The sequence below is a fragment of the Carnobacterium sp. GW821-FHT04C06 genome (assembly GCF_059420345.1).
Window position 1 is genome coordinate 289,286 of the sequence record NZ_JBWKTN010000004.1, and the last position, 57,671, is coordinate 346,956.

The following is a 57,671-nucleotide window of genomic DNA, read 5'->3' on the forward strand; positions in this document are numbered from 1 at the left end:
TTATTCTATTTTGTTACTTTTTAAGAATAGCACACCTGCATTTTTATAATTATAAAAATTAAATTATTTTTATTTTTTATTTGATACTTATTTTTTATTATCATTAGACCAATTTTTTCTAAATTCACTGTTCTTTATTTTCCAGAAGTTGTGTATCATTTTTTTTAACGGATTTTATCATTTATCTAACTCTTTTTATACTATTTGTTTTTTTCTTAATACAGAAATAAAAATACCAATTTTTATATAACAACAACACATAAATTAAATTCAGATTAAAAAACATTTCTTCTGAACTATATTTCTTTTCTATTCTTAAATAAAAAAAACCATCTCTAATTAAGAGATGGCATTGATTGATTTATTTTACTACATTTACATCAATTGCTTGATAAAATGCATTTGCTGTATCATTGATTGTCCAAACTGCATAGATTACATGATAGCCTGTGCGATTTGCTGGAATGGTTACATTGTGGGTAGTTGGTGAAGTCGGAATCGCACCATTATCATTCACTTGACCAATTAAATCAAAGTTTTTAATGTCTAATGGTTGATTTGGGTTCCAGCCTTCTTTTGTCATAAAGTATTTCCAATTAGTTGTGCTGTGTTTTGCTGTTAATGTCCACGTAATAGGTTGAACGCCTGTTTTAATGTCTGTTTTATGCCATCTGGTTGCTGTTTGTTCATCTAGTGGAGCAAATTGAGTTAAACCAGCACTTGCTAGCTTACCTGAAATAAAGGTATTTTTTAATGTTTCAATACTTTGTGGTTCCCATTGAGCTTGTCCAACATTTGTGTTTAAATTGCCACCTAAGTTACTGCCTTTATAGGCACGACTGCCTGGTGATGATACATATCCATGTGCCGATGCTGAAGCTGTGAAAACACCTAATCCTCCAACAACTAACGCTGCCACCAAAATAAATTTTATTAACCGATTCTTCATTAGAACATCTCCTCATCCTTGTTTTTTGTTTCCGCTTACAAAACGAATATTAACATAATGTTATAATGTTGTCTAAAGATATCCCTTTAATTATTACTTAATTCTATTTATAAAAAAGTATATTTAATCATTCACAATTATACCAATTAAAACTAATAAAAAAGAAATAAAAAAATACCCCTTATAAAACTCTAAGGGGCCATCTTCATTCCTTAAATTAATTGATATTTTTTAAAACTTTGATAGATACCATCTTGATTATGAGCTTTCGTTAAATCATCCGCAATTTTTTTCAAATCTTCGCTAGCATTTCCCACTGCTACTCCAACATTTACCAACTCAAACATCTCAATATCATTATGAGCATCGCCATACGCCATGGTTCTTGAAACCTCTTCATTAAGGTGTTCAAGCAATTGAGTAATGGCAACGCCTTTGTGAATTCCTTTCAAGACGATTTCGCCACTGTCTTTTCCAAAAACTGGAACCGTACTTCGCATCACATTAAATTCAGTCCCAAATTTTTCTTGAATCACTCCAAAAGGAACTTGATTGTTGATAAAGGAAACTTTATTAATAGTAGAATAATCGATAGAATCATTTTTTTCAGTCAAATAACTACAAAAGACATCTAAGGTTGATCTTAAACTTTGATAATCCTCACTTGCTTGATCTATGTCCGAAAAGATAATTTCATTCATTGTTGATACACAGTTTTTACTAGAAAATAATCCATCATTTGATTCTAAATAATACGCCACACCATTTTCATCTAAAAAATCAATTAAATCTAACATTGTCTCTTCTTTAAATTTCAAATGACTTAGAACTTCACCATTGCTTTCAACATATCCTCCGCCAGCTCCTATTAAGCCATCAAAGCCAATCGACATGATCTCTTCATTAAGCTCTGATTTTGAACGTCCTGTACATAAATAGACCAAATGTCCATTCTTTCTTGCTGCTTTAATCGCCATTGCGGCTGATTCTGGTACATGTCCGGTATCATCACAAAGCGTCCCATCTACATCCATAAAAATAATCGTATGACTCATCTTGTCTCCCCATTTCTATAGTAATCGTTGCTCCTATAATTACTATAGAGTATGGAATGCATTTCATGTCAAGGGGATTTTTGATATTAATGATACAGCATATCGTGAATAATCTCTTTTTTACTCATTTTACTTGGGAAGAACGTCGGCCAATTAGTCATTTCCGTCAACAACGCTTCGTGACTCTCATTTCCCATGTAGATATGAAAATGACCACTCTTATGAGGTTCTATAAGGTGATCGCTAAATTGAACATACTTTGGAGCCTGTGTTTCTTCTGTCTTAGAAGTAAAAAGATAACGAACTCCTTTTTTACCCGATTCATAGGTTAAAATTTGATAGCCTGCAGATTCATACTCTGCCTCTTGCCACTCACCGTTAACAAGATACGCCATTTTGTTATTGTAAACATCAATGGCTTCAATGTCTGATTTATAGCCTGATTCATAATATTTTTTGTATTCATCGACAGTTTTATCCCCCGTCTTAGCTTTTTCTTTAAATACTTCATCTAGTGAACCATCCACTAAATAGGGATAAATCGATTTCCAAGAGCCTTGCCAATCTGAAATGGAACGTTCTTTGACTTCATTATCTTCAAAAATTCCCTCGCTTGCTTTTGTAGCGTGATGGTGAGAGTGTGTTTCGGTTTCTTTTTTTTCTAATTGACTAGAAGACGTCTCCGTTTTTTTTGTTTTTTCATTTTTTATACATCCCGTACTTACAATTGCAACTATCATTACTAAAACCAATGCCATCTTTTTTTTCATAATGCTCCCCTTTTTAACTCTTGCTTATTTTAGTGTCTTTGTTCGTTCAATTAATGCAACTAAAATTATTTTGTCAGCTGTATCAATTGTTTGGTTCTCTTTCTTTTATGTTCATGGATAAGTTTTAATGCTCTTTTTCGTGTTTTTCTATTTGTACTTTTAACTAAACGGCGATAGGCGCTTGATAAATCTTGTTTTTCCATATAGAGTCTCTCCTGTCATTTTATTATTTTGTGACTACCTAAAAATAGTCTACCAGCTTGCTTTTTTCACACCTGGAATTTGACCCTTCAATGCCAATTCTCGAAAGTTAATTCTAGATAAGCCAAATTTGCGTAAATATCCTCTGGGACGGCCATCTAGTTGATCTCGATTTCTTAAGCGATTCGGATTTGAATCTTTTGGTAATTTTGCTAATGCTTGATAATTTCTTTGTTTTTTTAATTCTTTACGAATTGAAGCATAGTCACTAACCAGTTGACGTTGTTTTTCTGCTTTTACTATTTTTGATTTTTTTGCCATTGTCTTCTCTCCTTTAATAATTAAATTTCCTTTATTAGGTTTAAATCGTAATCGTTACGTTTTATGCATTTATCATACTATCATGTTGATTTTTAATTGTCAACTACTCCCTTTCTCTTATTGCTTACAAAAAAAAATCGAGTAGAAGATTCTACTCGATAGAAATAAAACCTAAAAAAGCACAGTTTTAAAAAAACTGTGCTTCTTAATTAAATTAATTTGCTGAATAAATATTGAAAAAGTCTGCTGCATTCCAACCGCCAATGTTTAGATACAAACGATCTCCTACATATTTTTCTCCTACAACTTTATACTTATCTTGATTATTGATTTTTCCAATTACGATAGCGTTTGGATTGGATGGATCATCATATAGTGGAAGTGGATTTTCAATTGAAACTACTACTTTATTTACCAAACTTTCCATTTTCACAGTTAAAGATGGATTAGGTAAAAAATTACAATACTCTCCTGATACCCATGTATCATTTCCAATAAGGTAATAACCATTATTTACATTAAATACTTTAAACTCCTGTCCGACTTTAACAGTTTGACCGGTCACTTCTCCGTATCCTGTTGGTGTTTTTTTCAAAATAGTATCTTCAAATACTTTAAGAGATCCTAAACTATTTGCACGTACTCCTGCTACCTTTACATCTGATAATTTCATTTCATCTTCATCCTCTCCATCTAATAATTGGTAAATACTGTTTGTCGCATCAATACGGACAGGCATATGAGCGTAATTCACGTTAGGTCGTTCCCAGTGTGCACAAAAATTGGCAGCGGCGGCAGATAAGTTGACTGTCTCTTTAAATGCTGACAGGGTCTGATTTTTTGTAACGGTTGGATGATAATCTGGATTTCCATAGACCAACCATTGACCTGTTTTATCACCTTGCGCAATAATTGTTGCTTGTCCTCGAACCGTTTCTGCTTCTGTATTGGAAATGCCACAAATAGCCGCTTGCTTATAAAGGTTACTTTTTGGTGTCCATTGACCTAATCCATAACCGCCTCCCCCGCTATGCTCATTTACATTTGGGTTAAGAGAAGACTCTGCATACAAATTTCCAATAACGCCTGCAGCTGAGATATTATTATAACCAAACTGTTTCAGAATCATCCATACTGTTTTTGCAGTTTCTAGCTGTGTTGTAGTAAAATTCATTTTAATTCAATTCCTTTCAGTGACATTTTTTTCAGGGAATATTCTCTTTAGCTATCTTTCATCAATAATAGTGATCAGTTATTATCTTAATACCTATTCTATCTTCCTTTCTTCGGTCACACCTCTCTAAATTCTTGTTATTCTCTTTCAAGATATCGTCACTTTTCTTTCAAAAGTCTTTTTGAGGTGTATTTTAATTCAAAAAACAGGCAATTACAGTCTACTTAGACCGCAATTGCCTGTTTTTTTATTTTCGGTACATCTTAAACTCTAAAAACAAATCATTGTAAATCGCTAAATAGTCGGCACCTAAATCTTGATACACTTCTAAATGGGACATCGTTTCATCACTTGGATAAAATTGTTTATCATTCGCGATTTCTTTTGGTAAATACTTCATGGCATCCTTATTCGGCGTAGAATATCCGATATATTCAGCATTTTGTGCTGCATTTTTAGGCTCTAGCATAAAATTAATGAAGGCGTAGGCTCCTTCTTTATTTTTAGCAGTTTTAGGAATAACAAAATTATCAAACCAAAGATTAGAGCCTTCACTTGGAATCACGTAATGTAGATGTTCATTGTTGTCTAACATTTCACTGGCTTCTCCAGAAAAAGTCACTGCAGCAGCACTTTCTTCTTGAATCATATACATTTTAATTTCGTCGGCTACGATGGCTTTGACATTTGGGGTTAAGGTACTTAATTTTGCTGCAGCCTTGTCTAGCTCCGTTTGATTTTTACTATTTAGAGAATAGCCTAAACTATTTAACGACAGCCCCATTACTTCTCTAGCACCATCAATCAACATTAAATTATTTTTTAGTTCTGGTCGCCATAAATCATTCCAATGTTGCATATCACTCGCTTTTATATATTTATCATTGTAAATAATTCCTAATGTTCCCCAAAAATAAGGAATCGAATAGGTATTTTTTTGATCGAAAGCTAAATCCATAAAACGCGGGTCGATATGGTTTAGACCTTTGATTTTTGATTTGTCTAGCGGCACTAACATTTTTTCTTTGATCATTTTTTGAATCATATATTCGCTAGGAATTGTTAAATCATAGGCTGTTCCACCTTGTTTGATTTTTGTAAACATCGCTTCATTTGAATCAAATGTTTCATAGGAAATTTTATAGTTTGTTTCTTTTTCAAATTTCTTTATTAAAGAGGGGTCAATGTAATCTCCCCAATTATAGAGGGTAATCGTATTGTTCCCTGAAAATCCTTGTGCTTTTTCTAAATGCTTTGCATAGGCGTAAAGTCCACCACATAGAATTAAAATAGCTGCCATTAAGGTACCTAATTTTTTCATATCATATCCACCGCCTCAGCATGCTGCTTATGTCTTAGCTTTTGTTTTTTGCTGTAGTTGTGTTGTTGAATAAAATAATAACCTGAAACTAGTGCTAGTGAGAAAACAAACATCAATGCACTTAAAGCGTTGATTTCCAAACTAACCCCTTGTCTGGCCCGTGAATAAATTTCTACAGACAACGTACTAAATCCATTTCCTGTTACAAAAAAGGTCACTGCAAAGTCATCAAGCGAATAGGTAAAAGCCATAAAAAAGCCTGCTAAAATACCTGGCGTGATACTTGGTAAAACAATACGACTTAGCACTTGAAGGCTATTTGCTCCTAAATCTCGCGCAGCCATAATCATCGAGTCATTCATTTCTTGCATTTTTGGTAAGACCATTAACACGACAATTGGAATGCTAAAGGCAATGTGAGAAAGCAAAACTGAACCAAACCCTAGTCCTAAACCTAAAAAGGTAAAGAAGATCAAAAAACTTGCCCCAATGATGACGTCAGGAGAAACCATTAAAATATTATTGAAGCTAAGCAACGTATTTCTTGTTTTTCTGTTTTTCGTATAATAAATGCCCATTGCCCCAAAAGTTCCAATCATCGTTGCAATCAATGCTGACAGAAAAGCTACCAATAAGGTATTCAAGACAATGGTAATCAACCGTTTGTCTTCAAAAACCGCTAAATAATGTTCCCAAGTAAAGCCTGAGAAGCCATTCATATCACCGCCTGCGTTAAAGGAATAAAAAATCAAATAAAAGATGGGCGCATACAATAAACTAAAAACAGCGATTAAATACAAATTTGAACCTTTTAACAAGCCTTTTTTCATTTAAGTTTGCCCCCTTTCTTTTTCTTTTCCCCTGTTAACAGCATAATTAAAATCATGGCAACAATTAAAACCACGCCAATCGTTGAACCCATTCCCCAGTTTTGTGTTACTAAGAAATGTTGCTCAATTGCCGTTCCAAGGGTAATCACTCGATTCCCCCCAATTAAACGCGTTAGCATAAATAAGGATAGTGAAGGAATAAAGACTGCTTGAACACCACTTTTCACACCGTTTAGTGTTAAAGGAAAAATAACTCGTCTAAAGGTTTCAAAATTATTCGCCCCTAGATCACGGCTAGCGCTAATGTAAGAAGGATTCAATTCTTCAATTGCATTAAAAATTGGCAAAATCATAAAAGGCAGTTCAATATAGGCTGCAACAAACATAAAGCTCACGTCTGTAAATAAAATTTGATGTCTGCCAATGCCAATAAATTCTAAAAAGTGATTGACGCTCCCATTCATGCTAAATATTCCAATAAAAGCATAAGCCTTCAAAAGCAAATTAATCCAGGTCGGCAAAATAATCAACATCAGCCATAATTGCTTGTGCTTCGTTTTATTTAAAAAATACGCCGTAGGATAGCTAATTAATAACGTAAATAAGGTAATTAAAAAGGCATACCAAACGGAATTAAAGGTCATTTTTAAATACGTACCTGAAGTAAAATACGTTTGATAATTTTCCAGCGTAAACTGACCATCTACATTGAAAAAAGATTGATATAAAATCAATAATAGCGGGGCAATTACAAATAGCAATAGCCAAAAAACATAGGGAATAAAATAAAACGTTTTTGTTTGCTTTGTCATAACATCCCTCCTTAATCTTCCTCGTAACTTTCTAAACGTGCATCAAATTCTTTTTCTGTCTCATTAAAGCGCATAACATGAATGTCCTCTGCTTCAAAAAACAAGCCAACTTTTGCTCCAATTGTTGCTTTTTTAGTCGAATGAACCACCCACTCATTGGCTTCGCTATCGTGACAAATAATTTCATAGTGAACACCTCGGAACAATTGTGTATCAACGGTTGCAACCAGCTTGCCTTTTTCAACTGATGTAATGGCTAAATCTTCTGGGCGAATCACGATCTCAACGGCTTCATTATCTCTCATCCCTGCATCCACACATTCAAAGGTGTGACCGACAAATTTCACTTCGTAATCAGCAACCATATGACCTTTTACAATATTGCTTTCGCCAATAAAATTCGCAACAAAGCGGTTAATCGGTTCGTCATAAATATCCACTGGCGTTCCACTTTGAATAATTTCCCCTTTGTTCATTACAAAAATCTCATCGCTCATCGCCAAGGCTTCTTCTTGATCATGGGTCACAAATACAAATGTAATTCCTAAACGACGTTGCAGTGCTCTTAATTCATATTGCATTTCTGTTCTCAACTTTAAATCTAACGCTGATAAAGGTTCATCTAATAAAAGGACCTCTGGTTCGTTTACTAACGCTCGTGCAATGGCTACTCGCTGACGTTGACCACCTGACATTTCACTAATCCCACGATTTTCATAACCAGATAATTGAACCATTTTTAGTACATCTTTTACTTTCTCTTTAATCAAAGTCTTATCCATTTTTTTAATCGTTAGCCCAAAAGCGATATTTTCAAAGACATTCATATGAGGAAATAACGCGTAGTCTTGGAAAACCGTATTTACTTTTCGCTTGTTTGCTGGAACATCGTTAACCTTTTTTCCATCTAACAAAATCGTTCCTTCTGAGGCTTCAATAAACCCTGCAATCAATTTTAAAATCGTTGTTTTCCCACAACCAGATGGTCCTAATAAGGTATAAAATTTGCCACGTTCAATTTCAAAATCAATTTGCTTTAAAACCGGCTCATCCTCATCGTATTGCTTCACCACATGTTCAAATGCGATAATTGAATTTTTTGTCATTTTAAATAACTCCTTTAGGTGATTTCATTATAAATAAGAGTTCGTTACCACAAGTAACAGCTGGCTTTCGCCATTAAAATCATTTTTTAATTGATGTTCTTTTGTACCATGAAAATAAATCGATTCGCCTTTTTTCGCATAATAACGTTTCAAGCCTATTTCAATACAAATCGCGCCTTTCGTTACATAACCAAACGTTTCTGAAAGAGAGGGCGCAAATTTTTTAAACTCTCCTGATTCTTTAAACGTAAGCAACACAGGTTCCATTTCATTTTCATTTGATTCAGGAACGAGCCATTTCATTTGATAACCCTTTTCTTCATCTTCAAAATCCGTCATTTCCTCTGCTGAATAAACCACACGTTGTTCTTTTTGTCCTTCTTCAAAAAAGTCTTTAGGACTGCATCCTAACACTTCTAAAATATCAAAAAAAGTCTCCATTGATGGTGAGCTTAAATCTCGCTCTAATTGAGAGATATATCCTTTACTTAAATCAGTTCGTTCTCCCAGTTCTTCTTGCGTTAAATTTTTTTGAATTCGTAAATTTTTGATTCGCTTGCCAATTTCCATTAAAATTCTCCTTTAGTTCCATTGGTTTTCTTGAATCTGTTTAGTTTGAAGTTTACTTTTACTAAACTTCAAACGACAATTGTTTACTTATACTAAGTATTAAGTTTACTTAAACCTTATTTATTATAACGCGTTTTTCTAAAAAAACAAGAAAAAAACCCAAAAATAATTGAAAAAAATCAATTATTTTTGGGTTCTTTTCTGAATAGTTTCATTTAATAAAATAACAGTTACTCTTCATTTCCAATATCCATGACCGAGCTTTCTGTATAGTTTACAAAACGGCGCAATAAATTCGCTAATTCACGGCTGATTTCACCATTCTCAAACATTTTTTGGATGTCGGTTCTTTCTGAATTTAAAGCTTTTAAACGCAACTCTTGCAATTGTTTTTCATATTCTTCTGAATAATCTTCACCAAAGCGTTTGATCCGTTCAATTTTATTACGGTATTCAACAATCAAATGGTAAGCGATGGTCTTATCCACCTTCCCATCTTTTTTCAATTCTTTTTTCATGTACTCTGATAGTTTACGTATCGCACTTTTAGCCGCTTCTTTTTCTAAAGCAAGGCGTTTACGATACTGCTCTTGATACGAGGCTCCTTTTTTTAGTCTTAAAAGACCACGTAAACTTTTACGGTAGGTTCGTTTCAATAAAATCCAACCGTGATTTAAACGCGAACCAATATCACTATTTAAACCGTTTTGACGTCTAGCAAGAACTTGTAAATATTGTTCAGCTGTTTCTTTATCAACTGACCCATTCTCTTTTAGTTCCTTCACTTTTTCAACTTCTGCTGCAATTGCAATTAAGCGAATACTCACCTCATCTTTTAAAAAACGAGTAATCGTTTCTTGGCTGTTGTACTCCATTTGTAAGCGACGGATCATATGGTTGTACTCATGAATTAAATCATAGGATGCCATTCGATTTTCCGGCCGACTTTCTTGTTCAATCGTACGAATCGCAACTTGCATAATATGAATTCTAGCTTGCGCTTCCTTTAAATCATCATCTGCAGAGCTATCTGTTTCCTCTTCAGGATAATCAGCTAGTTCATCCCCTGAAGTCACTAAACGGCGTTTCGATTTTGTTAAGAAAGGCAATGCAACTGTTGCGGCAATCAAGGTTGCTACAATTACGCCAGATGCTAAAAATAACATAATTGCTCTGCCAGGGAAAGCCTCACCAGAGTTCAATACATATGGGACAGATAAAATACCGGCCATTGTCACAGCACCACGAACTCCTGTCAAACCTGACATCAATGCAATTTTAAAACTTGGTTTCACTTCTTTTTTGTGTTTCCCAAATGAAAAATCAAACCACATGTAACTGTACGTCCATAAAATTCTTAAAATCAAAATCACTAACCAAAGAATAATTACATATTCTACTAGCAGAAAATTTCCCATCAATGGGTTCTTTAAAGCTGAACGCATGGCAAATGGCAGCTCGATTCCAAGAATCAAGAACACCAATCCATTTAACAAGTAAATAATCACGTCCCATGTCCGCTCCGTTACAATTCGAACTTCAGCCATTCGATTTTCTACTAACACTTGCTTGTTATTCGCCACAACACCTGCGGCTACTACTGCAATAACACCTGATGCGTGGAATAAATCTTCAACAATTAAGTAAATCATAAATGGGGTTAAGATTTGAATCAAGGTATGCAAGACAACGTCTTTAATTCCTTGGCTGCTTAACCAATTTTTCAACGCATACAGCAAAAGCTCTAGAACAATCCCAAGAATCATTCCCACAATTGCCATATAGAAAAAATCAAGCGTAGCTTCTTTTAAAGAAAACGCACCTGTCACAGTTGCTGCAATTGCATATTTAAAGGCAATCAAACCACTAGCATCATTAACTAAACTTTCTCCACGAACAAGTCGCAAAATTCCAGTTGGAAGTTTTACTTGCTCTGCAATCCCGTTTACCGCTACTGGATCGGTTGGCGATAAAATAGCAGCTAAGGCAAACGCTGCCGCCAATGGAATTTTATTATCAGTCATGGCAGTAATAATATACCCACCAACAATTGTCGTTAGAAAAACTAAAAGAATTGAATTCCCAAAAATAGGGATTCTTAATTTCCATAAATCCCGTTTAGGATAGTGCCTTCCGTCATTATATAGAAGTGGGGCAACAAACAAGAGCATAAACCAACTTGTCTCCAGTTCAATTTGAATTCCAAAAAATAATGCGGCCATCAAGCCTAATGCGACTTGAATTAGGGCTGTTGGAATTGAAACAATGTAATGGCTGATAATATTAGACACCACAACTAGGACAAATAAAATAATGGCTCCTTCTAAAATTGGCAAAGGTCTATTCACTTCCTTATAAGTTTTTTATTTTAATCACTAGTGTAAATTATAGCATAAAAATACAGGATTGTTTTTATAAAGTTCGAAAAAAATTGAATTTCATCCTCTGCTTTCCTTTTATATCAAGCTATTTTATTCTTTCTTTTTTTTTCGTTATAAAAGGAACTTCATTTTTCAATGGTATTTTTATGAGAATTTCTTTAATTAACGACCATTAAAAAGAAAAAAATCGTGAAGACAAGCTTCACAATTTTTTCAATGAAACGGATTATAAAATCGACTGCCATTTACATAAAACAGGCTAAAACTTATGATTGAAATAACAATTGCAACAATTACTACAAAATAATCCATCTTTTGATAGGGCCTTTCCGCATACCACGTACGTTTTTTATTCTTACCAAAACGCCTCAATTCCATTGCTGTGCTAATAACTTCAATCCGATCCAGACTTGAAAAAATCAACGGCAAAATAATTCGTGCAATCCCTTTGATTCTAGAGAGCAAACGCCCTTTTTTTGACATCTCAAACCCTCTTGCTTGCTGTGCTTGAGAAATGCTATAAAAATCTTCTTGGATATCTGGAATATAACGCATCGCTAACGCCACAGCATAGCTGATCTTATAACTAATCCCAATTCGATTCAAGCTTGAAGCAAATTCACTTGGATTCGTAGTTAATAAGAAAATCAGTGCCAACGGAATCGTACAGAAGTATTTCAAAATCAGATTAAATTCATAAAATAATTGCTCACTTGTAATCGTATACCTCCCAATACCTTCAACCAAAACCGTTCTAGATCCATATAAATCGACTCCATATTCTGGTGAAAACAGGTAAACTGCCACAATATTCAACAATGAAAAAAAGAAAATAAATTTTAAAACAAAAGAGATTTGACGCCATTTAATATGTGACACCTTAAATAAAGCTAACGAAAATAGACTCATAAAAATTAAAAAACGCGTATCAAAGGTCGTCATACAAGCAACTGAAAGTAAAATTAAACAAATTAATTTAGACGCACCATTTAAGCGGTGAATAGGTGTGTTCTCTGGAATATATCCTAAAATTTGTTGGTCACTCATTTTAGACGCACCTCACGATCATAAGCTATAAATTTCTTCGTAAAACTAAATGGATCCGCCATTCCAAGAACTTTAGCAAAAGTAAATAAAGTGGTTTCTTTTAACGATGCCTTTTTAATTAATTCTTGATCTGTCAAAACATTAACGGACTCTGTATCTGCTAAAATTTCTCCATCTGCTACAACTAGCGCACGGTTAGTATATTCTAACATCAAATGCATGTCATGAGTGATCATCACAACACTTACACCTAGCCGATTAAGCTTTTCTAAAAATGTCATCATCTCTGTGTAATGTTTAAAATCTTGTCCCGCTGTCGGTTCATCCAAAATAATCATTTCTGGATTTAATACTAAAATAGCTGCAATCGTCACGCGTTTTTTTTGTCCAAAACTCAACGCTGAAATAGGCCAATTCCGGTAAGAATACAGTCCACAAATTTTTAAAACTTTTTCAACTCGTTTTTTAATTTCTTCTTCTGAAACGCCTCGCAATACTAGACCTAACGCTACCTCATCAAAAATCATCGTCTTAGAAATCATTTGATTTGGGTTCTGCATCACATACCCAATATGATCTGCTCGCTCCTTAATAGACAATGTTGAAAAATCAGTCCCTTCCCAACGCATCTCCTTAAAACTTGGCTTGATAAATCCACAAATAGCCTTCGATAGCGTTGATTTACCCGCACCATTTTTCCCAACAATACTTAACATCTCTCCCTTATTAAACGTCACTGAAACGTCATCTAACACAAAGGGCTTGTCTTTACGATAACGATACGAAAGATCTTCTAACGTCAATAACGGCGTTTCATGCTTTGGAATACGAATCTCAGGAATTGCATTCAACCACTGTTCCATTTCCTCTTTCAAATACGGACTGTGTAATTTTTTTAAATTCGCTAAATCTGGCAATGCTTCTAAATCAACTCCAGCGTATTTCATAGCAGTGACATATAATGGCTCGCGAATTCCCGTTTCCGCTAAAATATCTGTGCGTAGCAGTTCATCTGGCCCACAATCTGAAATGATTCGTCCTTCTGAAAAAACCAAAATACGGTCAACATCACAATACAACACATCTTCTAAACGATGCTCAATAATTAAAACAGTTGTCTTCGATTCTTGATGAATTTGGTCGATTAATTCAATTGCTTGCTTTCCAGCAGCTGGATCTAAATTAGCTAGCGGCTCGTCAAATAATAAAATTGGCACTTCATCTACTAATACCCCAGCCATCGACACTCGCTGTTTTTGGCCTCCCGATAAATCTTGTGGTCGGCTGTCTAAATGTGATGAAATCTCCACTACTTTTGACCATTTTTGAACAGCTTGCTTCATTGAATTTTGTGAGACTGCATCATTTTCCAAAGAAAAGGCAATATCTTCAGCCACCGTCAGCCCAATGAATTGACCATCTGGATCTTGCAAAACCGTTCCTACATCAAAAGACAAGTCTACAACACTGCTATCTTTTAAATTTTTTCCATTTACCATTACGGAACCGTTTATTGTTCCTTCATACATATTCGGAATCAACCCATTTATGCATTGAGCAAAAGTTGACTTTCCTGAACCACTTGGCCCAACAACCAAGACTTTTTCCCCTTCATAAATGGTTAAATCAAGATCATATAAAGTCGGCTCTGATTGACTATGGTATTGGAACGTAAAGTTTTCAAATGTGATCAATGGTTTCTTCATTTTAATTCTCCACTTCCATTATTTATAAATTTAAGTACCTATTAATATTAAAAAAGCTGAGGGCTTGTTTTCCACTCAGCTTCACAATTAGATTTTACCACTAATACTAGTCTTTTTTCAAACTCCCTTTTTTCGTACGAGTAGCAGCATATACAACCATCATTAGCGTGCCTAAGATTCCCACTGAAATAATATTCAAAACACTCGCTAAGACGCCTTGTGCAAAGACTTTATTCGCCGGTTCACTGTATATTAAAATATCTAAAACGGGTGCAATTCCTGCCCAAACAATAATATTCCCAATTACTTGATACACATTAAAGCGGAAAATTTCTTTCTTTCCAAATTCACCTGCTGCCAGTCTAATTTTACTTCCTGCAAGACCATAAATCACGCCAATAATTCCTGAACACACAATCCAACTCCACCAAGCTCCACCATACGTTGTGAAATCCTTAAGTGTATGACCAATCAAACCAATCAAACCACCTGCAATCGGACCAAATAAAACTGCCATCAACGCTAAAAATGGATAGGCTGTTTCTAAGTTTGTATTTGGAATACCTGTTGGAATCACTGCAAAACGGCCTAAAATAACAAATAATGCCGAACCGATTCCAATTGCTACAATGGTTTTTACTGATAATTCTTTTTTCATTTCTTTTCCTCCAATTTTCTTTTAGTCAAAAATTACTTTTGGTGCCTTACGCAATTGAATCGTCCAAGAAGACCCGGTTCCAATGTGATACAAGCGTGAAAATGAATCTTGATTAACAGCTACACCCATATTTACTAATGAATTAACATAAACGAGCGGTTCCCCAATATGAACATCTGCAAATGATTTAGCAAACATCATAATATTTTGATACACTTGGTTGCCTTCATGAAAAATAGACACTTGAATTGAATCGCCATGGACAATTCCAGCTTCTTTAAATAGCGCTAATGGAATATTCGTCCATAAAGAACCAAAACGAATATCCAATACATCGATGCTACCTGTTAAAATCCCTTTTTCTTCATTTGCATCTACTAATTCTAACTGTTGCAACGTTTCTGGCTCCACTACTTCACCTAAATCTTCAAAATTGATTTCACCACTCGCTAATCGTGCACCATTATAGGCATAAATATCCCGACCGTGGAAAGTATGACTTTCCTCAGAATGAGGCAAACGGCTGGTTAATTCATCAATTCGACGTACTTCTGCTAACCCTTGATAGTGCTTAATATGTGTTAATGAACCATTATCTGGCGTGATGATATAGTGACCTGATTCCGTTTTACACACAATACTTCTACGATCACTGCCAACTCCAGGATCTACAACTGAAACAAAAACTGTTCCCTTTGGCCAATATTGTACGGTTTGATACAATCGATAAGAAGCCACCCAAATATCGTAAGGTGGAATATCATGGGTTAAATTCTCCACAACCACTTCATCACTTACCATATGCGCTACACCATACATCGCACTAACGGCTCCATCGCCTAAACCAAAATCTGTTTGCAATACTAAATATTTCCCCATTATTGTCATCCCCCATTTATACTTAATAACTAGTTTAAGTGTTTATGATTATTAGATTTTTTTCATTTTTTTCTAATCTATTTCATTTTAAAGTTGTCGCTTTAAATAGTCAACTAATAGTCATTCAAATCTTTATTTTAATGAGCTCAAAAAAAGAAGGCCCCATCATTCAATAGTAGCACTTCTAGTTCGGTCATTATACAATTGGATCTTCCCCGATAATTCGAACTTCGGTCTCCAATTCAACACCAGCATTTTTTAAAATGACTTCTTGGATATGAGCAATCAATTCAATATAATCAGTAGCCGTTGCTTGGTTAATATTCACAATAAAACCTGCATGTTTTTCTGAAATTTGAGCGCCTCCCCAAATCTTACCCTGTAATCCTGCTTCTTGAATCAATTTTCCAGTAAAATAGCCTGTTGGTCGTTTAAAAACACTCCCGCAAGATGGGTATTCTAACGGTTGCTTCGATTCACGTAAAAACGTCAATTCTTCCATTCGTTTTTGAATCATTTCATGATCGCCTTTTTTCAAAGCAAAAACGGCTTCTAAAATAATACTGCCATTTGCTTGTAGCGCGCTGTGGCGATAGCTAAACTCTAATTCTTGATTCGATAATCGCTTTACTTCACCTTCAGATGTTAAAACAAGCGCGCTTTCTAGCACTTCACTAACTTCACCTTCATAAGCTCCTGCATTCATAAATACCGCTCCACCAATACTACCTGGAATGCCACATGCAAATTCCAAACCTGTTAAACTTGCTTTTAAACCAGCATAGGAGGTATCGATTAACTTAGCACCACTTTGAGCAATGACTCGATTGCCTTCCACAACAATAGCTTTCATGTCCGTCAAAATCATCACGACTCCACGAATCCCACCGTCTTTTACAATCAAATTGCTAGCATTACCAAGTACTGTTAAAGGCAAATCAAATTCCTTGATCCACGTCACAAGCTCTACCACTTCTTTTTCAGTCTTTGGGAAAATAAGTAAATCAGCTGGTCCGCCGGTTTCAGTATACGTGTAATTGGCTAAAGGTTCATTTTCTTTCATCGTCACATTGGGAAATTGTTTTTTTATTTGTTTAATAGACATGATTTACCTCTCCACTCTTAGTTTCATCCATATAATAGTACCATTTTGCTTCTGCTTTGAAAAGAATCTCTACCATTTCTTTGTAATTCTTTAGAAAAGGAAACCTTTTAGTCTAAATTAAAATATCTTATGTTTTTCTTTAAATTTATTTGTTAAACTATAGAGAAAAACAGATAAGTAGGTGGAAATAATGAAATGGATAAAAAAAATCTTTCTTTTTGGAATCCCTCTATTACTAGTAATTTTAATAATAATAGGAAGTTTAATTTTTTCAGGAACAAGAAAAATACCCGAAAAAAATATAGAAACCATGCTTATTTTAGGTGCACAAGTTCGAGGAAATCCAGCAGTACCAAGCAAAGTGCTACAAGAAAGATTAGATGCTAGTCTTCCCTATTTAAAAGAAAACCCCACTACTAAAGTTATTGTCAGCGGTGGACAAGGACCTGATGAATCAGATACCGAAGCAAACGTGATGGAGCAGTATTTAATTGCTCATGGTATTGACGAAAAACGTATTCAAAAAGAAGACCGCTCAACACGCACAGAAGAAAATATCGCTAATTCAAAAAAATGGCTCCATTCAAATCATGTTGTAATCGTAACAAGTGATTTCCACATGTACCGCGCGTTGATGTTAGCTAAGCGTGCAGGTATCAATGCTAGCGGACTGCCTGCAAAATCAACGAGCTCTGCTACCTTTAAAAGCTATTGTCGTGAATTTTTAGCATTGCCTTATGGGATTTTGAAGGATTGGTAAAAGCCTCCATGATTTCTTTTTAGAGCGAAATCATAAAGGCTTTTACAGGTTTATAACGTATGTTTAATTTCTCCATTCACAATTTTTTGACACAGTTGATGACTAGTTAACGCTGAATCCATTGACACAGCTGCTTCACCCGTTTCAACTCCTTCAATAAATTTACGAATAATTGGAGCAAATCCTCTTTTTTCCAAAGTTGTTTCCCAATCGCCAAATTCAATTATCGTTTTTTCACCATTCTGATTGCCTTCATATTCCGTTAAATTAACCACTCGATGGGTTCCACCAACAGTTGACATCACTTCAGCTGTTTCTGTATTCGCTCCCGACATGTAGTTCATAGAGGCTATGCAAATTGAATTTTCAGTAATGATTTCCATTACACAATTTTTGAGATACTCTCCTTCTGTTTTCAAATGATACGATGTTTTTAAAATCGGTTCATCTAATAAATAAACGGCTGTATCTAACACATGGATAAACATATCATAAATTCCTCGTTGCACTTTTGTTTGACTGTTCGTTTTGTTCTTTTGAATAAAGAGCATATTTTTTTCTGGTACGGCTTTTAGTTTTTGAATCATTGGCGCAAAGCGACGATTAAAACCTGTTACTAATTGCACTTTTTTTTCAGAAGCTAATTCCATCAATTCTTTTACTTCTTCAAGGTTCTCACTAATCGGTTTATCCACATACACATGAATCTTATTTTCTAGTAATTGTTTGATTATTTGACCGTGGGTTTCGGTAGCCGTATGAACAAATGCCATTGTAATACCACTTTCAATCAGCTGTTCAATGGTTGAATAAAGCTTCTCCACACGGTACTGTTTGCCAATTTGTGCTAATTTTTCTTGATTTCGTGTATAAAAATGCCAATCGACTTCATCACTCATCGTCATCATTACTGGTAAATAAGCCTTCTGAGCAATTCCACCTAATCCAATTACACCTATTTTTTTCATTTTTTTCATCCTCATTTCTAACTATACTACCGTTCTCTTTATTCTACCAAATTATTTAGTGAAACAATAATAGAATTAATTCATGTGACATTAATTTTGTTTGTTGGAGCTCCATTATTACTTTGCATTCTTTTCTCTCTTTAAGTACAATAAACTTATTACTATATAAAAGAGGTGCCAAAATGAAATTAATTTCATGGAACGTCAACGGGTTACGTGCTGTAGTCAAAAAAGGCTTTGTTGATATTTTTAATACACTTGATGCCGATTTTTTCTGCTTACAAGAAACAAAACTTCAAGAAGGACAAATTGATTTGGATTTACCAGGCTATTTCCAATATTGGAACTATGCGGTTAAAAAAGGCTATTCAGGAACTGCCATTTTCACCAAACATGAACCTTTAGAAGTTTTTTACGGCTTAGGAAAAGAAGAGCATGATCAAGAGGGCCGCGTTATCACACTGCGTTATTCTGATTATTATGTTGTAACTGTCTATACGCCTAATTCACAAAACGAACTCAAACGTTTAGATTATCGCATGACGTGGGAAGAAGACTTTTTAGCATACTTATTAACCTTAGATCAAGACAAACCCGTTATTATGTGTGGCGATTTAAATGTAGCCCACGAAAATATTGATTTAAAAAATTGGAAAACCAATCGAAAAAATGCTGGATTTTCTGATGAAGAACGTCAAAAATTCACTGATTTTTTAAACGAAGGATTTATTGACACATTCCGTTATTTTTATCCAGATCTAGAGGGCGCTTATTCTTGGTGGAGCTATCGCTTCAATGCAAGGGCAAACAACGCCGGATGGCGCATCGATTATTTCTGTGTCTCTGAAAAATTAAAAGCTCAATTAATTTCAGCAAAAATCCACAATGACTTTTTAGGCAGCGATCATTGCCCAGTTGAATTGGAAATCAACTTATAGAAATAAGATTTGAGAACCCTCTCGAATCTTATTTTTATAAACATCGTTTATTTTTAATCAATTAACCTATTCTTTATCTGTAAGATATTCCTTATTAACTAAGGAATATAGCTTGTTTCTACTGCTTTTATATGATAGTATTTCTTATGCGGTAAAAATAATACGATTGATAATTAGAAACTAATTGTTTGGATTATTTTTCGATTAACTTGATGTTTTTAGGTAAGTTTTTTATTTATCAGTACAAACCAAAATATTATTTTGAAAGGGTGTCCCATTTGTCATTTTATCAACAAGATGAGGAAAAAATATTAAAAGATCTAACTAGTTCTATTGACGGACTACAAAACAGCGAGGTTAAAAAACGTCAAGAAAAAGATGGTTTCAATGAACTAAAAACTAAAACAACCGATTCTGCTTTAAAATTATTTCTAGGTACTTTCAAGGATGCAATGGTAATTGTCTTACTAATTGTAGCAGTCATTCAAATGGCACTTGGAGATGTAATGGAGTCTTTGATTATTTTTGCAGTACTGATGGTTAATTCAATTGTAAGTGTGATTCAAACAAAGAAAGCTGAAGGTTCACTAGATGCTTTAAAACAACTGTCCGCTCCTCTTGCAAAAGTCGTACGTAATGGCGTTAAAGAAGTTATTCCTGCTAGAGAAATCGTAGTTGGTGATATTGTTCTTCTAGATGCTGGCGATTATGTACCTGCAGACGGTCGCTTGTTAGAATCCGGTTCTTTGCGTGTAGATGAAGGCATGCTGACAGGTGAATCTGTTCCCGTCGAAAAAGACACTAAAACAATTGAAGGTGAAGTGCCATTAGGCGACCGCTTTAATATGGTTTATAGTGGTTCAATGGTCGTTTATGGTCGTGGACTTTTCGTTGTAACCGGTACTGCTAATAATACCGAGATTGGTAAAGTTGCAAGTCTGCTTGATAGCGCTAGTAATAAAGCTACTCCTCTACAAGTTAAATTAGATGCTTTTAGTAAAAAATTAGGGGTTGGAATTTTAGTTTTATGTGTTTTGATTTTTGCCATCCAAGCTGTTCGTATTTATCTTGGTGAGCCAAAAGATTTAACAACTGAAATCATCCATGCCTTTATGTTTGCTGTTGCCGTAGCTGTTGCAGCAATTCCTGAAGCATTACAATCAATTGTTACAATTGTTCTTTCAGTCGGTACTAATAAAATGGCCAAAAAACATGCGATTATTCGTAAGTTACCTGCTGTTGAAACATTAGGCTCAACTAGTGTCATTTGTACAGATAAAACAGGAACCCTAACTCAAAATAAAATGACTGTCGTAGATTATTATTTACCAAATGGTCAAACAGGTGATTTCAACGCTGATCCTACTTCGTGGTCTATTTCAGAAAATCGTTTAATCGAAATTGCGGTTTTATGTAATGACTCTGGTATCAGTGAAGAAGGTCAAGAAATTGGAGACCCCACAGAGGTAGCCTTAATTGCATACAGCAATAAATTGAATTTACCTTACCAAAACTTACGTTCAAAATTCCCTCGTGAAGATGAATTGCCTTTTGATTCAGATCGTAAATTGATGTCCACTATTCATACGATTGACAACGAACGCGTTTTATTGACTAAAGGTGGACCTGACGTGGTCTTTAATCGTTGTACTAGTGTCTTATTAGACGGCGAAGTGGTGCCTTTGACAGATGAATTATTAACTCGTTTTTCAACACAAAATGAAGAATTTTCAAATCGTGCGTTGCGTGTCTTAGCTTATGCTTACAAACCGTTCAGCAAAGACAATACTTTAGATGCAGATGCCGAACACGACTTAATCTTAGTTGGGATTACGGCAATGATTGATCCTCCTCGTGAAGCCGTTTATGCAGCGATTGACGAAGCGAATAAAGCCGGTATCCACACCGTTATGATTACAGGTGACCATAAAACGACTGCTAAGGCAATTGGACGTGAAATTGGTTTAATGGCAGAGGATGATATCGCCTTAACAGGTCAAGAATTAGATGCTTTATCTGATGATGAATTGGATGCTAAATTAGAAAAAATTTCTGTCTATGCCCGTGTTTCTCCTGAAAACAAAATCAGAATTGTTCGTGCTTGGCAGAAAAAAGGCAATATCACTGCAATGACTGGTGATGGTGTAAACGACGCTCCTGCTTTAAAACAAGCAGACATCGGAATTGCAATGGGTAGTGGAACAGACGTTGCTAAGGACGCTGCAGCAATGGTGTTAACAGATGATAACTTTGTTTCAATTATCAGTGCTGTTGAAGTTGGACGAAATGTCTTTGATAACATCAAAAAAGCCATTGCCTATCTATTCGCAGGAAACTTAGGGGCAATTATTGCAATCATTGCGGCTTTAGTAATGGATTGGGTGAACCCGTTTACTGCTCTTCAACTTCTATTTATTAACTTAGTAAATGATTCCTTACCTGCAATTGCACTAGGAATGGAAAAAGCTGAGCCTGACGTAATGGACCGTAAGCCAAGAGATGTAAATGAAGGCATCTTTGCTGGTGACACCTTAAAATCTGTCCTTTATCGTGGAATCTTGATTGGGATTGCCGTGATTATTTCACAATACATTGGACTAAGTTATTCCAATGAAATGAGTATCGCAATGGCCTTTACAACCTTGATTTTAGCAAGAACGTTACAAACTTTTGCAGCACGTTCAAATACTCAAACAGCTTTTGGTGCTGGTTTCTTCAGTAACAAATATGTTTTATTAGCAGTTGGTGTTTGTTCGGTACTTTACGCCTTTACTGTCTTACCAGGTGTTCGTGAAATCTTCTCTATTCCAGCGAACTTTGGTTGGGATCAATGGCTTGTTGCTGCTGGTCTTGCACTTGGAGCTGTCATTTTAATGGAAATTACAAAAATCATTACAAATAAACTTAAATAAAAAAATCCTGTTCGTGAAATTTCACGAACAGGATTTTTTTTTAATTACTTTCCATTAGATGAGAAACATACGCTACTGTTTCAGGTTGTGTTGCTTCAATTTCATTAATTTTTTCAGCAAATTGTGGCAAATGTTCCTTATGGGCAACTAATAATTCATCCAATAATGTTTTAGCCATCGCTCCACCTGGTACTAAGGGATTCACTGTAAAGGCATGTAACGCTGCGCCATAATCGCCATCAATCGCGGCACGAATAACGGTTTCTTCCATCCCTTTCATCATTTGAATAATACCTCTTGCTGCTGGTGGGAACGCTCCCCAGTTGTAAGGCTCTGGTCCGTGACTTGTAACGGGTCCCGATACTTCAACAATACAATCATATGGTAAATCTGTAATCGTTCCATTATTAGCTGTTGAAACAACCATATCTGTACGTTTGTCATTTTGAATCGAAGCAATCAGTTCACAAGCAGCATCACTATAGTGAGTACCCCCACGTTCTTCTAATTCTTTCGGTTTATAATCTAAATTAGGATCTTTATAAAGTTCAAATAAACGAGCCTCTGTTGCTTTGACCACTTGTGCTCTTGTCTCACCCTTTTTAAATTCTTCAATTGAATGTTCTAACATTTCGTCTTCAATATAGTAATAACGATGATAGCCACATGGCAACATCCCTAAATCTTTAATTTGTTCATAATGGAATGGCACGTTGTGAATGTTTTTCAAATGACTTTCCGTTTCACTTTGCGGTCCATAAATCAGATCAATCAATTCAGCTGTCCGTTCTTTTCCTGTTTTATCCCAAACACGATGCCAATGGAAATGATTAATTCCTGCAAATTTAAAGAACAACTCATCTTCTGGTAAATTTAATTTTTCAGCAGCTTGTTTACGATGTCCAATCGGAACATTACATAAGCCAGCTGTTTTTTTCCATCCACCATGCTTGATTGCTGCTTCTGTCACCATTCCAGCTGGATTCGTAAAGTTCACCAACCATGCGTCTGGACATAATTCTTCCATATCTTTAATAATATCTAAAATCACTGGAATCGTTCTAAAGGCTTTGAACATTCCACCCGCGCCATTGGTTTCTTGACCTAAAACACCATGAGATAAAGGAATTCGTTCATCTTTGATTCGAGCATTTAATAAACCCACACGGAATTGTGTTGAAACATAATCGGCATCTTTTAAAGCTTCACGACGGTTTAATGTTAAATGAACTGTCCAAGGAAGCCCCGCTGCTTTTACCATCCGTTTAGCCATCTCACCAACAATTGCAAGCTTTTCTTTGCCTTCTTCAATATCTACAAGCCAAATTTCTTTAATGGGTAATTCATCTTTACGTTTAATATACCCTTCAATCAATTCTGGTGTATAACTTGAACCGCCACCAATAGTTACAATCTTCAATGCATCTCTTGTCATAAAAATCCTCCTATTATTAAAGCGTTTTCTTTCTTGTCTTTACTATAATCTGTGTAATGCATTACATGTCAAGGAACATTTCAAATAAAAATTTTTTAGGATTTTGCTTTACAAAAGGAACGTTTGTTCGTATAATAGTTTTAACTATTTTAACTTGTTAGGAGGAACTCATATGAAAACCTATCAAATCCACGGGAAAGTTATTTCGGATATCAAAATCATCAGTACTTCAACTGGTACGCCTTTCGCTCGTTTTACTTTGGAGCATAAAGATAAACCTTATAATTGCTTGATTGCTGGACAAAAAGCCTTTAACTTTCTATATGAAGTGAAAAATGGAAGTTTTTTGCTACTAGAAGTTCTTCCTAACGAACGAAAACAATTAGTTGTTAAACAGTATCAACTTAAACAAAAATTAACTACCTCATTTCAATATAAAGGTTTACACTATCCTCATAAGAAATTTAACCGCTAGACGTGGTTCTTTTCTTTTTCATAACTAGTATTTCCTTAGTAAAAAGTTTATACTATTAGGTATGAAAGAAACTTGTTTTGAGGTGAAAAAAATGAATTTTGTTGCACTGGATTTTGAAACAGCTAACCATGAACGACATAGTGCTTGTTCAGTAGCTTTAACAGTGGTTCGTAACAGTCAAATCGTTGATAACTATTACACACTGATTAAACCTGAGACTCCTTTTTTCTGGCGTAATGTCCAAGTTCACGGCATCCACGAACGGGATGTGGCAAATGCGCCAAACTTTGCAAAAGTATGGGATGATATGAAACCCTGTTTCAAAGAAAACAAATTGATTGTTGCTCATAATTTACCTTTTGATCAAGGAGTCTTGAATGGCTGTCTCGACTATTACGAAATTGAACGCCCTCATTTCCAAACACTATGTACCGTTCAATCAAGTCGTAGACTCTTAACGGAACTACCTAATCATAAGCTAAACACTGTCTGTGATCATTTTGGTATCAACTTAGAAAATCACCACCATGCATTAGATGACAGCAATGCTTGTGCGACTATTTTATTGCATTTAGAAAATAATTTTGGCACAGAACCTTTAAAAAAATTAGTAAAACACGTATAAAAAAACGACCAAATCTCAAAGATTTGGTCGTTTTTTTAGGCATCAATCATTTTGCTCATTAGTTGAACATCTAAATATTCCCCATCATCATAGACACCACGTTTTAATAGCCCCTCTTGCTCAAAGCCCATTTTCTCATAGAGATGAATAGCTCGTTGGTTTCGGTCTTGTACCGTTAATTCTAAGCGTCTGATGACCTTTGATTCTTCCGCCCAAATAATGAGTTCTTCCATCAGCATCGTGCCTAGCCCAAAGCCCCAAAAATCCTTAGAAATTGATATTCCAATTTCTCCTATATGTTTCATTTTAGGTTTTGCTTCCGCTTTAACGCTTGCCGTTCCGATTATTTGCTCACCTAGTATGGCTACTAACAATAAATTATTTTCAGAATTCAAAATGTTTTCAATAAAATATTTTTCATCTTCTTCAGATATCGCTAACCCTTCTGCACCATAAGAAAGAAAGCCTGTTTCTGTTGCAACACCTTCTAAAAAGCGCAACACCTCTTTTGCATCATCTGGAATCGCTTCTCTGATTACAATATCGATTTTTTCTTTTTTCATCGTGTGTCGCTCCTTTTGGTATCATTTATCTTCAAAATAATTAGCTACTATTTGTTCGTACTGTGCTCCCACTGGTTCAAAAACAAGATCTCGTTCAGAAAAATCTTCCCCCATCGGCACCAATTTAATTTTTAAAAATTCCTTTGGCAAATCTTCTGGGATAAAGGTCGCCCATTCAACAATCGACACGCCTTCTCCTTGAAAATATTCTTCCAATCCTAACTCATCTCCGCCCACTTCTTCTAAACGGTAAACGTCCATATGATAAAGTGGCAATCGACCTGATTGGTATTCTCGAATCAAGGTATAAGTTGGACTTTTAATGACTTCTTTAATACCTAAACCTTCTGCGATGCCTTTAGTAAATGTTGTTTTACCAGCACCAAGATTTCCTTCTAATAAAAGAACACTGCCTTCTTTTAAAAAATCCGCTAAGCTTTTAGCGATTTCCTTTGTTTCTTCTTCGTTTTTCGCATGTTTTGTACGCATTGGCTCCGCTCCTTTTCAAATGGAGAAACGTAACGTTCTCAATCCTTTAATAAGTAGTATAACGAAAGTCTAAAGAAATTTCTATTAACTTCTTTACCATATAAGAAGTTTCTGCTAATAAAAAAGGCCTATTAAAAAATAGACCTTTTCTCTTAAAACATCATTTTTGTAATGCGTTCCACAGCTTTCATTAAAGCGCCCGTTGCTTGATCTTGCAGATTTTCTGCTTGATCAAAGGCTGCGATATCAACCTCATGCTTCGCTACATCGATACTGTCGGTCATTGCTTGACAGCCTTCAACAAATTCTTTGTACGCTTTTAATAATTGACTATTTACACCCAATAATTTGATTGGTGCTTTTAAACCTTTTAATTTTGCTTCGATTGCAACGTATTTTTGGGTACCCTCTGCAAAGTTTTCTTTAATGGTGCTTAATTCTTCTGTTGAAATAGCTGCTAAATCTTTCTTGTCTAACGCTCCACGTAACACTTCAAAGTATTCACTTAAACGTTCGCCATTGTCTTCCGTATCTGTAATTGCTGTATTCACGGTTTGAATGTAAAAATTTGGATTTGCTTTCATTAAATTCCCTCAACATTTCTTTAGTAATTTTTTTAATCGCTAGATAACATTCATTATACCTTTTAACTGAAATGAGGTAAATAGAATTTTTTTAAGTTATCTCTAGCTACCTTTATTCATCGATTTCTCCATTTAATGAACAACTTAAACCACATTTCATTTTTGAATATTTATTTTACTTATAAATTACAAATGCGACGATTTTTATCACTATTGTGCTATTTAACTATTATATAAATTCTATAAATGATAATATAAAATAGCTTTATGATAATTAAATTTATATTAAAAGGAGAAGGTATGATGAAAAAAAGTATTTCAGTACTGTGTTTATCTATGATTATTTTAGGAAGTTCAACAATGATTGGTCAAAGTGTCGATGCTTCAGAATTACAAGAAAATCAACAAGCAACTGTAAAAAATAATATCACAGAATTAAAGGTTGATTCTTATGGTGGGGAATGGGAACATGATTATTTAGATCCAAACCCTGTCAAAGCTTGGAAAAATACGGATACAAATCAAGTGGAGATACATGGTAATAGTTTATATAGTGTAGCAGGTATCGTTTTTGAAAGCCATTTAGATGTAGTTGGAAAACAAACAGGAAAATCATATTACAGCAAATCAGCAGGTATTTTGGAACAGATTCCTAGCGTAGATATTATTTTAGACAACAAAGATATTATTGATGATGAATTGGAAGTTAGCCTCTATGCAGATTGGCAAGGTAACGGACCAATAGAAAGAAGTTATGCGTCTGCTACAATACACATGCAATAAAAAAACTTCTTAGAACTAAAGAGCATTCCTAAAAAATTAATATTTTAGGTTTTTTTAAAATTTTGATATCCTTAACTATTTTAATTGAGCTCGGTCAATGATGTGGAATTTGCATCATTTGATTAGCTCTTTTTTCTCGTTCTATCCTTTCTTATTGATCATAAAAAAAACGTTTAATACTAACCTCATACATAAAGAATTCAGCTAGTGCATAGAAAATAAAATAAAAAAATAGAGCGAAAGATTCGCTCTATAGAAATTCTACAATTTTAAGTTTAGTGCATCTAATTAGCACTATGCTAATACGCTCTTTTAGTTCATCAAGCTTTGTGCAGCTGTAATGATTGATAATTTGTATACATCTTCTTCGTTACATCCACGAGACAGATCTGAAACTGGTTTGTTTAAACCTTGCAAGATTGGACCAATGGCTTCGAAGTTTCCAAAACGTTGTGCAATTTTGTAGCCAATGTTTCCTGATTGTAATTCTGGGAAAACAAAGACAGTTGCTTGACCTGCTACTTTTGAATCAGGTGCTTTTTGTTGTCCTACAGAAGCGATATAAGCTGCATCAAATTGTAATTCTCCATCAATTAAAACATCTGGAGCCAATTCTTGAGCAATTTTTGTTGCTTCTTCTACTTTTTTAGCTTCAGGAGCATTTGCTGATCCTTTTGTTGAGAAGCTTAGCATTGCTACCTTTGGATCGATATCGAATAAAGCTGCTGTTTTTGCACTTTCAACAGCGATTTCAGCTAATTCTTGAGCATTTGGGTTCACATTGATTGCGCAATCTGAGAATAAATATTTTTCGTTATCGCGGCCACGTAACATGATGAATGCACCACTTGTACGTGAAACGCCTGGTTTTGTTTTAATAATTTGCAATGCTGGACGAACCGTATCTCCTGTTGAATGAACCGCACCACTTACTAAACCATCTGTTAAGCCCATGTAAGTCAACATTGTTCCAAAGTAATTTTCGTCTTTTAATAATTCTCTAGCTTGTTCTTCTGATACTTTTCCTTTACGACGTTCAACTAATGATGCTACCATAGCGTCAATTTCTGCATAATTTGCAGGGTCGATGATTTCGATATTGTCAACGTTAAAGCCACGTTTTTTAGCCGCTTCAGAAACTGCTTCAACACTCCCAATCAACACAGGAGAAACCAATTCTTCAGATGCTAAACGAACAGCAGCACCAATAATACGAGGCTCAGTTCCTTCAGGAAATACCACACGAATTTTTTTTCTTACAATTTTAAACTTTAGACTATCAAATAACTCCACAATACTTACCTCCAGCAAATTATCATATTTTCTTCTATTCTACCATATCTTATTCAAAAAAAAAATAACAGTTTTTTCAGCTGTTTTCTATAAGAAATCCCTAAAGAACAAATATTCTTAAATTAAAACTAATACAGTTTCTATATAGTATCACCCAAAAAGTGTTACACAGTTTCTGGTAGCTGCCAATTGATTGGGGTTTCGCCAAATTTTATTAATGCTTCGTTCGTTTTTGAGAAAGGTTTTGAACCAAAAAATCCTCTGTAAGCCGATAATGGACTTGGATGTGGCGCTGTTATGACTGCGTGCCTTGTTGTATCGATTAATTTCAGTTTAGAAATAGATGGTTTTCCCCATAAAATAAACACAATCGGCGTTGCTCGTTCATTTAATTTTTTAATCACAGCATCTGTCAATGTTTCCCATCCTTGACCACGATGAGAATTTGCTTGTCCATTTCGAACTGTTAGAACTGTATTTAATAACAAGACGCCTTGCTCAGCCCATGCTTTTAAATACCCGTGATTCACAGGAGGAATCCCTAGATCCGATTGCAACTCTTTGTATATATTTACCAAAGAAGGGGGCGTTTTGATTGTTGGTTGAACTGAAAAGCTTAATCCATGAGCTTGGTTAGGTCCATGATAAGGATCTTGTCCTAAAATCACTACTTTGACTTTATCATAAGGCGTCCATTCAAAAGCCTCCCAAATGTGGTTCATCTCTGGAAAAATAACTTGTTCCTGATATTCTTTTTTTAAAAATTGTCGCAATTTTTCATAATAAGGCGCTTCAAATTCATCTTTTAACACCTCTTGCCACTCATTGTGAATAAGTTGTTTCATTCTGTTATCCTCCTTTAATTAGGCTACTTCCTAAATTTTACTAAAAAAACGCTATCGTATCAACTGTTATTTAATTTTATTATCAAACGCCACCCTCCTTTTTATAACGTAAAAAAAAATCTTTATCAAACTTTTTAAGTTTCTTTTCAGTCATTTAATGGTAAACTTAAAATGAATCTAACATATTGGGGGATACATCATGATAGAACTTATTGCATCAGATATGGACGGAACTTTGTTAAATGAAAAAATGGTTATTTCAAAAACCAACGCTGAAGCGATTGCTGAAGCAGAACGTCGTGGCATTCGTTTTATGGTCTCAACTGGGCGTGGCTATACTGAAGCTCATCCTTTACTGGCTGAAGTAGGAATTAGTTGTCCGATGATTACACTTAACGGCGCGCAAGTTTACGATGAATTTGGTCAAATTATTGACAATATCGGAATTGATAAAGCAACAGTCCATGCTATTTTAAAAACATTAAAAGAACACAATATCTATGCCGAAATGGTCACTTCAAAAGGAATCTATTCAGAAAGTAAAGTTAAACGGATTGAATCTGTGGCTTCTTTACTAGTCAATTTAAATCCTGATACCACTTATAAAATGGGCGTTGTTCTCGCTGCTGCTCGTTTAGAATTAATGAATATTAACTATGTTGATGATTATCAAGAACTTGTAAATGATGAGTCAATTGAAGTTTTAAAATTAATCGCCTTTAGCGATGATGGTCAACGTACCTTGCAACCAATCAAAGAGCAACTTGAAAGCTTAGGAACATTAGCGATTACATCTTCATTTATCAACAATATCGAAATCAATCATAAAAACGCTCAAAAAGGCATTGCTTTAAAACGAACCGCTAAAAAATTAGGGATTCCATTAGAAAACGTGATGGCAATTGGCGATAATTTTAACGATGTCTCCATGCTAGATGTTGCGGGTGTTAGCTTTGCGATGGAAAATGCGGAAGAAGACGTTAAAAAACATGCGAAACACCTGACTTCTAATAACAATGAAAATGGTGTCGCTGAAGCCATTATGCGCAGTATCAATGAAAACTTATAATTTTCTATTGACAATGACACAGATTTAACGTAAAAATAAAATAACAAATTATGCTACACCCGATATATAAGGAGGAAATTCCCAAATGACAGTTATCCCAAAAACATTAACAATTGCCGGTAGTGATTCAAGTGGTGGCGCTGGTATCCAAGCCGATTTAAAAACATTTGAAGAATATAGCACCTATGGTTTGTCTGCTCTAACAACCATTGTTACCATGGATCCTGACAACGATTGGCATCACAATGTCTTTCCAATTGACGTTGCTATCGTGAAGGAACAGCTAAAAACAAATTTAGCAGGTGGAAAAATCGATGCAATGAAAACAGGAATGCTTGGAACGGTTCCTATTATTGACTTAGTTGCTGAAACGATTAAAACGCATCAGTTAGAAAATATCGTGATTGATCCAGTAATGGTTTGTAAAGGTGAGGATGAGGTCTTAAATCCAGATAGTGCCGATGCATTAAGAGATCAATTGATTCCCTTAGCAACTATCACTACACCTAATTTATTTGAAGCGGGTGTTTTATCTGGTTTAGGTAAATTAACCAATCTAGAGGACATGAAAAAAGCTGCTGAAAAAATCCATGCACGGGGTGCGAAAAACGTGGTGATTAAAGGCGGAAAAGCCTTAGCTGGTGATAAAGCCATCGACCTTTTTTATGACGGTTCTGAATTTACTGTGTTAGAAACAGAAAAAATCACCCCGGCCCATAACCATGGAGCGGGTTGTACGTTTGCAGCTGCAATTACTGCTGGACTAGCAAACGGTCTTTCTGTTAAAGACGCTGTTTTAAAAGCAAAAGACTTTGTTTCAGAAGCAATCCGTAGTGGCTTTGATTTCAACGAGTATGTTGGCCCTGTTTTCCATGGTGGCTATCGTTTAACAAAACAAGATAAAATTTAAGTTCTCATAAAAAAAAGCAGAAATGAAAATTAATAAATTTCATTTCTGCTTTTTCCTATTTCAACAAGTTCTTTTACACTATCTAGAGAAATATCTACCATATTTTCAACTGCTTTTTCTGTATAAAAAGCAATATGTGGCGTTAACAGTACGTCACTACGATCTAATAATTCTTGTAATCTTGTGTCTTCTATTGTTTTGCCACGCCAATCATGAGAAAAATAAGCTGTTTCATTTTCATAGGTATCCAAAGCAGCTCCTGCCACTTTCCCACTATTTAAACCTGACAATAAAGCATCCGTATCAACTAAGCTGCCTCGTGCAGTATTAACAAGATAAACACCCTGTTTCATTTGATTGATTGCGGCTTCGTTAATCATGTGAAAATTACTTTCTAGAGCTGGTGCATGTAAGGTGATTAAATCAGATTGTTGGAAAAGCTCTGCTATTTCTTCTACATAAGTAACGCGATCCTTTAAATCAGGATTTTGATAAACGTCATACGCTAAAATTTTGCTTCCAAATCCTTGATAAATATCAATTGCACTCTGGCCAATTCGACCAGTGCCAATCACGCCAACTGTCATATGCTTCAATTCCTTTGAAATTAAACCACTCCAACGAAAATCTTGCTCTTCCATACGTTGATTAAATGCAGGGACACGACGAATTAATTGCAATGCTTGGCTAACTGAAAATTCCGCAATTGCACTCGGTGAGTATCCTGGTACATTGGTCACTTTCACGTTATTTTTTTTAGCAGCTTCGATGTCTACACTGTCATAGCCAACCGAACGAATTGCAAAACTGTGAATACCTAATTGAGCTATTGATTGGAACATTTCTGCTTCATAAGCGCTCGTTTGTAACGCACAAATACCATCATAGTCTTTAGCTAGAAAAGCTGTTTCTGCAGTAATCCTTGCATCCGTCATTGCTACTTCGATTTTATTGCGTTTTGCCCATTTTTCGATATATTTCCTTTCATCTTCTCGAACATTATACGCAATTAACTTCATCTTCTCTTCCTCATTTCGTGAAATTTTCTTTTTTTACTTTAGCACATTCTCCCTCATTTGAATACTAACACATTACGATATTTAGGTTATTTTAATATTTTTTTACACCTAAAATTGAAAAAATCTTATGCTTTTCGTAACTGATTTAATCTTGGTTTTGTGCTATTCTATCCATAGAGGTGGATAATTATGATTCATTTATATATGAAACAACAATTTGTATCCATGCAAGAGCGTATTATCATTAAAGACGAGTCTGGAAAAGATTGCTATCTACTCATTGGAAAATGGGGAAATGTTGGCGATGGTCTTTATCTATATAAAATTGACGGTACATTAGTTGCTGAAGCAAAGCAAACCCTACTGTCAATTTTGCCTAAATTCGATTTGTATCTTGCAGATCAAAAAGTAGGAAGCTTATCTAAACATTACGGCTTAAAAATGCCTTTTTTTAAAGTAAGCAAGCTTCACTGGCTGGTGACTGGGGATTTTTACAATCATCATTACCAAATAAAAAAAGGACACCAGTTAATTATGACGATGGAAAAAAGTTATTTGCCTACTGGAGACTTTTACGCCCTATCCATTGAAGATCCTAAAGATGCTCCGATTTGCTTATGTATCGCAGTAATACTAGATCATTTATTGCTCAATCGACTTCCTCAAAAGGTTCGAAATCGCCGTATTTCTTTTCAACCGTATTAAGACTCTTTTTTCTAAACTTACTAAAAAACGTTAAACCACTTTGTGATTTAACGTTTTTGTTATTTTTTAGTTATTTCTTTTTGCATATGGTTGTACAAGTGTCCACTGATCGTCACTTCACCGTTCTTTTTGAAGCCCATTCGCTCATACAATTTTTGTGCTTGCGGGTTTTGTTGATCGCAATTTAAACCAATTACTTTTTGACCGTCTTCTAAAGCAAAATCTGGAAGAGCTGCTAACAACTCTGTTCCAACTCCTTGCCCACGGAAAGATTCTTTTGTAACAATTGAATCAAGGTACCATTCATTTGGAAATGTTTCTGGTTCTGTAAATAGTTGAATCGATGTATCAAACCCTTTTTCTTGAATAATTTCTGTTAATGGTGCATCAATTAGCGGTTCAATTGCTCCTGGATAACCAAAAACAATCCCAGCTATCTCACCGTTCTTTTCCCACACATGGCCATGATTGTAGCTATAACGATAATCTTCCGTTTGAATACCGGCAATCAATAATTCAATCACCTGTTCTCTTGATAAAGTTTTAAAAACATCTAATTCCATATCTTCTAGAATCACCATAATCATCGGAGCAATCGATGCTGCATCTGCTTTTGTTGCTTTTCTAATCATTGTTATTCCTCTTTTCCTTTAGGTAGTTATTCGTAACGCTCGTTTAATAAATTCTGCAGTTGCTTGTTGTTGTTCTTCAATCAATTGTTGACTTGGTTTAGTATCATATAAATAAAGTTGTTCTGCTGCTGATTCTGTTAATCCAATAATTAATCTAGCCATTTGTTTAGGATTTAACGTGACATCCATTTCTTTTTTTTGAATGGCTTCTTCTAAAATAGCAGCAACAAATTCATAATAAGGTTCATAGATGGTTTCCCATTCTGTTAAATAATCACTTGAAGCTAAACCCGCATACGTCAGAGCTATCACTTCAGAGTATCGATTCGTCAAAGTAAAACTAACCTCAACCAGTTGGTTGAGTTGTTCTGTAAAAGCTGCTCGTGAATTGACTTCTTTTTTGGCTACCGCTAAAATTTCTTTCACTACTTCTTCTGCAATTGCCGGCATAATCGCTAATTTTGAAGGGAAGTATAAATAAAAAGTTCCTTGTGCAACGCCTGCATGCTTAACAATGTCAGAGATTTTTGTTTGTTCTAACCCTTTTTCCGTAAAAATCGCAATCGCTGCTTCGATTAATTTTTGTTTTTTATCTTTCATAAAGTCCTCCTATCAAAAATGACTGACTTTCATTCATTTTATTTTAAATAATCAAAATTGTCAACTATAGTATAAGTTCTGACGCTTTCATTCCATTCATTAAAGTATCTTAAATGCTTCACTCTAAACTCCTTACAAAGAATGTCATATCTTCTGACATAACGTGATTACATATTAGTTGCATGTTTTTTAATTTTGAAATAAAATGAATTCTTAAACAGGAGGAGATATGATGAAACAACATAGAAAACACTTATTTCTATTATCTATCACACTACTATTAGGTGTGCTATTTAACTTTGCAGCCCCACAAAAAGCAGCTGCTGAAACAACTAAAAAATACATTATCGGGACGGACGTAACCTTTGCCCCCTTTGAATTCCAAGATAAAAAAGGTGATTTTGTAGGAATTGACATGGATTTGTTAAAAGCCATTGGAAAAGATCAAGGTTTTGAGGTTGAAATCAAACCCCTTGGCTTCAATGCTGCAGTTCAAGCTCTTGAAACGGATCAAGTTGACGGTGTTATTGCAGGAATGAGCATTACCGATGAGCGTAAACAAAAATTCGACTTCTCAGACCCTTACTTTGAAAGTGGCGTCGTAATGGCGGTCGCAGATACAAACGATACCATAAAAGGCTACGACGACTTAAAAGGCAAAACAGTAGCTGTTAAAACAGGAACTCAAGGCGCTGAATTTGCTCAATCGATTAAAGATAAATATGGTTTTAAAGTGACGACCTTTGATGATTCTTCTAATATGTACGAAGACGTTAAAGCTGGAAATTCTGATGCTGCTTTTGAAGATTATCCAGTAATGGCTTATGCGATTACTCAAAATGTACCTTTAAAATTAGTAACAGATAAAGAAAAAGGCGGCCAATATGGCTTTGCTGTTAATAAAGGCAAAAATCAAGAATTGTTAAAAATGTTCAATGATGGCTTAACGAATCTTAAAAACAATGGCGAGTATGAAAAAATTCAAAATCGTTATTTAGGCGAAGCTGATAAGAAAGTTGAAAAAACAAGCACGTTAGCATTAGCAAAAGAAAATGCTGGTCAATTAATGGCTGGACTTGGTAAAACATTATTGATTACCTTGATTTCAATTGCGATTGCTTCTGTTTTAGGCATTCTTTTTGGCTTACTAAGTGTGACACCAAGTAAAATTTTACGTGGGATTGCAATGATCTATGTTGATATCATGCGTGGCGTACCGATGATTGTATTTGCATTCTTCGTCTACTTTACCATCCCACAAATGCTAGGACTCAAAATGCCTGCTACGTTAGCTGCGATTATTATTTTAAGCTTAAATGCCGGTGCTTACATTGCCGAACTTGTTCGTGGTGGTATCAATGCAGTTGACAATGGTCAATTAGAGGCTGCTAGAAGTCTCGGATTGCCTTATGGAAAATCAATGAGTAAAATTATCTTGCCTCAAGCAGTTAAAATTATGATCCCTTCATTTATCAATCAATTTGTTATTACACTAAAAGATACATCAATTTTATCCATTATCGGATTAGTAGAATTAACACAAACCGGTAAAATCATTATCGCTAGAACCTACGATTCAAATATGTGGTTTATCATTGGCTTAATGTATATTATCGTGATTACGTTCCTAACAAAAGTATCCAATCGTCTTGAAAGGAGAATCAACAATGGTTAAATTAAAAGTTGAAAATTTAAAGAAAAGCTATGGCAGTCTAGAAGTCTTAAAGGGCTTGGATTTAGAAATTCAAGAAGGCGAAGTTGTCTGTATGATTGGCCCATCTGGTTCTGGTAAGAGTACTTTCTTACGTTGTATGAATCACTTGGAAGAAATTAATGGTGGAACGGTGATTGTAGATGATTACGATTTAACGGACCCAACTATTGACATCAATCAAGTTCGTCAAAATATCGGGATGGTTTTCCAACATTTTAATCTTTTTCCACATTTAACTATTTTAGAAAATATCACATTAGCTCCAATTGAACTAAAAAAAGAAACAAAAGATTCTGCAAAAAAACGTGCTTTAAGTTTGTTAGAAACGGTTGGTCTAAAAGATAAAGCCAATGCATATCCTAAATCCCTCTCAGGTGGTCAAAAACAGCGTGTCGCGATTGCAAGAGCTTTAGCTATGTCTCCAGACATCATGCTCTTTGATGAGCCCACAAGCGCTCTCGACCCTGAAATGGTTGGGGATGTTTTAGAAGTTATGCAAACTTTAGCTAAACAAGGAATGACCATGATTGTCGTAACGCATGAGATGGGCTTTGCTAAAGAAGTGGCCGATCGTGTTATTTTTATGGATGGCGGTTATATTGTCGAAGAAGGAACACCTACTGAAGTCTTCGATCATCCTAAAAATGAGCGAACTAAAAATTTCTTAGAAAAAGTTCTATAAAAAATAACCAAACTACGTTTAAGCGTAGTTTGGTTATTTTTTTGCTAGTCCTCAGCTGCTAAAAAGTGAGCACAAACGGCTCCTATTAAATAAATGCCTGCCATACTCCAAACAAAGCCTGCAGTATCAAACAAGCTTAACAACACGCCCGTCACCCCATATCCAACAAACTGACTTAGCCCACCGGCTAAATTATGGATCGACATTGCCGCTCCTGTTTCTTCAGGTGCCAACGCTACAAAAATAGCTGAAATAGGTGTAAAAGCTGCTAATGCCGCACCGAATAACGCTGCTACACCAAACATTGCTATTAAATTAGGACCATATAAATACGGAACATAATAAAATAAAACACAGGCAAGAGCCATTCCGACACAACCAAACCATTCCACCACTCGATGCCACGGCAAATGATTGGCAACCATTCCCCAAATCAAATTAAATGCAATATTAACTAAATACATTAACCCCCAGATTTGAAGCCATTCTGACATTGTAAAGCCAATTTTATGACTTGTTAAAAAAAGAGGCATCGCAATAACGTAGCCATTTGCTGCCAATTGATTAATCATTTTTACGATGGCTGCTAAAAAGATTTTTGGCTTGCGAAATAGAATGGTTATGCTATCTTTAAAGGTTTCGCTTGTTCCCTGCTTCACCTCTTGTCTCACAGATATCGGGACATTTTTTAAACCAAATAAACTAATCAGACCACCCATTCCCACAAAAAGAACCGCTAACCACAGTGTCCCAACATAACCAATTTTAGGAATTGTTAAACTTGGTAGATAAGACCCAAATACACCTAGCCCAAGTGAATAGGCAAACCAAAATGCCCCCATTGCACTTGGCAATTTTTTAGTTGGTGTTATTTGAGTAAGTAAGCTGATAAAAGCATAGACAAATAACGGAAAACTTATCCCCCTTAAACCATACATTATTATAATCATCATATAACTTCCTGGGAGAATTCCAAATACAATAAATCCAATCTGAAAAATGATCCAACTAACTGTTCCAAAGATCATTAATTTTTTAATTCCTATTAAATCTGATAAAATCGCTGTAAGCCATGCTGATATCGCAACTGATACCCCGTATATCGTAAATACCATTGCTGATTGACTTGATAAAAACCCTAAATCAAGCAATTGTTTTGACAAAAAAGCCTGTTCTAATCCACTCCCTATCATAAAAATTGAAATTGCAACATATCCCCAGAAAATCGAGACGGATACTTGCATCTTATTATTTTTTTTTTCTTCAATTCGTTCTTTTTCCATTCTCATTTACTTCCTTTATCTTGGTATGTAAACATAAAAACTCCTTTTTCTAGATCGTAACTAGAAAAAAGGAGTTGATATCTGATTTTAGTTAAGTCATTAATTAATAATAAGAAAACTCAACTTTTTTCTTTATTTTTTTTATTTCTTTTTTAGAAATAAACGCTGTTAAATCTTTATTAATTTTTTTGTTTTTCAAATCTGATTTACTTACAATCACACTATTAAATGTCTCACCAGCTGGATTGGGTAAGTATTCATCAATGTAAGCCAAGTAGTAGACCTCTTCTTTTTTCATATTCAATTTTTTTACAAACATTAATTTAACATCTTGATTTTTATTTTCCGCTTCAGATTTATATTCTTTTATCATTTGTTCAATTTCAACCTTACCTATGGGGACTCCAATTTCTTTTAATGTAATTTTTTTTTCAGAAACACACCCTGCAATTAACAAAACTGGCATCAATAGGGTTAATAAAAAATAGTTTTTTATCATTATTATTCTCCTCCAAATTTCCCAACTATTCTTACTGATTTTTCAATCGAAGATAATACATTAAAAATGCAACAACTGGAAAAATACCTAAAACAAAAGTAGAATAGCTCTCATTTTGATATTTCTCAACTATCTGATGAAATAAGTAAACTGAAACTAGACTTAAAATCAACCCAAAACAGTTAAGAACTCTCGGACCTGATGCAACAATCGTTGGAGAAAAGAACATTAAAATACAAGATGTAAAGGCAGCTAAAAAGCAAAGTCCTATAAAAATAGGATGATCTACATTCTTTAAAATACATAAAATCAATATTCCAAAAAAAAATGTCCATAGAACAAATGGCAATACATAGTAGATAAATTCCAAAGAAAATAGTTTGGTAGTATCCATAAATAATCTAACAGGAACTTTGCTGCGAGATTCAAAATCCATCATATAATCAGAACGAACATGGTGTAAGCTTATCATCAGTGTACTCAATACTATAAGTATCTTTTTATACCAACTAGGTTTAGTAATGATTAGGGTTAAAATAGTAATTAAAACAACGGATACAATCATATTTTGACTGATCATTTGATACATCCAAAACATTCCTATTTTTGTACGCCCCAATAAGGATAAAGAACTGAAACCAGGAAAATAGCGAGCCTCTTCAAAAACAAATCTCAATTTATTTCCGGGGGATACGTACATAATGATAAATCCAATTAACATGAGTCCTGTACTTATCAATAAAATAGGATTAACTGTCTTCTTCTGGATGAATATTGTTATGTGATAACACAAGGCTGCGCCTAATGCACATGCTAAAACTTGTTCATTAGAAAAGGAAAATAGAAATACAACTATAAATAAAAGAATTGTTTTTATTGAAAAATGATGTTCAGTCTCTCTAAAATAAGAATCTGCATAAGGAATCATTACATACATTCCCAGTGCCATAGGCAATAAATAATTAAATGATCCTGTAATCCAAAAATAACCAGAATAAAGAACATCATATGAAATGTAGCCTAGTATAAGTAACGCACTCACACTAGCAAACGGCTTCCATTTACTATTAAATATTCGTGAAATTGAATAACCCAATAATACGATCAATGCCGTGTTGAATACTCTCCAATATACGATAGGCAACTTAAAAATTAAATACGCAACCGCATCTGGAAATAACCTCGCAGACCAGTGGAAATAACGCCATTTTAAAAAATCAAATAAATGAAAATATTCACCTGCATTTTTAAACCAAGCATCATCAGAAATTTCAAATATATCAAAATTTAAATGAAATAAATAAACAAGTACTACTACTGTTACAAGTAATAGATAACTACCACTTTTTTTAATAAAATTTTTTTGATTAATCATATATCCTCCAGGGAAACTTTTAATTATATCTAAGTAGATTCACACCTTCTATTTATTTTCATTATAACATCAGAAATAGCTTTATTATAGATTATTTTGAAAGTTGTTTTTCTAACATTATTTTAAGATAAAAAAAGAGTGAATTCATTAATGAATTCACTCTTTTATAATTTTGAACTACTAAACAAAAACCAATTATTATAAGTATTGTAATCTACATATCCAACTAAGATACCTTCATAAACATACTTATTACCTAATTTGACTTGATTTTGTTCATATTCTTTTTGAACGGTAGTTGCAATGGTTTGATAAAAAGCATCGATATCTTCAATTTCACCAAATTTTGCTTCCCAACGTTCTAAAAAGGCTTCTTCATCTTGTTCTTTATAAAACTCGATATCTACCATATACAGGACACCTTTTTTATTTAGTCTAAAATTTTAACAGTAACGGTTCTACGTCCCCATTGTAAACATTGCGCTACGCTTGAGAAGTGAACATCAATTTTATTTCCTTTGATCGCGCCACCAGTATCTCCTGCAATTGCTGTGCCATAACCAGAAACTTCAACACGTGAACCTAATGGAATCACACGAGGATCAACTGCAATAACCATTGGGTTTTGACGTAGATCAATTCCTAAAGCCGTATAAAAACTTGATGCACTTTCTGCAACTGAGTAAGCAGTTGATTCAACAATAACGGTTTTCCCTGAAGAAGCACCGCCACCCGTTGATGGAGTTGGAGCATTCGGTGTTGCTGGAGTGGCAACAGGTGTAGTATCTGCAGCTGGAACAGCAACAGCTTTTGTTTCTGCCGCTTGTTTAGCCGCTGCTTCAGCTGCTTGTTTAGCAGAAGCTTCATCGTCTACACGTTTTTGTTCTGATTGTTTTTGTTTATCCAATTCATCTAAAGCCGCTTTGTTATCGTCCATTGTTTTTTGTAGACTTACCATTTTGGTGTTTAGTTCTTTAGATTGTTTATCGACAGCTACTGTTTTCTCTTCAAGAGCAACTGCATCTGTTTTTAATTTAGATTCTAATTTTGCTAGTTCTTCTTTTTCTTTAACTGCTAATTCTAATTTATCGTTATCAGCTGATTGTAACGTTCCAACCATGATTGCACGATTGAAGAAATCTGTTACACTTTCAGATTCCATCATAACTAAAACCATATTTTTATTCACTTCAGACGTTTGAAGAGTTTGCAAACGTTTCTTAGCTTGCTCGATTCGTTCATCTACGCTTGCTTGTTTTTCTTTGATTTGAGTAGCTGTTGTTGATAAGCTTGCTTTTTTATCTGCAATTTGTGTATTTAAATCTTCAATTTCTTTATTTTTTTCATTTAGAGAAACCAATGTTTCGCTGATTTGGCTATCTACTGCTGCCATGCTACTTTGTTTTGCTTGTTGCTCTTTTGAAATTTCATCAAGAGAAGCTGCATGACCTACGCTTGCAATTAAGTTAATGCTGATGAATGCAATTATCATACTTGCAACCAGTTTTCTTATCTTCACAGAGTGACAACACCTTTCAGTTTTCATAATTCTTGTTTTCCTTTTTGCTCTCACAATTATAACGAATATTGAGCAACGATATATTTCACAAAGGTTACTTTTTGTTACAAACAAATTTTAAGGTATACTGAAAATGTAACAAAAGATATTAGGAGGAATTAAAATGAAGAAAAAAGCTTATTTTGCGAGTCCTTTATTTTCTGAAATGGAATTGCTTTACAACGAACAACTTGTAAAAAAAATACGGACCAATTATCCTGAACTAGAAATTTATGTACCACAAGAGCAAATGGAAATTAATGATAAAAATGCCTATGCAGATTCCATGCAAATTGCAAAATACGACACAAACGCTTTATTGTCAAGTGATTTCATGATTGCAATAATGGATGGAGCTATTATTGATGTGGGGGTTGCTACTGAAATCGGCGTTGCTTATCAAGCAGGAATCCCCATTTTAGGTTTGTATACCGATTCTAGACAATTAGGTGCTAGCAATCAAAAAAAACTAGCAGCTTTACAAATTGTTGGAGAATCTCAATTTTCTTATATGAATCTGTATACCGTTGGTTTAGTGAAATTAAATGGCGAGATTTTCTCAAATTCAGAGCAATTAATTAAAAAAATTCGTGAATTTTAGACGAAAACGATGAAATATTACACAAAAATGACGGTTTGTAATCTTTTTTTGTAATAAAAACTTCCAATTATCTGATTTAATTGGAAGTTTTTTTCGTAGGCTTTTTTTGATTTTGCAATTCTTTTATTTCTTTAAAATATTTAATTTCAGGCATATTGATTTTTCTATATGAATTTAACATTCTTTTTTGATTGAAGCGTAAATGATTGGTACTTAATTTTTGCTTTGCTTCTACTTTTAATTCGGAAATCCCCTCGCTAATTTCGGATTTTTTAGACTCAAATTCTTCACTTATTTTAGCGACTTCTTTTTGGAACGCATTCATACTTGCTACTGAATAACAAAAATCAATAAATAAGAGTCCAAATAAAATCAATGGCAAGCTATTTCCAAAGTCAGTTATTAAATAATTGACTATTTTCATCACCAGCGGTTGAATCCACTTAACAATTACTACACAACCTAAGCCCCAAAATAACGAGATAGGAATAGCTACCCGTCCATTAATATTAAATGGAACGTCTTTATAATCCCACCAAGTCGTATGAAAAATTTTCTCTAGCCCATAACTTGTCACATACTCCAACACGGTAACAACAATAGCTGACATAACATATAAAAATATAATATTTTTCTGATAAGGTTCAATAAAATACAAAACAGCTAACACACCAAAACCGTATATTGGACAGTAGGGGCCAATTAAAAAACCTCGATAAACAAATTTCCTAGCTTTTAAAGAACAATAAACCGTCTCCCATAACCAGCCAATTACGGCATAAACAAAAAATAAAAGCATTATTTGTGGAAAAGAAACTGCCATATTTTCACTCCTTCAAACTATTTTTAACTTCATCATACTACTTTGTGATTTTTTTATCAATTTCAACCTTTTAGCATCGTTTTCTTTTATGATATACTTTAGAGATAAAATGCTATATATATGAAAGGAAGTTTAATAATTTGATTGCATTATTAAAATACGCCAAAAAGTATCGTGTTCAAATGGTGATTGGCCCCGTTTTCAAATTGATTGAAGCCATTTTTGAATTGTTTCTTCCATTATTAATGGCTAAATTGATTGATAACGGAATCAATAAAGGGGACACTGTCTATATTTATAAAATGGGAGGCTTAATGCTTTTGATGTCAGTCATTGGGTTAATCTCTGTTTTTATTTGCCAATATTCGGCTTCTATTGCTTCACAGGGATTTGGAACCGAATTACGAAGTACTTTGATGAAGAAAATTAATTCTTTTTCTCATGCTGAAATTGACGCCTTTGGAACATCTACTTTAATTACTCGTGCTACAAATGACATTAATCAAATGCAGTTGGCTTTAGCCATGCTAATTCGGCTAGTAATTCGTGCCCCATTTCTATGTATTGGTTCGATTATTATGGCGATTTATGTTAATCCTAAGCTCGCTTTAGTTTTTGCTATTTTATTGCCCTTATTTTGCGTTATCTTGTATTTTATTATGGCTAAAACGATTCCTTTATATCGCCGTGTGCAAAAAAAAGTGGATCGCTTAGCTCAAGTAGTTGGTGAAAATTTAAGTGGTGTTCGGGTGATTCGTGCCTTTGCTAAAAGTAATGCAGAAAAAAAACGTGCCCATGATGTTAGTGATGATTTAGCTAAAGCTTATATTCGAGTAGGAAACTTATCTGCTTTAATGACGCCCGCAACTTCCTTGATTATGAATACTGGAATTATTGTGATTTTGTACGCAGGGGGATTCCAAGTAAATAGTGGCAATATGAGCCAAGGAGACGTACTGGCGTTGATTAACTATATCACTCAAATGTTGTTAGCGTTAATTATTGTTGCAAATTTAGTCGTCCTTTTTACCAAAGCTTCTGCTTCTGCGCAAAGGATTAACGAAGTACTGGATACTCCTATTACAGTTACTGACCCTTCTCAACCTAAATTATTTCCTAATAAACTACATGCGAACCATTCTTATGCAGTGCGTTTTAAAAATGTTGATTTTACGTATCAACAGGATGCTGGAAACGCGTTAACTGCTATTCAATTTGATTTGTTAAAAGGTAAGGTCTTAGGTATTACAGGTCCTACCGGTAGTGGTAAAAGCACACTTATCAATTTGATTCCTCGCTTTTACAATGCTACTAGTGGGGGTGTCTATGTTTACGGTTTGCCAGTCTCAGAATTTTCTCTCGAATCTTTAAGAAAGCAAGTCGGCATCGTTCCACAAAACAGCAGCTTATTTACTGGATCAATTGCTGAAAACCTTCGTTGGGGAAAAGCAGATGCCACAGATGAAGATATTCAAGAAGCATTAGAAATCGCACAAAGCGCAGATTTCGTTAATCAATTACCAGAAGGAATTCACTCTCCTGTTTTTGAAGGAGGAAAGAATTTTTCAGGTGGACAACGTCAGCGGTTGACCATTGCTCGGGCCTTAATTGCTAAACCAGCTATTTTAATCTTAGATGATTCTTTAAGCGCATTGGATTATCAAACCGATTTGAATTTACGACAAGCCTTGCGTCAACGTTTAAACGACACTACCTTGGTTATTGTTTCGCAACGAATTAGTTCCATTCAATCTGCTGATGAAATTTTAGTCTTAAATGATGGGAAAATGGCAGCAAAAGGAACACACCAAGACTTATTAGCCCATTCTCAAATGTATCAAGACTTCTATTATTCTCAAAATGAAGCCAACGGAGGTGCTGATAATGCTTAAAAAAATAAAAACAACGGATATCAAACGTGTCTTACCTTATTTACTCCATTATCGTAGCTCAATCAGCTGGGCACTCCTTTGTGGATTAATCGGAGGAGTCGCTTCCGTTAGTGCAACTTATTATACTGGAAAAGCGATTGATGCAATTGTCGGAAAGGGGCAAGTTCTTTTTTCTGATTTATTTCACGTCTTATTGCTACTTGGTCTAGCTTTCCTACTAGCTACTATTACACAATGGCTGATTATTTATTTTTCAAACCAAGTCGCTTATCGTGCTGTAAAGGACTTACGTATTGCAACCTTTGATAAAATCACAAAATTACCCTTAAGCTTTTTTGACAACACGCCTCATGGCAATGTCATCAGTCGTTTTACAAATGATTTGGATAGTATCTCAGATGCCGTAAGTATCACATTGAATAATCTCTTTTCAGGCGTTGTAATTGTCTTTGTTTCTCTTGGTTTTATGCTTTATCTAAGCCCTATTTTAACGCTAATCGTTTTAGTTACTACTCCATTAATCTTTTTAATTGCCTGGATTGTGGCTTTTCTTTCTCAAAAAAACTTTACGAAGCAGCAGCAGATTGTTGGTGAGATTTCAGGATTTGTCTCTGAAATGGTTACGAATCAAAAAGTCGTTACTGCTTTTCATCATGAAGAGCAAGTCCAAGAAGAGTTCGAAAAAATTAATCATCGCTTATATACCTGGGGACAAAAAGCACAGTTTACTTCCTCAATTACAAATCCTTCTGCTCGTTTTGTTGACCATCTTTCTTATCTTTTAATTGGTGTAATAGGAGGTATTTTGGTAGTTAATGGAAATGGGGCCGTAACCGTTGGAACCGTTTCTAGCTTTGTTATCTATTCTTCTCAATTCTCAAAACCTTTTATTGAATTGTCTGGTATCACGACTCAGATTCAGACGGCCACAGCTGGACTACGCCGTGTCTTTGAAGTACTTGATAGCAAAGAAGAAATTCCAGATGAACCGAATGCATTAGAATTAGAAAACGTTCGTGGTGAAGTTCAATTTAATCATGTGGCTTTTTCCTACTCTCCTGATCGCCCTTTGATAAGAGACTTCAATCTAGCTGTGAGTCCAGGTGAAACAGTTGCTATTGTGGGACAAACCGGCGCTGGAAAATCCACCTTAGTTAATTTGTTGATGCGTTTTTATGAATTGAATAGCGGTTCGATTGAAATTGACGGTCAACCGATTACGCGTTACACAAAAGATAGTCTACGCCGTTCTTTTGGAATGGTTCTACAAGATACTTGGCTCTTTTCAGGAACCATCAAAGAGAATATTGCCTATGGAAATGCTACTGCTAGCGAAGAAGAAATTGTTCAAGCTGCTAAGTCTGCGCTTGCTCATTCTTTTATCATAAAATTGCCTCATGGTTATGATACAATTGTCGGAAATGGCGGGGTTTCAATTTCTGGCGGACAGCAACAATTACTAACTATTGCAAGATCCATGTTGAGCAATCCGCCAATGTTGATTTTAGATGAAGCTACTAGCTCTGTTGATACGCTAACCGAACAAAAAATTCAAGAAGGTTTTCTTAGAATGATGAAGGGGCGTACGAGCTTTGTCATCGCCCATCGATTGTCAACCATTCAAGAAGCTGATTTGATTTTAGTAATGGAAAATGGGGACATTGTTGAAATGGGTGCCCACAAAGATCTGCTTCAACAGGACGGCCCTTATCATCAACTTTATGCTTCTCAATTTGAAAAATAGAAACTACTAAAAAAGAAAGATAAAATTCATTCCAGCTAAAGGAATAAGTCTTATCTTTCTTTTTTAATAGTCCATTGATTCATTTTCATTTGTATTCAATAGCAACCCATCTAATTGGATTTCTATCGATGTTACCTCTTTAACATTATAAAAATTTTCACTAATCGCTTCTTGAATTTCATTAGTTGTAAATGCTATTGGAAAGACTAATAATTTATAAATTTTACGTTCTTTCAGTTCATTTGTCAGAAATTCAATCGCATATATAGATACCTCTTCCCAGTATTTTTTATTAACTATCACTAAATATCCCCCATTCCACTCGCTTCTTCCCCATACAATAAATTCCCTGCTAAAACTGTATATAGTTCTTCTAAATAAAGCATATTAGGATCATCTCCACCAAAATCATTTCCCCCACTATTTAGCGTAAGTACTAATGTATTTTGATTTAATAATGGATCTACCTTATTGGTCACATTTTTAAATTGTTTTTTATTTTTATTTAATAATATTGGGACTTTTCCATTTGGTGGTGATGTCGAATAGGACCGTTTTGTACTTCCTTCTACTTTTTGATCTGGAGTGTAAACTGGCGGAACAGGCTCTACATTCACTGTTGGATTAAATGGATCTACTGGTTTTGTTTCAAATGCAGAGTTGTCAACCTCATATAAATAGCCACTCTCTTCTGCATGAGCAACAGTCGGAGTATCCAATACTAGTACTTTAAAGGAAAATAAACACCCAAATAATAAACACGTTTTAGCATACGGCGTTGGTTTAAAATAGTTCAAGTGGAATACCTCCTTTTTTTAGTGGCTTTTTGCCTTTTGCAGTTGCAATACATCTACCAAAGTTTGCCCAATCTCCTGCGGTTGGTGGCGCACTCCACACAATGACTTTCGTGTCTTGATGAAGCCCACTGATTGGATAATCACAAAGCAAAATATCAATATCTTCTGTTAATTGATGACTGATTTCAATGTTAATAAAATCAAATGTTTGAATGTTTCGATAAATAAATTGATTGTAATTTTTACCCAATGAGAAATCAATGCATACTTTTACAGGATATGAAAAAAAGGATGGTGGCAACACATTGATCAGCAAGAAAATATAATGATTGGATAAATAAACATCATTTTGGTTAATCAAATAAAATTTTTTCGATTTCGATGCTTTTTGGATAAAATGGCGACAAAATTCTAATACCTCTGGGTAATTTTCTTCAATAAATCGCGTTCGGACTGGAACATCTAGTTCTGTTTGTAAACAATTAAAATTTAAAACAGGGTAATGGATTTTTACCAGTTCATTAATTAATTCTTCCTTAAAAAAAGTTTCATCAAGATTTCCAAATTGTTTTTGAAACTCTGTGATAAAGAAGTTCGTTAAACTATCTAGTTCTTGATTTTCCAATTCAAGAGGAAACTCGTCTAGACTTTCAATAAATAATACCAGTAAATCAATTTCATTGTGACTTACTTTTTCATTAAATACTTCTTGATACGTTTCCTTCAAAATATCTTCAAAAGAATCACTTTCTAAACCCGTTATCGTAGCCGGTGCATTTTTTACAAATTGCTCATTTTCAATTCGGATTCGACAAATACTAATAAAATAAAGTAATTTGGTCGTGCTTGTTTGAGTCATATAAATATCCATTTTAGTTTCAATCAATTTGATAAAACGCATACTTTGTTCCTTTAATGTTGTCGAAAAAGGGTAATCGTCCATGCCATAGACTGAAGTATACAAGTTGTTTATATAGGTTCGAATCGCAATTTCATCTCCAACTAATTTAAATCGTGATGAAAGTTTTATTCCAAGTTTTTCAAGTTTGGCTTTAAGTTGATTTACTTTAGAGTAAACTTTTGTACGACTCGTGTAAAAGAGATCTGCATAATCACTGGAGTTTGTAAACATGTCCTCAAACACATCCTGAATGATTTGGAATCCTAAAGATTCCTTTACATAAAGATTTTTCAATGTATCTGTAGAAAAACTGCTATTTTTTTTTAACTGAACAACTTGATTTAATTTTTGAATCTGAAGTTGTTCATCTAATTGATACTTAAGAATATCTTGTTTTAACTCTTCATAGGTATTCAATAAAATAAATTCAGACACACCCATTTTTTCTTTTAAATCTGAAATCGACACTTTTTGTTGGAAACTTTCTTCAATTGTATGAATTAAGAGTAGTTTACGGACATCTGTTTTAGATAAAAAACTATTCATCCCTCTCCACTCTCCTTTCATTACCTAATTTGTTTTTTATGTTATTTATAATGACTGAAAAGAAACCCCAATATTGCTTAAAATTGGAATTTCTTTACCTTATTATTTTTTGGGTATCTGGTCTTTTGACGGACGTTTTTTACGACGAACATTTTTTCTATTTCGTGCCGCTTCCAGTCTTCGACGCTCTTCTTGTTTTTTTCTGTTACGTCTTATAATAAAGAAAATTAAAAATAGTGCAATTAAAATCAATAAAATACCAATTAAAATATAAACCCATGTCCAATCTTTTTTAATTGAAACATCCTGACTATTGTATTTTTTCGCATCTGTTTCGCTAATTGTAAAATCTTTTGTGAAACTCCATTTTCCTTCTTTTGCTTGTGCATTTAATTTTAACGTGTATTTTCCCGCTTTTAATTTTTCTCCATTTAATGAGATTGGATAATTAAAATTAGAATTAGGTGCCATTTGCATGTTCTTTTTTGAACTTGTGTAAAGTGCTGTACTTTCATTTTTTTTCGTAATCGTTGCTTCTACATCTAGACTATTGATGTAATCAGATTTTACGTTATGCAAATTTGCATTGATTACGTTACGTGCATTCACTTGTGAAGGAACAACATCATTTAATTCTAATTTTGCTTCAACAGGTTGATCATTTTGGTTTAATAATAAGGCTACTACATAGGCATATTTATTTTGAATGGCTAGCCCTTGTGTATCTGACGAAGTATTCGAATCACTTTTAGAGTTATCTTTTTCTTTAATTGTGATACCTCCAGCTAATATACCATCAAAAGTACGATCTGGCATTTTAATTGTGATAGGCAATTTTATTTCTTGATTCGCTGGTATCGTAACTTCCGATGCAACGCTGACAATTTCTTTTAAATCAATTGGCAAGGTTGAATCTTTTTTGGCCTTTGTTGCTCCGTATTCTACAACGCCATTTAAATTGGTTGTTGCTGAATTCACGCTTGGTTCTACTGTTACGTCTTTCGTTGTGTCATTTCGTAATTTTAATTCAACGACTTGTTCACTTTTAGGGGCTACTCTTAAATCAAAAAAAGTTTTCGTTTTATCTCGCTGATTATCTGGAATAATGGATTCCACAGCAAAATTTAGTTCAGAAGCTTTTCCAATTATAGGAGCTTGACTTAAGGCACTCAAAAGCAGGCACATGCTTAAAAAAATCAGGCTTATTTTTCGTTTTGTCATAATAATAAACTCCTTCTTAGAAATGAACTGAAAAGCATCCACAATAAAGCGATGCTTTTCAACTTATTTCATGTTTGATTAATTTGTTGGAATATCAGCTAATGTCCAAGTTACTTCTGCTGCATATTCTTCTGCATATTTCGTTGTAGATCCTGGTACTGATAAGGTTACGCTTGTGTCTTTTGTTGTATCGTCACCAAAACGATAAACCCATGTTCCAGCTCCTTCATCTGCTTTAGCTGCCATAATCTCTTGACTTACCCCTTCACCGTCAGCATTTATTGATAAATTTAATTTTTGACCTGTTGCATTTAAAACAGAAGGTACTTTTGAAGTTGAAGCTGAAACGGCTTCACCATTTGCAATGGAAATTAAAGCGCCATCTAATTTATTTTTACTGGTTGCGGATGTTAATTGTGTTTCTTGCTTCACTTGAATAGTCCAGCCTTTTGCGCCACCACGTTTATCTGTTACTTGCAAGTAGTTAGGACGTAATGTTCCATCTGATAGCATTTGCGCTTTTGCATTGTAAACTTCATCTTTTGTTGTAATTTTTTGTTTATCAAAGCCAAATGAAGAAGCAAAATCAATACTTAATGGGCCAGCTGTTCCTGGATTTGGATCTGTTCCATCTGGATTAGTTGGAGTTACTTCACTACCTGGATTAGTTGGATCAGTTGGTGGTGTAACAGAAGTATCTTGTTCAAAGGTTACTTTCGCATTTGATTTATACGTGCCTGCTGTTGCTGCACTTACAACATTTCCTCCAATTGTTAAAGCTAATAAAATTGTTGCGCTAAGTGTCATTATTTTTTTATTCATGTGTAAATCTCCCTTTTTTTAAATTTTTTATTTTTATTTGCTTGGTACGTCGCTCAATGTCCATGTTAAGTTTGTTGTATATTTAACAGCATCTTTTGGTGTTGTTCCTGGGATGGATAGCGTAATAGCTTTATTCTTCTTAACTGTTTCACCCTCCACTTGGGTATCTTCCAATGTTCCAAAAACATTTAACCAAGTTAATGCTCCTTGCCCTACTTTAGCACTCATTACTTCAGAAGCTGCTCCAGCTGAATCTAGAATCACGTCGCTAACTGTTGGTGCCACAACATTTGTTGTATTGCTTACCGCTGCTCCCCCTGTTAAAGATAAAACAGAACCAGTCAACTCTTTATTGGTCGTTGTTTCATTTTTTAATTGACCTTCTTGTTTAACTGTCAATGTCCAACCACCGTTATTCCCACGGGTATCTGTAACTTGCACGTAATTAGCTCTTACAGTCCCATCTTTTAATTTTTGTGGTTCTGCAAAGTAAACGGCATCTTTATTCGTAATTTTATTGCTTCCAAAGCTTAAGCTTGAAGCGTAATCAATACTTAAGGGACCTGCTGTCCCTGGATCTGGATCAGTTCCATCTGGGTTAGTCGGTGTTACTTCCTTGCCTGGATTTTCTGGATCTGTTGGTGGAGTAACTGTATTATTTGGAACAAATTCTACTGACCCTTTTGACTGATAAGTTCCACCATCTGCAGCGTTTGCTACTGTTGAAAAGCTGACAGCTGTTGCTAATAACACCGCACTTGTCATTATTTTAGTTAATTTCATTTTTAAATCCCCCTATTTTGTTTTTTTGATACAATTGATAACTTCCCACAAAAACAATCATTCCTATTATAAAATAAGATGGTGTTGATTGTTCCCCTGTTTGCGGAAAATTTGTTCGGACTGTCTCTCTATTTTTTAATTCTTTTGTATCTGTTGATTGAGTCTCTTTTGGTTTTTCATATTCTCCGTAAAAGCTGATATCCCCAGTTGTAGTATGGCTCTTCTGACTTACCTCTGCACTAGCTTCCATAAATGAAGAGAAACTGAATAATGCAATCATCAAAAGAAGACATGTCCCTCTTTTTTTATTCATCGTTCCCCTCCTATGGTGTGTCTTGCAAGGTCCACTCGATTGAACCCGTATAGGATTCTGGATAAGTAGTTCCTGTCTTGATATCTAAAGCTAAACCATCGCCATTTGGCAGCCAATTATCTGTAATCGAGATGGGCTTGCTATCAGTATTTGTTTGTTGGTAAATAATAATTGAAGAGGTTCCCAATATAGCTTTTTGACCTTTATTCGTGTACTGAACAGCTGTAGGCAAAGTTTTATTACTTGTACTTGTTAATACTTGATCCATCTTCGCACTCAATGTCCATGATCCTTTGATTGAACGCGTATCTTGTACGGTTAAACTACCAGTTAGAGATTGTAGAGGATAGTTTTTATCAACAGCTGGTATCTTTAAGTTTTCACCAAAATCCAAATCTGTCGGTGCTGAAACAAAAGCTAATTTTCCATCTACAATTTCGGTTTTTGTCGTATTTGATTTGACCGGATTAGCTACCCAATTATTTGTATAGCTTCCACTAGCTTCGCCTACTGTTGTGATTGTACTTGCTAGTGGCGCATCCTCTTTAACTGTTGCTTGATAGCTCATCGTTACATTCTCATTCCATGGAATTTGATCTGCTTCAGTAATTGTGGCATTTACAGATTTAGTAGAATCATCGTAAGATACCTGACCTACTGATGTTCCATCTGCTCTATTTAAAGAGAAGGTTCCAACATCGATTAATGCATCGTCAATTGGTACTGTAATCGTTAAGTCTTTATAGAATACACTTGGCGTCACACTCGTTAATTGACTGTCTAACACTGTTTTCACTTTAAGAACTTCTGTCAATGCCGCTTTTTCAGCAGAACTTCCATCCATCTTTGTAACAGTTTGAGTTAATTTGAAGCGATTTTGTTGATAAATGAACAGAACTTCTTGGGTCTGATCTTCAATAACCCCTGTTGCATTTCCTTGGGTACGCACGTATAGATAACCATTTAAATCAATTGGTTTTTCATTGTAGCTATTTCCAATATCGTCTACAATCGTTTTATCTTCTGCAAGTTTATTGCCTTCTTCATCTTGGTAATGGAACACGACGGTTCCCGTTCCAGGTGTGACGTCAACTTGGATTTCTTTTTGAACATTGCCAAGCGTCAACATGACTGGGTATGTTCCTACTGCTTGTTTCATTTTAGAAGTATCAATTGTAAGAGCACTTAAATCAGTCAATTCGTTGCCCGTTGCTAATTCCCAAGCTTGCACGGCTGATTCTTTTTGAATAAAGGCTTTCAATTCTGCTTCTGTTTGTGGATATTGTGGCAGTTTAAAAGTGATATTATGGGCTTTTAACGCTGTTGTATCTGAAACAACCGTGTCTTCATCTTTAATGAAGATAGGTATTTTTATAGCTGTTTTATTTCCTGCTTTATCAGTTAGAATAACCTCATACATCGGTAATACGGGGCCAGATTGATTCATATCGGGTTGAGGAATCGTTCCAGCAGATACAGTAACTCCTGCTCCTGTTGTCCCATCTGATTTGTCTTTAATGTCTTTAACAAATTTTGTGACATCACTTGGAAATGCACTGCCTTTTTCTAAAACTTGGATAATCGCAGTGCCTTCAGGAGGTGTTACATCTTCTACCGTAACAGGAGCGGATACTTTGGTTTTAAAATCTAAATTGGCTGTTGCGGTTACTGAGGTGTATGGCTTGATAAACCCATCAGGAATCGGAATACTATATACCCCATCTGTTCCAGCATAACCTGTTAAAGTTTTTTTAACACCAACCTCAGTATAATCAATGTAGACTTTAGAATTTTTTGTCGCTGTACCAGTTATTGTACTCTGTGCATCTGTAATTGGATCTAATGTAACGTCTATAGTCCCTAATGAAATCACTTTTGCAGTTCCCAGATTGAAATCTGTTGCATTCATTCCTGCATTTGTCGAATTGATAACAGTTGAACTGCTTCCGTTCGTTGTAACATCTGTTACTACGTTTGACCGATCTGGCATGGACCAGCTAAACAATGGCAAATCATCACGATCACCAGTACCTGCAACTCTCCAGTAATTTACGATTGGTGCATTAATGTGCATTTTTCCAGAGGAATTTCCGGATCCTTGCCAAGCAAACATTTGTTGCGAGGTTTTATTGTAAAGTAAAACACTTAGTGGATCATCAAAGTTTAAGTTTGTTCCAGCGTAGGCACTTTCAAAGCGCGCAAAATTCCCACTTCCGCCAGTTGCTTTCATCACTAGTCGGGCACCCTTGGCTACATTTAAGTCTTCTGTTAAACGCAATACCGGTTGATCTCCACCTGTTTTTTCAAACTCGACATTTGCATTCTCTCCAACGTGTAAATATTGCCCTGGATTATTACGAAACAATCCGTTATTAGTTGTTATTTTAACGTTGGCGTTTTGTTCAATATCCATCTTAATTGGATTTGATCCGTCACGATAAAACATACCATTCCCTTTAGAATCAATTACAACATTTGAATTTGCTTTGACTGTAAAAGAGTTCTCTGACCCGCCTGATAATCCTAACCAAAACATACTGTCGGAATTTGATGTATGATTAATTGTGATATTACCATCCATAATAACGTTTCTTGCTTCAGCTACCTCTTGATTTGGTGCTGAGGTACTTTGAACACGAGCAATGTAAATACTTGTATCCCCTAAATACTTCGTGATTCCGTTAACATTATGCGTAATTTGTGGACCTTGATAATCAACATTTGTATAGGATAAACTTACTTCTCTTGTATTGTCTTGTACATTCAAAGGACCATAATAATTGCGTCCAATAATTTTCATATCCTCTAAACCATAATCTTTTGGATCTGAATTTCCATTGCTTACATAGATATTATCGGTTCCCCCACCAGTTCCATTATTTTCTGTTAGGGTGTGTATTTCTCCTGTTGAGGGATTTTTCCCAGAAATTCGTAAATAAGGCTTACCATTTGGAATTTGAATGCTTTGATTTAAATTGATATCATTCCCAAAATAAATCTGAGTAATACTTAAATCTTTGATTGCGGTACTTAACTCTGTTGCATTCGTAACAACTGACGTTCCAACTGCTAGAGCAGAGGTTTCCTGAGCCTTTTCTATGCTTCTGGCACTTACAACTGATGAGCTTGGTTCATCCGATGAAGTGGCCGATTCTTCGATTCCTACCGCTTGAATAGAAAGTATTTCTGATTCATTTAATTGATTGTTTACACTTTTTTGAGCAGTTATTTCGTAATGTCCAATATTTTTTGAAATTAAAGAAATGGGCAGTTCTTTTTGCTCTGCTGCAATCCAATCAATTTCTATATTTCTTGTATTTGAATCAAATGAAATCGTTGCTACTTTTTTTCCATCGTTCAATTGATTTGTACCAACTTCGTCAAACTCAATCCCTAAGGGCAAATAAATAACTGTTTTTGATACTTGTTTAATAGGTTCCGTTGTTGTTACCTCAAGTTGTTCAGAATCCGTATCTACTGTTTTTTCACTTTCAAGATCCTCACTGTCACTCGTCGCATTTGTCGCACCAGTATCTGTAACATTCACGATAAAAGGACTATTAACAGTAACTTCATTTTTAGAAGTCGTTAGTTTCAACCCTGAATCTGCTAAAATTGAGATTTTTTGATTTTCTATACTGTAATAATAAATTCCGCCTAATAGGATAGTACCTACTACAAAAGGAACTCCTAACAATTTAATATAACGCTTTACTTTTTTTATGTTTTTCTTACTTCCCAATTTAAATTCCCCCTTCCTTATATATTTCAATATTTGTAAAATTAATTCCCCCTATTTATAAAGATATTTTGCAAAATAAATAAAATCTAACTTTCATTTTTTTAATAATTATTAATTTTTTCAGCTCGCTCTTAATAATAGTATCAAAAAAATAACAAAATAAAACAAATATGCGTTCATATTTCTTTGCTATATTTCCAATTTTTTGGTAAAAAATGGGCTAAATCCTATTGAAATAAACATTTACAAGTTTTATTGATAACGTTATTTAACTCGTTTTATTCTTCGTTAAATTAAAAAATACCGTTAATCATTTCCAATTAAGACAAAAAAATAGTTCCCCTTTCAGGAACTATTTTTTTTCATTTATTCATTAAGAATAGATGATACGTACTCTTATAAGTTACTTATTTGTAAAATGAATCACTGCATCTTTTAAAAATTGAGTGCCTCCTTGGCCAACGCGATTATCATAGTAAGAAACAAATCGTGGGTCTGCCAGGTACAGATTCACTAATCCTACATGGGCTTTAGTAGAATAGGTCGTCCATGTATAAGATAACCATTCTTTATGCATTCTAGCTAGTTTTTGTGACTCTATGCTGCTCACATTTTTTGTGTTCATCGCTTTTTTTAATTGTACAAAAATGGCTTCTTCTAACTCTTCAAAAGCTTGGAATTTTTCTTGATTCATGTTTAACATCTTTTGATTTGAGTCAGTGACTTGATTTGTTCCATAAAGAGCTCTACTTTCTGTACCATATTGATCTTCGTTTTTTCGAACTCGTTCTCTTTTCAACCCTTCAAATTTTTCTATATTCGTCATACTACCAGACCCTTCTTTTGTCATAAGTGTTTTTTCAACAGTATCAATTAGCTTACTCAATTGTTGTTGCTGAATTAATAATGCTTGATGATGGCTTCTTAATGTTTTTATCTCATCAAAATCAGGATTATCCATGATTGCTTTTATATCTTCTAAAGATAACCCAAATTTGAGGTAAACTAGGATTTGTTGCAGTCGATCTACTTCATTTTGAGCATAAATTCGGTACCCTGATGAATTAATTCGAGCTGGCTTCAATAACTTAATTTCATCATAAAATCGTAATGTTCGACTACTGATACCAGCTAATTCACTTATTTTTTTAATAGTATATTCCATTTTTCTCCTCCTAACTACATTTAAGATACACCCTTACGTAACGTTAAACTCAAGCACTTTAAAAAAATAGCCAAGAAATGAACATTTCTTGGCTACCAAATTTAAAAACGCAATTCATTTTTTTTTAAAATACTAATCATCCAGCCAAGTACTAAGCCGACTATTGCTGGCAATACCCAGCCCATTCCAATATCAAATAACGGTAAGTAGGTCGTATAAAAAGATAAAATACCTTGTGCAATTCCCGTTTCTCTGATACTTTCAGGCATCGCATTTAATCCATCTGCAAAACTAACAAAAATGGTGAAAATGGTTGTTAAGACATAGACAATTTGGCGATTTTTAAACAGTGGTGAGAGCAATCCTAATAAAATCAAGGTAATTGCTAATGGGTATAAAAACATCAAGACAGGAATAGACAGCGTGATGATATTGGTTAAGCCGACATTTGCAATACCGCATGCTAATAGCGTAAAAGCTACAACAAACTGCTTATAACTTAGGAATTTAGGAAACATCTCATGGAACGTCTCTGAACAAGCAGAAATTAACCCAATGGCTGTTTTCAAGCACGCAACCGTTACAATAATAGCTAACAAAATACTGCCAAATGATCCAAAGTAATAGTCCGCAATTTGAGCCAAAGCTACACCGCCATTGTCTGACAGCTTAAATTTACCAACACTCATAGCTCCAATATACGTTAAACTTCCATAAATG

General features: G+C 34.6%; 57 protein-coding genes (1 of these 57 cut by a window edge). 14 read left to right on the forward strand and 43 right to left on the reverse strand.

The window, feature by feature from the left end:
- Positions 1–361: 361 nt before the first annotated feature.
- The 17 genes from AC07SW_RS08805 to murB all read right to left on the reverse strand — a co-directional run bounded on the left by AC07SW_RS08805 (position 362) and on the right by murB (position 16,885).
- The gene (locus AC07SW_RS08805) at positions 362–949 is read right to left on the reverse strand and encodes a lytic polysaccharide monooxygenase (RefSeq protein ID WP_034568258.1); all 588 of its coding nucleotides are present in this window, start codon (positions 947–949) and stop codon (positions 362–364) included.
- Positions 950–1,161: 212 nt separating this feature from the next.
- Positions 1,162–2,004 carry a Cof-type HAD-IIB family hydrolase gene (locus tag AC07SW_RS08810; protein WP_494632697.1) on the reverse strand — a complete coding sequence of 281 codons (843 nt, stop codon included), beginning with the start codon at positions 2,002–2,004 and terminating at the stop codon, positions 1,162–1,164.
- An 86-nt stretch (positions 2,005–2,090) separates the two neighbouring features.
- Positions 2,091–2,774, reverse strand: coding sequence for a ZinT/AdcA family metal-binding protein (locus AC07SW_RS08815; RefSeq protein ID WP_034568254.1), 684 nt, complete (start codon positions 2,772–2,774; stop codon positions 2,091–2,093).
- A gap of 65 nt (positions 2,775–2,839) precedes the next feature.
- Positions 2,840–2,977, reverse strand: coding sequence for a putative metal homeostasis protein (locus AC07SW_RS08820; RefSeq protein WP_160113853.1), 138 nt, complete (start codon positions 2,975–2,977; stop codon positions 2,840–2,842).
- 49 nt (positions 2,978–3,026) lie between these two features.
- Complete coding sequence (gene rpsN / locus AC07SW_RS08825) at positions 3,027–3,296, reverse strand: 30S ribosomal protein S14 (RefSeq protein WP_034568253.1); 270 nt, start codon at positions 3,294–3,296, stop codon at positions 3,027–3,029.
- A gap of 214 nt (positions 3,297–3,510) precedes the next feature.
- Positions 3,511–4,470 carry a phage tail tip lysozyme gene (locus AC07SW_RS08830; protein WP_135021095.1) on the reverse strand — a complete coding sequence of 320 codons (960 nt, stop codon included), beginning with the start codon at positions 4,468–4,470 and terminating at the stop codon, positions 3,511–3,513.
- A gap of 247 nt (positions 4,471–4,717) precedes the next feature.
- On the reverse strand, positions 4,718–5,791 hold the full coding sequence (locus AC07SW_RS08835) for an ABC transporter substrate-binding protein (RefSeq protein ID WP_135018237.1): 1,074 nt from the start codon (positions 5,789–5,791) through the stop codon (positions 4,718–4,720).
- Positions 5,788–6,621 (reverse strand): ABC transporter permease, encoded by an 834-nt coding sequence (locus tag AC07SW_RS08840; RefSeq protein ID WP_034568244.1) that lies wholly within the window; start codon positions 6,619–6,621, stop codon positions 5,788–5,790. Before AC07SW_RS08840 ends, AC07SW_RS08835 begins: the two co-directional genes overlap by 4 nt.
- Complete coding sequence (locus AC07SW_RS08845) at positions 6,618–7,433, reverse strand: ABC transporter permease (RefSeq protein ID WP_034568243.1); 816 nt, start codon at positions 7,431–7,433, stop codon at positions 6,618–6,620. Before AC07SW_RS08845 ends, AC07SW_RS08840 begins: the two co-directional genes overlap by 4 nt.
- Positions 7,434–7,444: 11 nt before the next feature.
- Positions 7,445–8,539, reverse strand: a complete 1,095-nt coding sequence (locus AC07SW_RS08850; RefSeq protein WP_494632700.1) for an ABC transporter ATP-binding protein — start codon at positions 8,537–8,539, stop codon at positions 7,445–7,447.
- Between the two features lie 27 nt (positions 8,540–8,566).
- Positions 8,567–9,109 (reverse strand): helix-turn-helix domain-containing protein, encoded by a 543-nt coding sequence (locus tag AC07SW_RS08855; protein WP_034568240.1) that lies wholly within the window; start codon positions 9,107–9,109, stop codon positions 8,567–8,569.
- A gap of 230 nt (positions 9,110–9,339) precedes the next feature.
- On the reverse strand, positions 9,340–11,445 hold the full coding sequence (locus tag AC07SW_RS08860) for a cation:proton antiporter (protein WP_034568238.1): 2,106 nt from the start codon (positions 11,443–11,445) through the stop codon (positions 9,340–9,342).
- A 258-nt stretch (positions 11,446–11,703) separates the two neighbouring features.
- The gene (locus AC07SW_RS08865; RefSeq protein WP_034568237.1) at positions 11,704–12,537 is read right to left on the reverse strand and encodes an energy-coupling factor transporter transmembrane component T family protein; all 834 of its coding nucleotides are present in this window, start codon (positions 12,535–12,537) and stop codon (positions 11,704–11,706) included.
- Positions 12,534–14,243, reverse strand: coding sequence for an ABC transporter ATP-binding protein (locus AC07SW_RS08870; RefSeq protein ID WP_135023088.1), 1,710 nt, complete (start codon positions 14,241–14,243; stop codon positions 12,534–12,536). The genes AC07SW_RS08865 and AC07SW_RS08870 overlap by 4 nt, the downstream gene beginning before the upstream one ends.
- A gap of 106 nt (positions 14,244–14,349) precedes the next feature.
- Positions 14,350–14,901, reverse strand: a complete 552-nt coding sequence (locus AC07SW_RS08875) for an ECF-type riboflavin transporter substrate-binding protein (protein WP_119908572.1) — start codon at positions 14,899–14,901, stop codon at positions 14,350–14,352.
- 21 nt (positions 14,902–14,922) lie between these two features.
- The gene (locus AC07SW_RS08880) at positions 14,923–15,780 is read right to left on the reverse strand and encodes an SAM hydrolase/SAM-dependent halogenase family protein (protein ID WP_135023089.1); all 858 of its coding nucleotides are present in this window, start codon (positions 15,778–15,780) and stop codon (positions 14,923–14,925) included.
- A 196-nt stretch (positions 15,781–15,976) separates the two neighbouring features.
- Complete coding sequence (murB, locus tag AC07SW_RS08885) at positions 15,977–16,885, reverse strand: UDP-N-acetylmuramate dehydrogenase (RefSeq protein WP_034568233.1); 909 nt, start codon at positions 16,883–16,885, stop codon at positions 15,977–15,979.
- Positions 16,886–17,075: 190 nt separating this feature from the next.
- On the opposite strand from murB, the gene AC07SW_RS08890 reads away from it, so the two are divergent.
- Positions 17,076–17,645, forward strand: a complete 570-nt coding sequence (locus AC07SW_RS08890) for a YdcF family protein (protein WP_034568232.1) — start codon at positions 17,076–17,078, stop codon at positions 17,643–17,645.
- Positions 17,646–17,695: 50 nt separating this feature from the next.
- On the opposite strand, the gene AC07SW_RS08895 is transcribed toward AC07SW_RS08890, so the two are convergent.
- Entirely contained in the window at positions 17,696–18,613 is a 918-nt protein-coding gene (locus AC07SW_RS08895; RefSeq protein ID WP_463684827.1) for a Gfo/Idh/MocA family protein, read from the reverse strand.
- A gap of 182 nt (positions 18,614–18,795) precedes the next feature.
- Between AC07SW_RS08895 and AC07SW_RS08900 the strand changes: the two genes are divergently transcribed.
- Positions 18,796–19,551: an exodeoxyribonuclease III gene (locus tag AC07SW_RS08900; protein WP_135023091.1), complete on the forward strand. Its 756-nt coding sequence runs from the start codon at positions 18,796–18,798 to the stop codon at positions 19,549–19,551.
- Positions 19,552–19,829: 278 nt separating this feature from the next.
- Positions 19,830–22,463 carry a cation-translocating P-type ATPase gene (locus tag AC07SW_RS08905; RefSeq protein WP_074401533.1) on the forward strand — a complete coding sequence of 878 codons (2,634 nt, stop codon included), beginning with the start codon at positions 19,830–19,832 and terminating at the stop codon, positions 22,461–22,463.
- Between the two features lie 40 nt (positions 22,464–22,503).
- On the opposite strand, the gene AC07SW_RS08910 is transcribed toward AC07SW_RS08905, so the two are convergent.
- Positions 22,504–23,898 carry a 6-phospho-beta-glucosidase gene (locus tag AC07SW_RS08910; protein WP_135023093.1) on the reverse strand — a complete coding sequence of 465 codons (1,395 nt, stop codon included), beginning with the start codon at positions 23,896–23,898 and terminating at the stop codon, positions 22,504–22,506.
- A gap of 172 nt (positions 23,899–24,070) precedes the next feature.
- Here AC07SW_RS08910 and AC07SW_RS08915 point away from each other — a divergent pair, with 172 nt between their 5' ends.
- Complete coding sequence (locus AC07SW_RS08915; protein WP_034568227.1) at positions 24,071–24,373, forward strand: hypothetical protein; 303 nt, start codon at positions 24,071–24,073, stop codon at positions 24,371–24,373.
- Positions 24,374–24,464: 91 nt separating this feature from the next.
- Positions 24,465–24,998 (forward strand): 3'-5' exonuclease, encoded by a 534-nt coding sequence (locus AC07SW_RS08920; RefSeq protein ID WP_082985697.1) that lies wholly within the window; start codon positions 24,465–24,467, stop codon positions 24,996–24,998.
- 35 nt (positions 24,999–25,033) lie between these two features.
- Here the strand turns inward: AC07SW_RS08920 and AC07SW_RS08925 are convergent, their stop codons facing one another.
- The 3 genes from AC07SW_RS08925 to AC07SW_RS08935 form a co-directional block, all read right to left on the reverse strand.
- Positions 25,034–25,561 carry a GNAT family N-acetyltransferase gene (locus AC07SW_RS08925; RefSeq protein ID WP_034568225.1) on the reverse strand — a complete coding sequence of 176 codons (528 nt, stop codon included), beginning with the start codon at positions 25,559–25,561 and terminating at the stop codon, positions 25,034–25,036.
- A gap of 21 nt (positions 25,562–25,582) precedes the next feature.
- Positions 25,583–26,050: a tRNA (adenosine(37)-N6)-threonylcarbamoyltransferase complex ATPase subunit type 1 TsaE gene (gene tsaE / locus AC07SW_RS08930; RefSeq protein WP_119908579.1), complete on the reverse strand. Its 468-nt coding sequence runs from the start codon at positions 26,048–26,050 to the stop codon at positions 25,583–25,585.
- 152 nt (positions 26,051–26,202) lie between these two features.
- Entirely contained in the window at positions 26,203–26,634 is a 432-nt protein-coding gene (locus AC07SW_RS08935) for a hypothetical protein (protein WP_119908580.1), read from the reverse strand.
- 303 nt (positions 26,635–26,937) lie between these two features.
- Between AC07SW_RS08935 and AC07SW_RS08940 the strand changes: the two genes are divergently transcribed.
- Positions 26,938–27,417: a hypothetical protein gene (locus AC07SW_RS08940; protein ID WP_119908581.1), complete on the forward strand. Its 480-nt coding sequence runs from the start codon at positions 26,938–26,940 to the stop codon at positions 27,415–27,417.
- Positions 27,418–27,729: 312 nt separating this feature from the next.
- On the opposite strand, the gene pta is transcribed toward AC07SW_RS08940, so the two are convergent.
- Together pta and AC07SW_RS08950 are read right to left on the reverse strand one after the other, a co-directional pair.
- Positions 27,730–28,710, reverse strand: coding sequence for a phosphate acetyltransferase (gene pta, locus AC07SW_RS08945; protein WP_034568221.1), 981 nt, complete (start codon positions 28,708–28,710; stop codon positions 27,730–27,732).
- 164 nt (positions 28,711–28,874) lie between these two features.
- Positions 28,875–29,555, reverse strand: a complete 681-nt coding sequence (locus AC07SW_RS08950) for a uracil-DNA glycosylase (protein ID WP_119908582.1) — start codon at positions 29,553–29,555, stop codon at positions 28,875–28,877.
- Positions 29,556–29,754: 199 nt separating this feature from the next.
- Between AC07SW_RS08950 and AC07SW_RS08955 the strand changes: the two genes are divergently transcribed.
- Both AC07SW_RS08955 and pdxK read left to right on the forward strand, forming a co-directional pair.
- Positions 29,755–30,624 (forward strand): Cof-type HAD-IIB family hydrolase, encoded by an 870-nt coding sequence (locus AC07SW_RS08955; protein WP_034568219.1) that lies wholly within the window; start codon positions 29,755–29,757, stop codon positions 30,622–30,624.
- A gap of 85 nt (positions 30,625–30,709) precedes the next feature.
- On the forward strand, positions 30,710–31,534 hold the full coding sequence (gene pdxK / locus AC07SW_RS08960; protein WP_034568218.1) for a pyridoxine/pyridoxal/pyridoxamine kinase: 825 nt from the start codon (positions 30,710–30,712) through the stop codon (positions 31,532–31,534).
- A gap of 29 nt (positions 31,535–31,563) precedes the next feature.
- Here the strand turns inward: pdxK and AC07SW_RS08965 are convergent, their stop codons facing one another.
- On the reverse strand, positions 31,564–32,553 hold the full coding sequence (locus tag AC07SW_RS08965; protein WP_487528551.1) for a D-2-hydroxyacid dehydrogenase: 990 nt from the start codon (positions 32,551–32,553) through the stop codon (positions 31,564–31,566).
- Between the two features lie 189 nt (positions 32,554–32,742).
- On the opposite strand from AC07SW_RS08965, the gene AC07SW_RS08970 reads away from it, so the two are divergent.
- Complete coding sequence (locus AC07SW_RS08970; protein WP_034568216.1) at positions 32,743–33,258, forward strand: LURP-one-related/scramblase family protein; 516 nt, start codon at positions 32,743–32,745, stop codon at positions 33,256–33,258.
- Positions 33,259–33,317: 59 nt separating this feature from the next.
- On the opposite strand, the gene AC07SW_RS08975 is transcribed toward AC07SW_RS08970, so the two are convergent.
- Positions 33,318–33,890: a GNAT family N-acetyltransferase gene (locus tag AC07SW_RS08975; protein WP_135023094.1), complete on the reverse strand. Its 573-nt coding sequence runs from the start codon at positions 33,888–33,890 to the stop codon at positions 33,318–33,320.
- An 18-nt stretch (positions 33,891–33,908) separates the two neighbouring features.
- Complete coding sequence (locus tag AC07SW_RS08980) at positions 33,909–34,490, reverse strand: TetR/AcrR family transcriptional regulator (protein WP_135018252.1); 582 nt, start codon at positions 34,488–34,490, stop codon at positions 33,909–33,911.
- Between the two features lie 232 nt (positions 34,491–34,722).
- Between AC07SW_RS08980 and AC07SW_RS08985 the strand changes: the two genes are divergently transcribed.
- The gene (locus AC07SW_RS08985) at positions 34,723–36,165 is read left to right on the forward strand and encodes an amino acid ABC transporter substrate-binding protein/permease (RefSeq protein WP_135023096.1); all 1,443 of its coding nucleotides are present in this window, start codon (positions 34,723–34,725) and stop codon (positions 36,163–36,165) included.
- Positions 36,158–36,886: an amino acid ABC transporter ATP-binding protein gene (locus tag AC07SW_RS08990; protein ID WP_034568212.1), complete on the forward strand. Its 729-nt coding sequence runs from the start codon at positions 36,158–36,160 to the stop codon at positions 36,884–36,886. Before AC07SW_RS08985 ends, AC07SW_RS08990 begins: the two co-directional genes overlap by 8 nt.
- 44 nt (positions 36,887–36,930) lie before the next feature.
- Here AC07SW_RS08990 and AC07SW_RS08995 read toward each other — a convergent pair whose 3' ends face one another.
- From AC07SW_RS08995 to AC07SW_RS09015, 5 genes are all read right to left on the reverse strand, one after another.
- Positions 36,931–38,169, reverse strand: coding sequence for an MFS transporter (locus AC07SW_RS08995; RefSeq protein ID WP_494632704.1), 1,239 nt, complete (start codon positions 38,167–38,169; stop codon positions 36,931–36,933).
- Positions 38,170–38,272: 103 nt separating this feature from the next.
- Positions 38,273–38,668, reverse strand: a complete 396-nt coding sequence (locus AC07SW_RS09000; RefSeq protein WP_463684832.1) for a hypothetical protein — start codon at positions 38,666–38,668, stop codon at positions 38,273–38,275.
- A 31-nt stretch (positions 38,669–38,699) separates the two neighbouring features.
- The gene (locus tag AC07SW_RS09005; protein WP_463684834.1) at positions 38,700–40,043 is read right to left on the reverse strand and encodes a DUF6056 family protein; all 1,344 of its coding nucleotides are present in this window, start codon (positions 40,041–40,043) and stop codon (positions 38,700–38,702) included.
- 164 nt (positions 40,044–40,207) lie between these two features.
- Positions 40,208–40,453, reverse strand: a complete 246-nt coding sequence (locus AC07SW_RS09010) for a hypothetical protein (protein WP_034568210.1) — start codon at positions 40,451–40,453, stop codon at positions 40,208–40,210.
- 20 nt (positions 40,454–40,473) lie between these two features.
- Positions 40,474–41,562 carry a 3D domain-containing protein gene (locus AC07SW_RS09015; RefSeq protein WP_272947676.1) on the reverse strand — a complete coding sequence of 363 codons (1,089 nt, stop codon included), beginning with the start codon at positions 41,560–41,562 and terminating at the stop codon, positions 40,474–40,476.
- A 163-nt stretch (positions 41,563–41,725) separates the two neighbouring features.
- On the opposite strand from AC07SW_RS09015, the gene AC07SW_RS09020 reads away from it, so the two are divergent.
- Positions 41,726–42,202 (forward strand): nucleoside 2-deoxyribosyltransferase, encoded by a 477-nt coding sequence (locus tag AC07SW_RS09020; protein WP_463684836.1) that lies wholly within the window; start codon positions 41,726–41,728, stop codon positions 42,200–42,202.
- 76 nt (positions 42,203–42,278) lie between these two features.
- Here the strand turns inward: AC07SW_RS09020 and AC07SW_RS09025 are convergent, their stop codons facing one another.
- Positions 42,279–43,025 carry a putative ABC transporter permease gene (locus tag AC07SW_RS09025; protein ID WP_135023102.1) on the reverse strand — a complete coding sequence of 249 codons (747 nt, stop codon included), beginning with the start codon at positions 43,023–43,025 and terminating at the stop codon, positions 42,279–42,281.
- A 140-nt stretch (positions 43,026–43,165) separates the two neighbouring features.
- Here AC07SW_RS09025 and AC07SW_RS09030 point away from each other — a divergent pair, with 140 nt between their 5' ends.
- A complete protein-coding gene (locus AC07SW_RS09030; RefSeq protein WP_494632706.1) occupies positions 43,166–44,917 on the forward strand; it encodes an ABC transporter ATP-binding protein in 1,752 nt (583 codons plus the stop codon).
- A complete protein-coding gene (locus AC07SW_RS09035) occupies positions 44,907–46,661 on the forward strand; it encodes an ABC transporter ATP-binding protein (protein ID WP_115588704.1) in 1,755 nt (584 codons plus the stop codon). Before AC07SW_RS09030 ends, AC07SW_RS09035 begins: the two co-directional genes overlap by 11 nt.
- A gap of 63 nt (positions 46,662–46,724) precedes the next feature.
- On the opposite strand, the gene AC07SW_RS09040 is transcribed toward AC07SW_RS09035, so the two are convergent.
- The 10 genes from AC07SW_RS09040 to brnQ form a co-directional block, all read right to left on the reverse strand.
- Positions 46,725–46,964, reverse strand: coding sequence for a hypothetical protein (locus AC07SW_RS09040; RefSeq protein WP_311908776.1), 240 nt, complete (start codon positions 46,962–46,964; stop codon positions 46,725–46,727).
- Positions 46,964–47,458 (reverse strand): hypothetical protein, encoded by a 495-nt coding sequence (locus AC07SW_RS09045; RefSeq protein WP_463684840.1) that lies wholly within the window; start codon positions 47,456–47,458, stop codon positions 46,964–46,966. The genes AC07SW_RS09040 and AC07SW_RS09045 overlap by 1 nt, the downstream gene beginning before the upstream one ends.
- Positions 47,445–48,905: an AcpB/EbpR/MafR family transcriptional regulator gene (locus tag AC07SW_RS09050; protein ID WP_494632708.1), complete on the reverse strand. Its 1,461-nt coding sequence runs from the start codon at positions 48,903–48,905 to the stop codon at positions 47,445–47,447. Before AC07SW_RS09050 ends, AC07SW_RS09045 begins: the two co-directional genes overlap by 14 nt.
- A 102-nt stretch (positions 48,906–49,007) precedes the next feature.
- Positions 49,008–50,126 carry a WxLIP family cell surface protein gene (locus AC07SW_RS09055; protein WP_119908592.1) on the reverse strand — a complete coding sequence of 373 codons (1,119 nt, stop codon included), beginning with the start codon at positions 50,124–50,126 and terminating at the stop codon, positions 49,008–49,010.
- 78 nt (positions 50,127–50,204) lie between these two features.
- Positions 50,205–50,948 carry a WxL domain-containing protein gene (locus tag AC07SW_RS09060; protein WP_135023107.1) on the reverse strand — a complete coding sequence of 248 codons (744 nt, stop codon included), beginning with the start codon at positions 50,946–50,948 and terminating at the stop codon, positions 50,205–50,207.
- A 33-nt stretch (positions 50,949–50,981) separates the two neighbouring features.
- On the reverse strand, positions 50,982–51,731 hold the full coding sequence (locus AC07SW_RS09065; protein ID WP_135023108.1) for a WxL domain-containing protein: 750 nt from the start codon (positions 51,729–51,731) through the stop codon (positions 50,982–50,984).
- Complete coding sequence (locus AC07SW_RS09070) at positions 51,718–52,044, reverse strand: LPXTG cell wall anchor domain-containing protein (protein WP_034568199.1); 327 nt, start codon at positions 52,042–52,044, stop codon at positions 51,718–51,720. The genes AC07SW_RS09065 and AC07SW_RS09070 overlap by 14 nt, the downstream gene beginning before the upstream one ends.
- 10 nt (positions 52,045–52,054) lie before the next feature.
- Positions 52,055–55,786, reverse strand: coding sequence for a MucBP domain-containing protein (locus AC07SW_RS09075; protein ID WP_494632710.1), 3,732 nt, complete (start codon positions 55,784–55,786; stop codon positions 52,055–52,057).
- Positions 55,787–56,189: 403 nt separating this feature from the next.
- Positions 56,190–56,951, reverse strand: a complete 762-nt coding sequence (locus tag AC07SW_RS09080; protein ID WP_494632711.1) for a MerR family transcriptional regulator — start codon at positions 56,949–56,951, stop codon at positions 56,190–56,192.
- Positions 56,952–57,052: 101 nt separating this feature from the next.
- Positions 57,053–57,671, reverse strand: the 3' portion of a protein-coding gene (gene brnQ, locus AC07SW_RS09085) for a branched-chain amino acid transport system II carrier protein (RefSeq protein ID WP_494632712.1). The gene runs 737 nt beyond the window's last position; only the last 619 of its 1,356 coding nucleotides appear in the window; its start codon lies off the right edge, out of view; the stop codon is at positions 57,053–57,055.

What these genes read in the sequence shown, in the direction of transcription:
- AC07SW_RS08805 (WP_034568258.1), bottom strand. Translation starts at nt 949, where the DNA reads ATGAAGAATCGGTTAATAAAATTTATTTTGGTGGCAGCGTTAGTTGTT.
- AC07SW_RS08810 (WP_494632697.1), bottom strand. Translation starts at nt 2,004, where the DNA reads ATGAGTCATACGATTATTTTTATGGATGTAGATGGGACGCTTTGTGAT.
- AC07SW_RS08815 (WP_034568254.1), bottom strand. Translation starts at nt 2,774, where the DNA reads ATGAAAAAAAAGATGGCATTGGTTTTAGTAATGATAGTTGCAATTGTA.
- AC07SW_RS08820 (WP_160113853.1), bottom strand. Translation starts at nt 2,977, where the DNA reads ATGGAAAAACAAGATTTATCAAGCGCCTATCGCCGTTTAGTTAAAAGT.
- rpsN (WP_034568253.1), bottom strand. Translation starts at nt 3,296, where the DNA reads ATGGCAAAAAAATCAAAAATAGTAAAAGCAGAAAAACAACGTCAACTG.
- AC07SW_RS08830 (WP_135021095.1), bottom strand. Translation starts at nt 4,470, where the DNA reads ATGAATTTTACTACAACACAGCTAGAAACTGCAAAAACAGTATGGATG.
- AC07SW_RS08835 (WP_135018237.1), bottom strand. Translation starts at nt 5,791, where the DNA reads ATGAAAAAATTAGGTACCTTAATGGCAGCTATTTTAATTCTATGTGGT.
- AC07SW_RS08840 (WP_034568244.1), bottom strand. Translation starts at nt 6,621, where the DNA reads ATGAAAAAAGGCTTGTTAAAAGGTTCAAATTTGTATTTAATCGCTGTT.
- AC07SW_RS08845 (WP_034568243.1), bottom strand. Translation starts at nt 7,433, where the DNA reads ATGACAAAGCAAACAAAAACGTTTTATTTTATTCCCTATGTTTTTTGG.
- AC07SW_RS08850 (WP_494632700.1), bottom strand. Translation starts at nt 8,539, where the DNA reads ATGACAAAAAATTCAATTATCGCATTTGAACATGTGGTGAAGCAATAC.
- AC07SW_RS08855 (WP_034568240.1), bottom strand. Translation starts at nt 9,109, where the DNA reads ATGGAAATTGGCAAGCGAATCAAAAATTTACGAATTCAAAAAAATTTA.
- AC07SW_RS08865 (WP_034568237.1), bottom strand. Translation starts at nt 12,537, where the DNA reads ATGAGTGACCAACAAATTTTAGGATATATTCCAGAGAACACACCTATT.
- AC07SW_RS08870 (WP_135023088.1), bottom strand. Translation starts at nt 14,243, where the DNA reads ATGAAGAAACCATTGATCACATTTGAAAACTTTACGTTCCAATACCAT.
- AC07SW_RS08875 (WP_119908572.1), bottom strand. Translation starts at nt 14,901, where the DNA reads ATGAAAAAAGAATTATCAGTAAAAACCATTGTAGCAATTGGAATCGGT.
- AC07SW_RS08880 (WP_135023089.1), bottom strand. Translation starts at nt 15,780, where the DNA reads ATGGGGAAATATTTAGTATTGCAAACAGATTTTGGTTTAGGCGATGGA.
- murB (WP_034568233.1), bottom strand. Translation starts at nt 16,885, where the DNA reads ATGTCTATTAAACAAATAAAAAAACAATTTCCCAATGTGACGATGAAA.
- AC07SW_RS08890 (WP_034568232.1), top strand. Translation starts at nt 17,076, where the DNA reads ATGAAATGGATAAAAAAAATCTTTCTTTTTGGAATCCCTCTATTACTA.
- AC07SW_RS08895 (WP_463684827.1), bottom strand. Translation starts at nt 18,613, where the DNA reads ATGAAAAAAATAGGTGTAATTGGATTAGGTGGAATTGCTCAGAAGGCT.
- AC07SW_RS08900 (WP_135023091.1), top strand. Translation starts at nt 18,796, where the DNA reads ATGAAATTAATTTCATGGAACGTCAACGGGTTACGTGCTGTAGTCAAA.
- AC07SW_RS08910 (WP_135023093.1), bottom strand. Translation starts at nt 23,898, where the DNA reads ATGACAAGAGATGCATTGAAGATTGTAACTATTGGTGGCGGTTCAAGT.
- AC07SW_RS08915 (WP_034568227.1), top strand. Translation starts at nt 24,071, where the DNA reads ATGAAAACCTATCAAATCCACGGGAAAGTTATTTCGGATATCAAAATC.
- AC07SW_RS08920 (WP_082985697.1), top strand. Translation starts at nt 24,465, where the DNA reads ATGAATTTTGTTGCACTGGATTTTGAAACAGCTAACCATGAACGACAT.
- AC07SW_RS08925 (WP_034568225.1), bottom strand. Translation starts at nt 25,561, where the DNA reads ATGAAAAAAGAAAAAATCGATATTGTAATCAGAGAAGCGATTCCAGAT.
- tsaE (WP_119908579.1), bottom strand. Translation starts at nt 26,050, where the DNA reads ATGCGTACAAAACATGCGAAAAACGAAGAAGAAACAAAGGAAATCGCT.
- AC07SW_RS08935 (WP_119908580.1), bottom strand. Translation starts at nt 26,634, where the DNA reads ATGAAAGCAAATCCAAATTTTTACATTCAAACCGTGAATACAGCAATT.
- AC07SW_RS08940 (WP_119908581.1), top strand. Translation starts at nt 26,938, where the DNA reads ATGAAAAAAAGTATTTCAGTACTGTGTTTATCTATGATTATTTTAGGA.
- AC07SW_RS08950 (WP_119908582.1), bottom strand. Translation starts at nt 29,555, where the DNA reads ATGAAACAACTTATTCACAATGAGTGGCAAGAGGTGTTAAAAGATGAA.
- AC07SW_RS08955 (WP_034568219.1), top strand. Translation starts at nt 29,755, where the DNA reads ATGATAGAACTTATTGCATCAGATATGGACGGAACTTTGTTAAATGAA.
- pdxK (WP_034568218.1), top strand. Translation starts at nt 30,710, where the DNA reads ATGACAGTTATCCCAAAAACATTAACAATTGCCGGTAGTGATTCAAGT.
- AC07SW_RS08965 (WP_487528551.1), bottom strand. Translation starts at nt 32,553, where the DNA reads ATGAAGTTAATTGCGTATAATGTTCGAGAAGATGAAAGGAAATATATC.
- AC07SW_RS08970 (WP_034568216.1), top strand. Translation starts at nt 32,743, where the DNA reads ATGATTCATTTATATATGAAACAACAATTTGTATCCATGCAAGAGCGT.
- AC07SW_RS08975 (WP_135023094.1), bottom strand. Translation starts at nt 33,890, where the DNA reads ATGATTAGAAAAGCAACAAAAGCAGATGCAGCATCGATTGCTCCGATG.
- AC07SW_RS08980 (WP_135018252.1), bottom strand. Translation starts at nt 34,490, where the DNA reads ATGAAAGATAAAAAACAAAAATTAATCGAAGCAGCGATTGCGATTTTT.
- AC07SW_RS08985 (WP_135023096.1), top strand. Translation starts at nt 34,723, where the DNA reads ATGAAACAACATAGAAAACACTTATTTCTATTATCTATCACACTACTA.
- AC07SW_RS08990 (WP_034568212.1), top strand. Translation starts at nt 36,158, where the DNA reads ATGGTTAAATTAAAAGTTGAAAATTTAAAGAAAAGCTATGGCAGTCTA.
- AC07SW_RS08995 (WP_494632704.1), bottom strand. Translation starts at nt 38,169, where the DNA reads ATGGAAAAAGAACGAATTGAAGAAAAAAAAAATAATAAGATGCAAGTA.
- AC07SW_RS09000 (WP_463684832.1), bottom strand. Translation starts at nt 38,668, where the DNA reads ATGATAAAAAACTATTTTTTATTAACCCTATTGATGCCAGTTTTGTTA.
- AC07SW_RS09005 (WP_463684834.1), bottom strand. Translation starts at nt 40,043, where the DNA reads ATGATTAATCAAAAAAATTTTATTAAAAAAAGTGGTAGTTATCTATTA.
- AC07SW_RS09010 (WP_034568210.1), bottom strand. Translation starts at nt 40,453, where the DNA reads ATGGTAGATATCGAGTTTTATAAAGAACAAGATGAAGAAGCCTTTTTA.
- AC07SW_RS09020 (WP_463684836.1), top strand. Translation starts at nt 41,726, where the DNA reads ATGAAGAAAAAAGCTTATTTTGCGAGTCCTTTATTTTCTGAAATGGAA.
- AC07SW_RS09025 (WP_135023102.1), bottom strand. Translation starts at nt 43,025, where the DNA reads ATGGCAGTTTCTTTTCCACAAATAATGCTTTTATTTTTTGTTTATGCC.
- AC07SW_RS09050 (WP_494632708.1), bottom strand. Translation starts at nt 48,905, where the DNA reads ATGAATAGTTTTTTATCTAAAACAGATGTCCGTAAACTACTCTTAATT.
- AC07SW_RS09055 (WP_119908592.1), bottom strand. Translation starts at nt 50,126, where the DNA reads ATGACAAAACGAAAAATAAGCCTGATTTTTTTAAGCATGTGCCTGCTT.
- AC07SW_RS09060 (WP_135023107.1), bottom strand. Translation starts at nt 50,948, where the DNA reads ATGAATAAAAAAATAATGACACTTAGCGCAACAATTTTATTAGCTTTA.
- AC07SW_RS09065 (WP_135023108.1), bottom strand. Translation starts at nt 51,731, where the DNA reads ATGAAATTAACTAAAATAATGACAAGTGCGGTGTTATTAGCAACAGCT.
- AC07SW_RS09070 (WP_034568199.1), bottom strand. Translation starts at nt 52,044, where the DNA reads ATGAATAAAAAAAGAGGGACATGTCTTCTTTTGATGATTGCATTATTC.
- AC07SW_RS09080 (WP_494632711.1), bottom strand. Translation starts at nt 56,951, where the DNA reads ATGGAATATACTATTAAAAAAATAAGTGAATTAGCTGGTATCAGTAGT.